Genomic DNA, 47307 nt, shown 5'->3' with positions numbered 1-47307 from the left:
GCCCGCGTCGGCCGCCGCTGTGCCCGCCCCGGCCGCCGTGCCCGCCCCGGCCGCCGCCGGGCCCGCATCCGCCGGCCGGCCCGCGCTGCAGCTCACCGGCCTCAGCAAGCGCTTCGGCGACAAGCTCGCCGTCGACGACCTGAGCCTCAGTGTGCCGGTGGGGTCGTTCTACGGCCTGGTCGGCCCGAACGGCGCCGGCAAGACCACGACGCTCTCGATGGCCACGGGGCTGCTGCGTCCGGATGCGGGGCAGTCGCTGATCGACGGCGTGGACATGTGGCAGGAGCCGGTGCGGGCGAAATCGCTCGTCGGCAACCTCTCCGACGGCGTGAAGCTCTTCGACCGGCTCACCGGCGAGCAGCTCGTCACCTATAACGGCCTGCTGTTCGGTCTCGATCGCGGGGAAGTTGCAGAACGTGTCGGCGACCTGCTGAAGCTGCTCGACCTGGAGGAGGCGGCGGGCACGCTCGTGGTCGACTACTCGGCCGGCATGACGAAGAAGATCGCCCTGGCCTGCGCTCTCGTGCACGCCCCGCGGTTGCTGGTGCTCGACGAGCCGTTCGAGTCGGTCGATCCGGTGTCGGCGGCGAACATCCGCGACATCCTCGCCGGCTATGTGCAGAACGGTGGAACCGTGATCGTGTCCAGCCACGTGATGGACCTGGTGCAACGGATGTGCGACCACGTCGCCGTCGTCGCCAACGGCCGCGTGCTGGTGGCCGGCACGGTCGACGAGGTGCGCGGCGAATCCACGCTCGAAGACCGCTTCGTCGACCTCGTCGGCGGCCGCACCCATGCAGAGGGGCCGGAATGGTTGCGACGCTCGTAAAGCTCCGGTTCCTGGTTCTCCGCAACTCGCTGAAGCGGAGCGTCTGGCAGCTGGTGGCCGTGATCATCGGGGCCCTCTACGGGCTCGGCGTCCTCGGGGTGGCCGTGGCCGGGTTGGTGGCACTCGGCTTCGCGCCGGTCGAGGTCGCGACCACGGTCGTCGTGCTCGCCGGGTCGGCGGTCATCCTCGGCTGGATCGTGGTGCCGCTCGTGGCCTTCGGCATCGAGCAGACCCTCGACCCGGCGCGGCTCATGGTGTTCCCGCTGCCGATGAGCAAGCTGCTCGTCGGCCTCACGGCGGCGGGCGTGCTCGGGGTGCCCGGCATCGTCACCTCGATCGCCGCTCTCGCCACGATCGCGACCTGGCTGCGGTCGCCCTTCGCGGCCGTCGCGGCGGCGGTCTGCGCTGTCGTCGCCGTGCTGATCTGTGTGGTCGGATCGCGCACCGTGGCGGCGCTGTCGACGAGCCTGCAGTCGCGGCGGCGGTTCCGCGAGCTCGCGGGCATCCTCATCTTCATTCCGATCATCCTGCTGGGCCCGCTGATCGTCGGCCTCTCGCGTGGAATAGCACTGTCGGTGGATGCGCTCCCCGGCATCGCGCGGGCGCTCAGCTGGTCGCCGCTCGGCGCGCCCTGGGCGGTGCCGGCCGACATCGCGATCGGCGACTTCGGGGCGGCGGGGCTGAAGTTCCTCATCGCCCTCGCGACGCTGGCGTTGCTCGTCGTGATCTGGCGGTGGAGCCTCGGGGTGGCGCTCGTCTCGCCGGCCACCTCAGGCAGCAAGCGGGTGGCGCGCGGCAAGACGGGGCTGTTCGGGGTGCTCCCGGCCACACCGGCGGGCGCGATCGCGGCGCGGGCATTGACCTACTGGCGGCGTGATCCGCGCTATGCTCGGCAGCTGATCGTGGTGCCGCTCATCCCCTTCCTGCTCTGGTTCTACTCCAACAACCTGGGGTCGTTCGCGCTGCTGAACGCCGCCGGACCGATCATCGCGTTCCTGCTCGCTCTCGGCATCTACACCGATATCTCCTACGACGGCACCGCGTTCGCCACGCACATCGCCGACGGTGTGCGCGGGCGCGACGACCGCATCGGGCGGGTCGCGGCGCTCGCCGTCATCTCGGTGCCGCTGGTGATCGCCATCACGCTGATCTCGGTGGCGGTGAGCAACTCGTGGGCGCAGCTGCCGATGCTCTTCGGGCTGTGTGCCGCGGCGCTGCTCGGCGGATTCGGGGTGGTGAGCGTGTCGTCGTCGCAGATCGTGGTGCCGGTTCCCGCGGCGGGCGACAACCCCTTCAAGTCGGCGCCCGGTGCCGGGTTCACCACGGCGCTCTCCGGGTTCGCCACCTGGGGTGTTTCGCTCTTGCTGATGATCCCCGCCTCCGTCGTGGCCGTGCTGAGCCTGGTCTTCGCCTCGGCCCTGCTGGGGTGGTTGACGTTGGTGGTGGGCGTGGTACTCGGTGCGGTGTTCTTCGTGATCGGCGTGCGGATCGGCGGCGCTCAGCTCGATCGGCGGGCGCCCGATCTGCTCGTCCGCCTGCGTGCGCAGCGTTCGGCGGCGTAACGGCGCTTCAGAGCTGGGAGATCCACTGGCGTAGTGCGGCACCGAAGCCTTCGGCTCGGGCGTCGAGCGCGCCCGTGTCGGCGAAGGCGACGATGGCGCGGTTGCGGCCGAGCCATTTCAGGAGTCCGTCCGGGTCGTCGATCACGAGCTCCGGATGCGCCGGGTCGGGTTTCGCGCCGGTGTGCAGCACCACGCGCACCGTGTTGCCGGGGCGCAGGTTCAGGGTGGCGAAGTCGATGGCGGTGCCGTCGGTCCGTGCGAGCGCGTAACTCGGGGAGTTCCACTTCACCGACTCGGTGATGCGCGCATCCGTCGCCCGGATGATGCTGCGGAGGCGCTGGATGTCGGCTTCGCGTGGGCTCACGAGCCCGGCGACGAGCGCGTCGACCCCGGGGTCGGCGGGCGCCGAGGTATCGCTCTGCTCAGTCAATCGCGTCGCTCCGTCATGTTTCGAGCCTAGAGCGCTGCTTTGCGTCTCGTCCTGCACAATCGCGAGGTTGCGCGATCCTCTCCCCAGATGTGGTCAGGATGACCACCCGATACTGCTGGCAGTATTGGCTGTACGGTATGAGCATGAAGACGACATTCGATATTCCCGAGCCCCTGGTGAAGGAGATCAAACGCATCGCCCGCGAACGCGGGGTCACGGCGCGAGCGGTCGTGCAACAGGCGCTCACGCGAGTGGTCGAGGAAGCGCGATCGGAGCAGCGCTTCCGGCTGCCTGACGCGAGTGTGGCCGGGTGGGACGCCATGGCGCCTGAGGCGAGGTCGCACGTCGACCAGAACGGCGGGCTTCACGCCCTCGTGCTGAAATCGTACGAGCGGTAGGCGCGTGCGCGCTGTCGACACGAACGTGCTCGTGCACGCGTTCCTCGTCGATTCCCCGTTGCACGAGAAGGCGGCGACCGCGGTTCGCGAGCTCGCCGAGAGCCCAGCTGCCTGGGCGATTCCTTGGCCCTGCATCCACGAGTTCTACGCGGTCGTGACGAATCCGAAGATTTTTCCCGGAGCTGCGCTCTCCCAAGCGGCACGGCGGCAGATCGACATCTGGCGGTCGTCTCCATCGCTCCAGCTGTTGGGGGAGACGAGTTCGCATTGGGCGACGCTCGAACGCCTCCTCGACGTCGCCGCGGTCGTCGGGCCGCGGGTTCACGACGCCCGGATCGCCGCGATCTGCGTCGATCACGGGGTGAGCGACATCCTCACCCAAGACCGCGACTTCGCCCGCTTCGAGGGCGTGGCGGTGGTCAACCTGGAGTAGCGGGCGGCGGCCAAGACGGAGCCCGAAGCGGTCAGAGACGCGCCAGACGGGCTCGGGCGCCGAGGAACACACCGTAGAAGATGAGACCGACTCCGACCGCTACGAGCACCACGATGCCGAAGGGGAGGTCGGTGAGCGACTTCAGGGCGCCGTCGAGACCGGCGGCCTTCTCGGCGTCGTAGGTCACCGCCGCCACCACGAAAAGCACGCCGACGACAGCGAGTGCCACCCCCTGAGCGATGTAACCGACGACTCCGAGCACGGTGACCGCCCGCCCGGCGGCACCGGCGGGGGTTGTGATGAGTTTGCGGAAGGTGCGGCGGATTCCGATCGAGATGAACCCGATGCCGAACCCCACCACGGCGAGCCCGACCGCCACCAGCAGGAACACCCCGCCGGGGGTCGCGAGTGCCGTGGCGCTCGCCGACTTGCTGTTCTCGGACGAGTCGCTCGAACCGCCCAGCGCGAACACCAGCGCCGTGCTTCCGAGCACGAGGTACACCACGGCCTTGCCGGCCTCCTTGGCGCGTTTGCCCCACTTCTTCTTCGCATCCGGGTCGGTGGCGAGAATGACCTGCGCCACCTCCCACAGTCCGAGTGCGAACAGTCCGACCACCGAGATCCACAGCACCACCAGGCCGCCCGGAGTGTCGGAGAGCCCCTGCAGCGCACCACTCTGATCGGCCTCCCCGCCCTGCCCGCCGCGCAGGGCGATGCCGATGGCGATGCCGCCGATCAACACGTGGAGCAGGCCGTTCACGGCATAGCCCGAGCGGGCGAGCATCTGGAAGACACGGCTCTGGCTGACGTCACGCACGGCGCGTTTGGGGGTCGTGGTCATCTCTCCAGCGTGGCACCCCTGTGCACAAATCGGATCCATCCACAGGATGCCCGTTCAGGCGCCTCGGGCGAGCCCTGCCCCGTAGAATCGACGGGTCATGAGCGCAACTTCCCCGCATCCGTTCTCCACCGCCACCGGAGCCGACGTCCGCGTCCGGTTCTGCCCGAGCCCCACCGGCACGCCGCACGTCGGTCTCGTGCGCACCGCCCTGTTCAACTGGGCCTACGCCCGGCACACCGGGGGCAAACTGATCTTCCGCATCGAAGACACGGATGCGAGTCGCGACTCCGAAGAGAGCTACGAGCAGATCATCGACGCACTCACCTGGCTCGGCCTGAATTGGGACGAGGGGGTGAACGTCGGCGGCCCGCATGCGCCCTACCGGCAGTCGGAGCGTTACGACATCTATCGCGCCGTGATCGCGCAGTTACTGGAGTCGGGGCACGTCTACGAGAGCTTCTCGAACGCCGAGGAGATCGACGCCCGCAACGAAGCGGCGGGCCGCGCGAAGCAGCTCGGTTATGACAACTTCGACCGCGATCTCACCGACGAGCAGAAGGCGGCGTTCCGCGCCGAGGGCCGCGAACCTGCCCTGCGGCTTCGCGTGCCCGACGCCGATCTGTCGTTCGACGACCTGGTGCGGGGCGACATCACCTTCCCGGCCGGTTCGTTCACCGACTTCGTGATCGTGCGCCCGAACGGGCATCCGCTCTACACCCTCGTCAACCCGCTCGACGACGCGCTGATGGGCGTCACCCACGTGCTGCGCGGCGAAGACCTGCTCTCGTCGACCCCGCGGCAGATCGCGCTCTACCACGCGCTCATCGAGATCGGCATCACCACCTTCGTGCCGCGCTTCGGCCACCTGCCCTACGTGATGGGCGACGGCAACAAGAAGCTCTCGAAGCGCGACCCCGAGTCGAACCTGTTCCACCACCGCGACCGCGGCTTCATTCCCGAGGGCCTCGTGAACTACCTGGCGCTGCTCGGCTGGTCGCTCGCGCCCGACCGCGACGTGTTCTCGCTCGACGAGATGGTGGCCGCCTTCGATGTGGTCGACGTGCTGCCCAACCCGGCCCGCTTCGACCTGAAGAAGGCCGAATCGATCGACGGCGACCACATCCGTCTGCTCGCGGCCGACGACTTCGCGGGCCGGCTGGTGCCCTACCTCGAGGCCGCCGGCGTCGTGACGGCGCCGCTCACCGAGCTGCAGCGCGGCATCCTGGCGCAGGCCGCCCCGCTGGTGCAGACCCGAATGGCGCTGCTCGGCGAGGCGCCCGAGCTGCTCGGCTCCTTCTTCGTGACCGCGGCCGCTCTCGACTACGCTCCGGATGCGCTCGCGAGCCTTCCTGAGAACGCGGGCGTCGTGCTCGCGGCCGCGATCGGCGCCCTCGAGGAGGTGCCACTCTCGGAGTGGAACCACGACGCGATCCAGTCCGCACTGGCCGACGCCCTCATCGAGGGTCTGGGGCTGAAGCCGCGGGTGGCTTACGGACCCTTGCGGGTCGCCGTCTCGGGGCGGCGCATCTCGCCGCCGCTGTTCGAATCGATGGAGATCCTCGGCAAAGAGGAGACCGTCGCGCGCCTCGACAAGTTGGTCAACGCGCTCTGAACATATGGCCCGCCGTTCCGGTGGCGCGGAATTTATGGCCCGTTGGTTCAGCGGCGCGGAACATATGGGCCGCTGATCCGGCGGCGGGTCGTCAGCCGGCCGAACTGTCGGTGAGGGGCGGCGGGCAGGTGCCGGAGGCGTCGGCTCCGAGCTCAAAGTGCCAGGCCTCGTTCGCGTAGATCTGGCACAGGCCGAACTCCCCGCCGAAGCGGTTGAGCCAGTCCATGGCGTCGGCGGTGGCGATGTCGACCGCTTCGCCGAGCACATGCTTTGACTGGTCGGGCTCTTTGACCCAGCGGGACGCCTCTTCGGCGCTGCCGTACTCGGTGACGGCCTGGTCGAAGAGGTACTGCTGGTAGCGGGCACTCCGCCAGCCGTCGACCAGGGTGAACTCCACGTCGTCAGCGGCGGCGGCCTGGGCGGCGTTCGCGAGCGCGTCGCGGAGGTCCGGGTCGAGGTTCGTGACCGCCGGCACATCGTCGGTCAAGGCCACCCGGTCTCCGACCGGGATATACCCGTCGGCCTGCCCGAGGTCGGTGGAGGTGCTGATCGGAGCACTGTCGGTCCGGCTGTCGGGGCGCCCGGCGCCATGAGCGGCGGCGACACCTCCGATGACGGCGCAGCCGGAGAGCGCGAGGAGAACGGATGCCGCGGCGAGGGCGGTGAGGAGGGGGCGGAGGTGCACGATGGATCCTTTCTGAACACGATCCAGCCTCGCGTTCCTCGCACGACGGCGAATCGGCATCCGGTTCCGACCGTCTCGTCCGCAGGTGCCTGGATTCCCGTACCCGCGGGCGGCGGAATGTCCGGAGGTGCCGCCCCCACTCCCTCGCGAGTCGCCACAATCCGCCCCGAATGGGCTTCGGCAGGGCGGATTATGGCGAGTCGTGAAGAGGAGGGGGTCGCCGGTCAGACCAAGTCGTACTCGTAGGCGAACACGACGATCTGCACCCGGTCGCGCAGCGAGAGCTTGCGGAGAATCGACCCGACGTGCGTCTTCACGGTCGATTCGCTCGTGAACAGCGACTTGGCGACCTCGGCGTTCGAGGCGCCCCGTGCCACGGCATCGAAGACGTCGCGCTCCTTCTCGGTCAGCGTTCCGAACGCTTGCGGGGCCGGGGCGCGCTCCGGGAACCGCCCGCTCAGCAGGGCTGCGAGGTTCTGCGGGGCGAGCACGGCGTTGCCGGCGTGCACCGTGCGGATCGCGTCGATCAGCATCGCCGGAGTCGTGTCCTTCAGGATGAAGCCGCTCGCGCCATGCCGGATGGCGGTGGCCGCCCGGTCGTCGAGGTCGAACGTCGTCAGCACCAGCACGCGAACCGGATGGGGCCGCCGCTGCACGCGGTCGGGGAGGAAGATCTGGCGGGTCGCTTCGACGCCGTCGAGTTCCGGCATCCGGATGTCCATCAGCACGACATCGGGGGCGAGCGCGTCGACCAGCTCGACCGCTTCGGCGCCGTCGCTGGCCGTGCCCACGACCTCGAGCCCGGCCTGGGCGTCGATGATCACGCGCATGCCCTCGCGGAAGAGATCCTGGTCGTCGACGAGCAGCACGCGGATGGGCGTCGAATCGGGCGAGGCGCTCACGGGAGCGCCACCTCGAGCGGCCGGCCGGCGCGCACGGGCAACGAGGCGGTGACGCTGAAGACGGGGGAGCTTTCGAGGGAGTCATGCACCTCGAGGGAGCCGCCCACCGATTCGAGTCGCCGCGCCATCCCGGCGATACCGCTGCCGCTCGCGTTCGCCGCATCGCCGTCGGACTCGTCGTCGTGGGGCGAGGCGGGCTCGGCGTGGTTCGTGACGGTGAGCTGTAACCGGTCGTTCCACTGGCGGGTGACCGCGATCGCGCCGTCGCGCCGGCCGTGCTTCAAAGCGTTGGTGAGCATCTCCTGCAGCACCCGGAACGCGACGGTCGCGAGCTCCGGTGGCAGGGGCTGCGGTGAGCCGAGATCGGTGACGATGATCTCGTTGCCGCTCGCGCGCGTCGTATCGATCAGTGTGTCGAGGTCGGTGCGGTGCTCCGGATCGCCGTCGGGTGACGCGAGCACCGCTCGCACCTCCTGCAGCGAGGCCCGGGCGGTGGCGGCGATGTTCGCCATGGTGTGTTTGAGCGCCGCCGGCTCCGCGCTGTCGAGGAACTGGGCCGATTCTGCCTGAGCCAGGATGACCGTCAGCGAGTGCCCGACCACGTCGTGCACGTCGCGCGCGAGCCGGGCCTGACCCTCGCGGAGCGTCGCGATCTCGGTCATCCGCGCCCGCTCGAGTTGAGCGCTCAGCGCCTCCGCCTCCGCCTCCGACTGCGAGCGCTGCGACGCCCGGGCCGCTCCCCAGTTGCGCGCGGCGAGCCCGGCGAACCACGGCAGCGCGAGCACACCGGCGATCATCGGCAAGACAACCAGCGGCCAGGAGATACCGCTGTCGACGAGCGGAACGATGAGGTTGCGCACGACGCGAGTGCCCCAGAGCCCGTTCGCGAGAATGCCGACGTAACCGAGGGCGAAGAACGTGGCGACCGGGATGGAGAGCCCGCTGGCCCAGAGCAACGGCCGCGTGCCCCAGCGCGCGAGCCCGAAGGCCACGCCCACCACGGCGAGCTCGACCAGCATGAGGTCGGTCATGGTCGCCGCCTGCACGACGAGGAGGGCCCAGAGGATGCCGAACGACCACCATCCGGCATGGCGCACCAGCGCCACGGCCAGGGCGGTGCCGACCGCGACGAGCAGGGTCACCGACCCGCCGCCGTACCCCGAGTAGGCGTTGGCGTAGGCCTCCCAGAAGCCCAGCAGGAGGATGACGAACCCGATGGCGACATCAGGCGCCCAGGCGCGGATGATCGGCGAGTGCATCATGACATTATCCTTTGGTCGTCTGAGTATTCTTCGACCGTCGGGGCCAGCGGTCGGCGCGTGCCGAGAGCGCCCTCGATGAGGAGTTCGAGCAGCTCGGAGTAGGAGATGCCGGCCGCCTGGAACATCCGCGGCACCTGCGACTGCGCCGTGAATCCGGGTGTGGTGTTGACCTCGTTGAGCACCGGCCCGTCGGCGGTGAGAAAGAAGTCGATCCGCGCGACGCCGGAGCAGTCGAGGGCGTCGTACATCCGCTCCGCAGCCCGCTCGAGCTCCCACCGCTCCTCGTGGCTGAGCTCGGCCGGAACCCGGAACACCGCTCGCCCGCCGTACTTGGTTCCGTGGTCGAACACACCCTCGGCCTCGATCTCCAGTGGCGGCGCCACCACGATCGAGCCGTCGGCCCGGCGCAGCACGGCGACATCGATCTCGCGGCCGACGAGTCGCTCCTCGATGAGGAGGCGGTCGTCCACAGCGAGAGCGGCCTCGATCGCGGCGGGCAACTCGGCTGCCGAGGAGACGAGTGACACCCCGACGCTCGACCCCGCCGACACGGGCTTCACCACGACGGCCTCCCGGAAACGGTAGGCATGTGCGGTGGCGCGGTCGAGCAGCACGGCTGATGCGGTCGGGATGCCGACGTCGTTCGCGAGCAGTTTCGTGACCCGCTTGTCCATGCCGATCGCGCCCGCCCCGATGCCCGAACCGACATAGGGCACGCCGATCAGATCGCAGAGGGCGGCGAGGGCGCCGTCTTCTCCCAGTCGCCCGTGCACCATCGGAATAGCGACGTCGCAGCCGCGCAACACCTCGATCGCCTGCGGCAGGCCGATCTCAGCACCGGTGGCATCCTCCCATCGACCAGAACGGTCGATGGTGAGCGGCACGACGTCATGACGCGAGCGATCGAGCCCGGCGACGACCGCCGCGGCCGAGACCAACGAGACCTCGTGCTCGGAATTGCGCCCGCCACCGATCACGACGACCTGCAGCCGGCTCATGCGACCGACTCCCGGGCCGAACGGCTCGCGGGTGACGTCGGCAGCCTCGACGACGGCCGCGCCTCCATCGCGTCCGTCGCCCCCGTCGCCTCTGCCAGCTCGCCACCCGTGCCTCGGCGCGATCCGCCGACCGTGCGCCGCCGCACCCGATCGCCGACGCCCGTCACGATCTCGTGTTCGATCGTGCCGGCCCAGTCCGCCCAGTCGGCGACGGTCGGTTCGCCCGCGCCGCCGGGGCCGAAGACGGTGACCGATTCGCCGACGTCGGCACCCGAATCGCCGAGGTCGATGACGGCCTGGTCCATCGACATCCGGCCGACCACCGGATGCCGGCGACCGCGCACCTGAACCTCCGCGCGCCCGGTGGCGCTGCGCGGCAGACCGTCGGCATAACCGAGACCGATGAGCCCGAGGCGGGTGGAGCGTGGCGCCACCCAGTCGTGTCCGTAGCCGACCGGCGTGCCGACGGAGACCTTGCGCACGAGCAGGAGCGGTGCCGTGAGGGTCATCGCCGGCTCGAGCCGTGCGGTGCGGGAGAGGTCGATGCCCACGAGCCCGGCTCCCACGCGGCAGGCCGTGAAGTGGCCGCTCGGCTGCGTGAGCGTGGCCGAGGTCGCGGTGAGGTGCAGGATGTGCGGGTCGAGGCCCGAGAGACGGGCGACATCGAGGCCCCACTCGAAGAGGGCACGGCCCAGCCGGTTGGTCGGGGCGCCAGGGTCGTCGCCGTCGGCGAGATGACCCATCAGACCGACGACCCGGATGCGCCCGGCGAGCTCGGCTTCCTTCGCTTCGCGGCAGAGTTCGATCCAGCGGGTGGGTTCGGCGCCGTCACGGGCCATGCCGGTGTCGAGGTGCAGGTGCACGCGGGCGACGCCCGTCGTGGCGACGATCGAGCGCAGGTGCTCGACACTCGGTACCGCGAGGTCGACACCGGAGTCGACGGCGCTTCGGTAGTCGTCGCCCGGATGGGTGAGCCAGCAGGTGATCGGGGTGGCGATGCCCGCGCGTCGCAACGCGAGCGCCTCGTCGATCGACGCGACCCCGAGCCGGGTGGCCCCGTTCGCCAGGGCCGTGCGGGCGACCGGGACCGCACCGTGGCCGTAGCCGTCGGCTTTGACCACGGCCATGAGTTCGCCCGCCGAGCGCGCAGCGAAGAACCGGGTATTTGCGGCGACCGCATCGAGGTCGATGGTGAGCAGCGGCCCGGATGCAGCGGTCGCCGACGAGGGAAGTGACATCATTCCCCGCACGCTACGGATGCCGATGGTGCCGGCGCATCCGCCGGAGGTACAGGCAGGCGAGCCGCTGGTACCGTTCTACCGTCAGGCATGGGGCTCGGGGAGAAGAGTCGAAACGTCCAGGCGCTGGGTTCTAAAGGCCATAGCTCGGAGAGCCGCGTGCGCAATAGCCTCGACATCGGGCGTGGCACCCGTTCCCGATCGACCCGAACCCAGGAGACAGAGTGGTCACCGACATCCTTCCCGCTTTCGCCGCGGTTCGCGGAGACGTTCGGGCCGTGATCGAAATCGACGCGGAGGGCCCGCAACTCGCGGTCGACCGAAGCGCGGTCGACGGGGGCGCTGTCGCGGACCCGCTCGTCGTGCGACTCGGCATCACCGTGGGGGGAGTCGACTTGGCGGCCTCCAGCACACTGCTCCGGTCGGTCACGCAGACCGTCTCCGACAGCCTCACCGCGGTCTCGGGCAAGGCAACTGGGCCCTGGGCGTTCGAGCACGAGGAGCTGACGGCCACGTTCCGCCACGAGACGGGACTCGAGTGGCGAATCGTCGTGCGCGTCGGCGACGACGGCTTCGCCCTGCGGTACGAGGTGCCCGACCTGCAAGGCGTCTCCACGCTCGACACGGAGGCGACGTCGATCGATCTCGCCCTGTTCGACCGCGCCTGGGTGCTCGACTACCAGACCTGGTATGAGACCCCGCGCTCGGGTGTCGACGTGGCCGAGCTCGCGTCCGGCGACTACGGCTTCCCCTTCCTTCTCCGACACTCCAACGGGCAGTACCTGCTGATCACGGAGTCCGGCATCGACGGGCGCTTCAGTGGAGCGCACGCTTCCGTCGCACCGGATGCCGCCTCTCTCCGATTTCGGCAGGCCGACCCGGGCAGCGGGATCGCGCGCGGCTGGTCGACCCCCTGGCGGGTGTTCGTGGCGGGCGATCTGGCGACCGTGGTCGAGACCCGACTGGTCGACGAATTGGCGCCGCCGCAGCATCCACTCGTCGGCGATCCGTCCTGGGTGCGCCCTGGCCGGGCAGCCTGGTCGTGGTGGTCGGACTTTTATTCGAGCGCCCAGCTCGACGCGCAGAAGCACTTCGTCGACGTGTCCGCCGAGTTCGGCTGGGAGCACCTGCTGATCGACTGCGGCTGGGAGGAGACCTGGGTTCCGGAGATCGTGGCGTATGCCTCCGCGCGCGGCATCCAGGTGCATCTCTGGACGATCTGGCACGACATCGACGGCCCGGAGAAGCTGCAAAGGCTCGCGCTCTGGCGCTCGTGGGGCGTCGCTGGAATCAAGGTCGACTTCATGGAGTCGGAGTCGAAAGACCGCTATCGCTGGTATGACTCGGTGCTCGCGGAGACCGCGCGACTCGGGCTGATGGTGAACTTCCACGGCTCGGTCATCCCGCGCGGTTGGGCGCGCACTTGGCCGCAGGTGATCGGTTACGAAGCCATCCGCGGCGCCGAGTACTACGTGTTCTACAACGATCTCCCGCTGACCGCCAGGCACAACGTGATCCAGCCATTCACCCGCAATGTGGTCGGCGCCATGGACTACACGCCGGTGGCGTTCAGCGCACCGGGACGCACCACCAGCGACGGGCACGAACTGGGCATGAGCGTGGCCTTCGAATGCGGCATCACCAACTTCGCCGACGGCGTGGATGCCTACCGCGACCGACCGCTCGCCGCCCGGCTGCTCTCGGAACTGCCCCCGGTCTGGGACGAGACCCGGCTGCTCGCCGGAACCCCCGACACCGAAGCGGTGATCGCCCGCCGATCGGGTGATCGGTGGTTCCTCGGCGGCATCGCAACCGGGGAGGCCAGAACGCTCGTGATCCCGCTCGCGCGGCTGGGCGGCTCGCGCCTTCGCGCCTGGGTGGTGACCGACCTGCCCGGTGGCGAGGGTCGCGGCCTCGCGGAGACAGACGGTCTGGTCGAGAAGACCCTCGTGGTCGACGTCGCCGCGGGCGGCGGATTCGCCGCCGTGCTCGCGCCGGTCGGTGCACCGCTGTTTCGTTCGGCGCCCGCCGAGCGTGAGACGCCGCCGCGGGTCGAGCCGCGACTGGGCGTATTGGATGCCGGGAATCGCGCCGTTCTGAGCGTCGACGCCGGGGCATCCGTTCGGGTGCCTCCCGCCTGGCGGGCCGACCGCGTCGACGAGACGAGCTGGATCGTCACGGCCCCCGACTCCCTCGGGGCCGGCGCGCTCGGCGTGGTCACCGTCGAGACGCCGGGTCGCCGTGGCGCACCGGTGGTCACCCACGCCCGCCTGGTCAAGCCGCTCGGCTCGGGCCCCATCCGTCTCTCCACCCTGCCGATGCTCTCGTTCCAGAACGAGAGCGGCCCGGTCGAGCGTGACCAGAGCAACGGCGGCGGCAATCCGCGAGACGGCAACCGGATGCGCGTGGCCGGCGCGTCGTTCGACCACGGTTTCGGGGTGTCGACGCCCTCGGCCTTCCGCCTCTTCCTTGGCTCCCGCGGCGACCGCCTGACCGGTGTCCTCGGCATCGACGACGAGACGCCGGATACCGCCGCGGTGGCGATCGTGGAGGCCGACGAACGCGAGCTGCTGCGGGTGACGCTGCGCGCCGGCGCCGAAACGGTGCCCTTCGACCTCGACGTGCGAGGCACCGGCATCCTGACGCTTCGAACCGAGCGCCGGCCCGGCGACGTTCCCGTCGCCTACGAGCGGGCCGCCCTCTCCTTCGAGTCGGGTGCACCCGACGCCGCCCATGTCGACTGGGCGTCCCTCATCCTCACCACCCACCAGTCCGACGCAATCACATCACGCGACGATCACTGACGATCGCGCTCAGAAAGGGAATCCCATGCACAAGAAATGGCTCATCGCCCCGGCCCTCGTCGCCGTGGGCGCTCTGCTCGCGGCGTGCTCCAGCGGCTCGTCGGCCGACGGCGGCGGCGACGAGAAAGTCACCATCACCTACGGCGTCTGGGCCGGCACCCAGACCCCGGCGATGAAGGAGATCGCGGCGGCGTTCACCGAAGAGAACCCGAACATCACGGTGAAGGTGGAAGAGCGGCCCTGGCCGGAATACTGGTCGACCCTGCAGACGGGCGCGGCCGGCGGCACAGCTCCAGATGCGTTCTGGATGCTCGCGCAGCAGATCCAGCCCTACGCCGAGGGCAACCAGCTGCTCGACATCAGCGACGAGATCGACAAAGAAGGCGTCGACCTTGCCAAGTACCCGAAGGCAGTGCTCGACCTCTACGACCAGGGCGACGGCAAGATCTACGGCCTTCCGAAAGACGTCGACACCAACGCCGTCTGGTTCAACAAGGCCATCTTCGACAAGGCCGGTGTCGCCTACCCGAGCGCCGACTGGACCTGGGACGACTACCGCGAGACCGCGAAGAAGCTCACCGACCCTGCTGCCGGCGTCTGGGGCACGGCGGCGCCCATCGACTACCAGAGCGGCTACTACAACACCATCTTCCAGGCGGGCGGCCAGGTGATCGCCGACGACGGCAAGACCTCGCTGATCGATACCCCGGAGGCCCAAGCCGGCATCAAGTTCTGGACCGATCTGCAAGCCGACGGCTCTTCGCCGACCCTGCAGCAGCTCTCCGACACCGAGGCGGAGACCATGTTCGAACAGGGCAAGATCGGCATGTTCATGTCGGCCGCGTTCTGGGCGCCGCAGCTCTACGCCAACGAGGAGATCAAGCCGAACATCGACATCGCGCCCCTTCCCATCGGCAAGGAGCGGGCGACCGTCACGAGCGGAATCGAGAACGTCGGCTACGCCGGCACCAAGCACCCGGATGCCGTGAAGAAGTTCCTGATCTTCGCCAGCGGTGAGACGGCAGCCAACATCCAGGCCAAGGCCGGGGCGGTGCTGCCCGCCTACGAGGGCACCGAGCAGACCTGGCTCGACGCCATGCCCGACTTCCCGAACCTGAAGATCTTCGTGGAGGCCAAGGAGTACTCGGTGCCCCTCCCCGTGCAGGGCAACGCTGCGGAATGGCAGGGCATGCAGACCAAATACCTCACGGATGCCTGGAACGGCACCGCGACGGTCGAAGACGCCACGAAGCAATACGCCGACGCGATCGACAAGGTCCTGGCCGAGTAGCCGATGACCTCGACCCTCACCCGGCCAGGGCGGCAGCAAGCCCGCCGCCCTGGCCCGGCTCCTTCGCCTCCCCGCCGCCGGAAGCGGCAGCGGATCGATTGGTGGGCGATCGCCATGATCGCCCCCGCCCTCATCGGTCTCGGCGCGCTCTACCTGTGGCCCTTCATCTCGACTTTCGTCAAGAGCTTCATGGACGTTCCGGTGTTCGGTGCGGGCGAGTTCACCGGCGTCGACAACTACACGAAGCTCCTCGGCGACGAGGACTTCTGGCGGGCGCTCGGCAACTCGGCTCTCTACACCGGCCTGGTGCTGCTCGGGGTGCCGATCGCCATCGTGCTCGCCGCTCTGATCGAGCAGGCCGCCAAGGGCCGCACGATCTACCGCGTGCTCTTCTTCCTGCCGGTGGTCACCCTGCCGGTGGCCGTCGGCATGGTGTGGCGCTTCATCCTGAACGGCGACTTCGGCGTGCTGAACTACCTGCTCTCGCTGGTCGGTCTGCCTGGGGAGTACTGGGTGGCCGACGACCGCTTCACGATCTACGCCTTCGCCGTCGTGGGAATCTGGATGGGCCTCGGCATCAACCTCATCATTCTCGGCGCCGGGCTGCAGAGCATCCCGGTCGAGCTGTACGAGGCATCCGCGCTCGACGGCGCCAGTCGCGTGCGTCAGTTCTTCTCGGTCACGCTGCCGCTGCTCAGCCCCAGTGTCTTCTTCGTCACCGTGCTCACCACCATCTCGGCGCTGCAGATGTTCGACCTCGTGTTCGTGATGCTCGGCAGCATCAACAACACGGCGCTCGACGGGTCGAAGACGATCGTGTACCTCTTCTACGAGGCGGCGTTCGTGCAGTTCAAACAGGGCTACGGGGCGGCCATCGCCATCGTGCTGCTCGCCATCATCATGATCGCCACCGCGATCCAGTTCCGCCTGCAGAGGAGATGGGTGAACTATGACTAAGCGCGGGCAGTGGCGCATCCACACCCTCCTCATCATCGCGGCTGCCTTCATGGTGGTGCCGTTCGTCTGGCAGATCCTGAGCTCGTTCAAGACCTCGAACGAGGTCTCCTCGCTTCCGCCGACGCTGTTCCCGGCCACCCCGACGATCGAGGGTTTCGAGACCTTCTTCGGGTCGGTGCCGTTCTGGGCGCAGTTCGCGGTGTCGGCGGTATCGCTCATCCTGCGGGTCGTCGGTCAGGTGCTCGTGGCGTCACTCGCCGGCTACGCCTTCGCGCGGCTGCGGTTTCCGGGGCGGAACATCGTGTTCGCCCTGTTCCTCGTGATGCTCATGGTGCCGAGCCAGCTCTTCCTTCTGGGGCAGTTCGACCTGATGAAGGGGCTCGGGCTGCTGAACACTCTGCCGGCCCTGGCCATCCCGGGCATGTTCAGCGCCTTCGGCACTTTTCTCATGCGCCAGGCATTCATCACCATGCCGAAGGAGTACGAGGAGGCGGCGCGGCTCGACGGGGCGGGCACGCTGCGGGTGTTCTGGAGCGTGATGCTGCCGATGGCCAGGCCCACGGTCGCGGCTCTCGCGGTGCTCACCTCGCTCTACTCCTGGAACGATCTGCTCTGGCCCCTCATCGTGACTCCGGCTGGCGACTTCCGTCCGCTTCCCGTGGGGCTGGCCAGCATGCAGGGGCAGTTCGGCACCGACTACCCGGCATTGATGGCGGGAGCGCTCGTCTGCACGCTTCCGCTCGTGATCGTGTTCCTCGTTCTGCAGAGGCAATTCTTCGCCGGCATCGCCAGCAGCGGACTGAAAGGCTAGAAATGGGCATCGAGTCCGAAGAGAACACCATTCCCGACAACGTCGGTGTCGAGCACCTCCGCGGCGGCGGCACGAGCGTGGTCGTCGACCTCGGCGACGGGCGACTGCCCCGCATCCTGCACTGGGGGCGCGACCTGGGAGAGCTCGGTGCTGCCGAGCTCGAGCAACTGCGAACCATCACCCGCCCGACGGTGGGCGACAGCGCGGTGACCTACCCGCAACCGGTGCCGGTGCTGCCACAGCTGGCCGAAGGCTGGCTCGGCCGGCCGGGCATCACCGGCAACCGAGGTGGGCGGGCCTTCGCGCCGCTGTTCCGGGATGCGGTGCACACGGTGACGGCCGGATCGGTGCGCACCGTCGCAGCCGACCCCGAATCGCAGCTCACCCTCACGGTGCTGCTCGAGCTCGGCCCGCACGGGGTGCTCACCCTGCAGGCCGAGCTGCAGAACGACGGAGCCTCGTCGTATGCCCTCGACGGAGTCGAACTGGCGCTGCCCGTTCCGGACAAGGCCGACGAGATCCTCGATCTCACGGGGCGATGGGCGCTCGAGCGGGTTCCGCAGCGGCATCCCTTCCCGATCGGCAGCTGGGTGCGCGAGAGCCGCGGGGGCAAGCCGGGGCTCGATCACTCGACGGTGTTCGCCGCGGGGGAGACCGGATTCGGCTTCGAACGAGGCCAGGTGTGGGCCGTGCACCTCGGCTGGAGCGGCAACCAGGTGCTGGCCGCCGAGCGGATGCCGGCCGGCAGCCGCCACCTGCGGGCCGGGGAGCTCCTGCTCTCGGGTGAGTTCTCCCTCGAGGCCGGTGAGAGCTACCGGAGCCCCGTGCTCTACGGCTCGTGGGGCGAGGGCCTCAACGACCTCTCCGATCGTTTCCACCGGATGATCCGGGCTCGTCCCGACCATCCGGCCGGCCCACGCCCGGTGCTCTCCAACACCTGGGAGGCCGTGTACTTCGACCACGACCTCGACACGCTGAAGGCCTTCGCCGACCGCAGCGCAGAACTCGGGATCGAACGGTTCGTGCTCGACGACGGCTGGTTCCTGGGCCGGCGCGACGACACCACCTCACTCGGCGACTGGGAGGTCGACCCCGAGGTCTGGCCCCAGGGTCTCGACCCTCTCGCGGAGCACGTGCACGGTCTGGGCCTGCAGTTCGGGCTGTGGTTCGAACCCGAGATGGTGAACCTCGACTCCGAGCTCGCTCGCGCGCATCCGGAATGGATCTTCGACGGCGGGCACGGTGCGGGTCTGCCGTCGCGGTATCAGCACGTGCTCGACCTGTCGCATCCGGATGCCTTCGCGCAGGTGCTCGAACAGGTCTCCACCCTGGTCGATCGCCTCGGCATCGACTTCATCAAGTGGGACCACAACCGCTACCTCACCGACGCCGGCCACAGCGACTCCGGCCGAGCCGGCGTGCACGATCAGGTTCTCGCGGCGTACGCCATGATGGACGAGCTGCGGCGCCGGCATCCGGCTCTCGAGATCGAGTCGTGCGCGTCGGGCGGCGGGCGCATCGACCTCGGGGTGCTGGCGCGCACCGACCGGGTCTGGCCGTCGGACTGCAACGACCCGCACGACCGGATCGACATCCAGCGCTGGACCTCGCTCCTGCTGCCGCCGGAGTTGCAGGGTACGCACATCGGCGCGGAGGAGTCGCACACCACGCATCGGGTCGCGACCCTCGACTTCCGGGCGTCGACGGCCTTCTGGGGCAACCTCGGTGTCGAACTCGACCTCGCGGCGATCGATCCGGAGACCTTCGCCCGTGTATCGGAGTGGGTGGATGCTCACAAACGCTTCCGTCCGCTGCTGCACTCCGGGCGGGTGGTGCGCGCCGACACGGTGCCCGAGATCCGGGTCGACGGGGTGGTGGCACACGATCTTCGCGAGGCCGTGTTCTCGTTCACGATGCTCGGTCGTCCGGCAGCCTGGCCGCCGCCCCGTCTGCGGTTGCCCGGACTCGATCCGAACCGGCGCTACACCGTGCGGCAGTTGGCACCCGGCCGAGACGTTCCGGCCGGCCAGCAACCGCCGTGGCTGGCCGTCGGGGTCACCGTGTCCGGTTCGGTGCTCGACGAGCTCGGCCTGGAGGCGCCGTCGCTCGACCCCGACCGCACGGTGCTCTTCCACCTCGTCGAGGCATGATCGCCGATGCTGTCCTGGCGGGCCTCCCGCTGGTGCGGCTCACCGACGGAACAGGGCGGGTGCTCGCGGCGGTCTCGCCCCGGGCCGCCTCGCTCCGGTCGCTGACCGTTCGCGGTCTCGACATCGTGGAGCCCTTCGTCACCGAGCCCGACGCGCCCGGAATGGCGGGCGCCACCCTGGTGCCGTGGCCGAACCGGGTCGAAGACGCGATCTGGTGGCACAACGGCCACCGGCACGAGCTCGCCATGACCGAACCCGAACTCGGTCACGCCAACCACGGGTTACTGGCGGGCGACGACTTCGCGGTGCTCTCACGAGACGAGACATCGGCCACGCTGGGCGCCGAGATCCGGCAGCCCCAGGGCTACCCCTTCGACCTCGATGTCGCCGTGGGCTACGTCGTGACGGACTCAGGCATCACGGTCACGACCTCGGTCGAGAACCGCGGCACCGAGCCAGCCCCGGTGGCGCTGGGCGCGCATCCGTATCTCCGCATCGGTTCGGCGTCGATCGACGAGCTGGTGGTGAGCGTGCAGGCGACCCACGCGTATCGCTTGGACGACCGGCACATCCCGCGCGAGCGGTTCGCGGTGGCCGGAACGCCCTGGGACCTGACGGTGCCGCGTCGCATCGCCGACAGCCCGGCCCACGCCACCTTCGAGCAGGAGTCGGCCGCGGGCGTGCTCGTGCACTCGCTGCACGAGCCGAACGGAGACCGGGTGGAGCTCTGGGCCGACGACGACTACCGCTTCACCCAGCTCTACATCGCGCGCGAGCTGCCCTCCGACACCGGACCGCGACTCGCCGTGGCCATCGAGCCGATGACCGCGCCGCCGAACGCCCTGCGCACGGGTGAGGGTCTGCGCTGGCTGGCCCCCGACGAGCGCTGGTGCACGAGCTGGGGCGTGCGCCTGGCCACCTGACGCCTAGCAGTACCCTAGCTGTCGCGGCTGCGGAAACCGGACGGGCTCATGCGATGGTGTCGACGGAAGGCCCGCGAGAAGTAGAACGCGTCGTCGTACCCCACCTCCGACGCCACGTCGGCGATGGTCGCGTCGGTCGTGTCGAGCAGCTGACGGGCCCGCGCCATCCGGAGCGCCGTGTGATGCGCGTGCACCCCGCCGCCGGTCGCCCGATGGAAGAGCGCGGAGAGGTGCGACGGCGACACGCCGACCAGGCGCGCCAGGTCGGGTACCCGCACCGATCCGTCGAGCCGGTCGCTGAGGTAATTCATGGCGCGCTGCAGCGGGTCGTCGGGCTTCGGCAACAGGCGGTCGACGCTGATGTGGGCGAGCAGTTTCCAGGCCGCACCGGATGCCGACACCAACCGCGGTGGGGATTGGTCGCGCTCGAGGTTGGAGACGATCTCGTCGAGCAGCGCGACCGCTCGATCGAGGCCCCGGATCGGCACGAGGGGCCGGCCGGCCGTCACGTCCATACTCTCGACCAGCTCGGCGGCGTCGGTTCCGGCCACGTGCGCCCACCAGATCGTCCAGGGTCGCTGCTCGTCGGCGCCGTAGGAGTGCGGCACTCCGCTCGGGATGACGAGCGCTTGCTGCGCGCCGATGCGGTGCACCACGTCGCCGACCCGCGCCCAGCCGGTTCCCGACGCGCACACCACCACGATCGTGGCCTCGGCCCCCCGCGGCCGGTTCATCTGGTGCCCGATCGCGTTCGGGTAGTAGCCAACGTCGGTGACGAGCAACCGCCGGGTGACCGGGCGGGAGAGTGCCTCCGCGACGACCGGGCGGGAGACGACCACGAGTCGCTGGCCCTGGAATCCTTCTTGGATCGGCATGGCTACATTGTGGTGCCCGATCGGCGATTGATCCAGGAGGCGGGCGCAAGCCGAGCGACAAGTGCCCGGGATGTCGTCGATTCGTCCAGGCGGCGCGCCTGAACGCGCATTGCCCCCAGGCGACGTCAGGCGATGCGGATGAGCTTCTTGTTCACGAACTCCTCCAGCGCGAAGCGGCCCATCTCGCGGCCCGAGCCGGAGCGCTTGACGCCGCCGAAGGGCAGTTCGGCGGCGTCGCCGAGCACGAGGTTGATCCAGACCATACCGGCGTCGATCGCGTCGGCCACCCGGAGCGCCTGCTCCTCGTCGGTGGTGTAGACGTAGGAGCCGAGCCCGAACGGGGTGTCGTTGGCGAGGCGCACCGCCTCATCTTCGGAGGGCACCCGGTAGAGCGCGGCGACCGGCCCGAAGAACTCCTCGCGATAGGCGTCCATCGACGGCGTGACGTCGGCGAGCACGGTGGGCCCGAAGAAGTTCCCCGAGCGAGAACCTTCGGCGAGCACGGTCGCGCCCTGCGCCTTGGCCCGGTCGACCTGCTCGCCGAGACGCGCGGCCGCCGCCTGCGACGAGAGCGGACCGAGCAGGGTTCCCTCGGCGAACGGATCGGCCGGCTGCACCGCTGTGAACGCCTCGGTGAACTTCGCCGCGAAGTCGTCGTAGAGTCCGTCGAGCACGATGAAGCGCTTGGCTGCGTTGCAGGACTGGCCGTTGTTGTCGAGCCGCGCGTTCACCGCATCCTGCACCGCCGCATCCACGTCGGCGGTGGAGAGCAGGATGAAGGGGTCTGATCCGCCCATCTCCAGCACGACCTTCTTGAGGTGCTTGCCCGCGAGCTCGGCCACCGCGGCGCCGGCGCGCTCCGACCCGGTGACGGAGACACCTTGCACGCGCGGGTCGGCGATCACGGTGGCGACCTGATCGTTGCTGGCGTAGATGTTCACGTACGCGCCTGCGGGCGCGTCGACGGATGCGGCTGCCTCGGTGAAGATGTCGGCGATCGCGGCCGCGGATTCCGGGCACTGCGGAGCGTGCTTCAGCAGGATGGTGTTGCCCGCGACGATGTTGGGGCCGGCGAACCGGGCCACCTGGTAGTAGGGGAAGTTCCACGGCATGATGCCGAGCAGAACGCCGAGACCCGACCGGCGGATGAACGCCGATCCCGAGCCCTCGGCCAACTCGATCGGCTCGTCGGCGAGGTATTCGGCCCCGTGATCGACGTAGTACTGGTAGATCGCGGCCGCGAAGTCGACCTCGCCGAGGGCCTGCTCGAGCGGTTTGCCCATCTCCCGCACCACGATCTCGGCCAGCTGCTCGCGGCGCTCGGTGTGCAGCTCGGCCACCCGGGCGATCAAGGCGGCCCGCTCGGCCACCGGCACGCGCCGCGACCAGCCTTCGAACGCGTCAGAGGCGGCGCCGATCGCACCATCCAGTTCGGCGTCGGTGATCGTGGGGTATTCACGCAGAGTCTCGCCGGTGGCGGGGTTGATGACCGCGTAGTCGCTCATGTCGTGCTCCTTCGATGGTGCGGGGTTGTCGTGATGGTATCGCTCAGTGGACGATCGCGGCACAGCTCATGCCTCGCCGCGCATCCGTCGCAGCCAGAGCCGGCGGCCGTCGATGTAGGGCTCGATGTCGGTCACTCGCAGCAGAGCGACGTCTTCGAACGGAACGTCGCGCGCCACCACCGCGAGGGTGCGGCCGCCGAGCATCGTCGCCGCCCACCAGACCGGGCCGCGCACCCACACCTCGAACGGTTCGCGGCGACCGTCGACCTTGAGGTCGACGATGCGGTCGGGCAGGTGCTCGGTGGCGGACACGGGGCGATACCAGGAGGTGGTGCGCGCTCGCAGCATGCTGTCGCGATGGCGCAGCCGGTCGACGACCGCGCGGCTGTCACCGGAGCGCCAGTGCACGTGCACGTCGAAGGGGTCGGAGAAGGCGGCGGCGGCACCGGCGACGGTGGCTGCGCCCTCGAAGGCGGCCGTGCTCCCGCCTTCGGCCAGCCGTGCTTCGAGCGACGCCAACGTCGCGTCGTCGTCGGTGGCGCGGCGGCGGGCCTCGCCCTCGGGTGTGAAACCGCCCGTCGCGGCGGTGTCCTCGTCGGCGCGCGGGCTCGGTGGGATGACCGCGGGCATGGCGCGGGCGTAGGAGAGAACGCGAGTCTGACCGCCGAAGTCCCACTCGGTCACCATCGAGAATCCGGGCCAGCGAACCAGGCCGTAGGCGAAGTCGGGAGCGAAGGTGGAGCGGAGCTGCGCATCCGTTTCGTCGACATGCGTCCAGAACTCGTCGGGTGTCAGCTGGCGACCGAACTGCATGCCTCCAGCCTGCCACTCGGGAGGGCACTCTGTCGCCCACGATGCGGCCCGGAATTCCTTCATCGACCGCGCAGGGCGAGGCGCTAGGGTCGACGCATGGCGCCCTCCGACCTCTTCAACGTGCAGGGAGCCATCGAGGGTGCAGGGGCCTGGGGCCTCCTCATCGTGTGCTTGATCGTGTTCGCCGAGACGGGGTTGCTGATCGGCTTCTTCCTGCCGGGCGACACCCTGCTCTTCTTCACGGGCCTGCTCACCTTCACCGGCGCCATCCCGCTCCCGCTCCCCGTGGTCATCCTCTGCATCTTCGTGGCCGCGTTCCTCGGCGATCAACTCGGGTATCTGATCGGCCGGCGGGCCGGACCGGCGATCTTCGAACGCCGCGACTCCGGGGTATTCAGTCGCAAGAATGTCGAACGCACCCAGACGTTCTTCGACCGCTTCGGCGGGTGGGCGGTGACCATCGCCCGTTTCGTGGGGGTGGTGCGCACCTTCGCGCCCGTCGCAGCCGGGGTCGGCAAGATGAAGTACACGCACTTCGCCGGGTTCAACGCGCTCGGCGCTGCGCTCTGGACGATCGCGATCGTGGGGCTGGGGTACGCGCTCGGGTCGATCCCGTCGGTGGCATCGGTCGTCGAGCGCTACATGGAGTGGGTGCTGATCGGCATCGTCGTGCTGACCGTCGGATCGGCCCTGATCGCCTACCTGCGCCAGCGGGCCGCCGCTCGCAAACGAGGGGTGCACAAGGCCCCCGACCCGGAGTAGATTTCCTCGCACAGGATGCACCCGATCGGCCGGGGGTGATGCCATGGTGACCGTGACGCGCTCGCTCGCCTGGGTGCCCGCATCCGGAACCGGGCTCGAGGAGACCACCGTCACCATCGACGCGAGCGGATGCGTGGCCGTGGGCCACGTCACGGCCACCGACCCGCACGCCTTCGACGTCTACTACCGGGTCGAGATCGACGAACTGTGGCGCACCCGCTACGTCTGCGTCTCGGAGACGGTGACGAGCCGGTGCATCGAGATGCGCTCGGCCGGCGAGGGTCGCTGGACGAGCGACGACGGGCGTCTGCTGCGACAGCTGGATGCCGCGATCGACGTCGACATCAGTGCAACTCCGTTCAGTAACACCCTGCCCGTGCGCCGGCTCGGCATCGGCGTGGGGGAGAGCGCCGACATCGTGACGGCGTACGTCGACGTGCCCGCCATGACCGTCACCGCCGATCCGCAGCGTTACACGCGGCTGCTGTCTGATGTCTATCGCTACCAGTCGCTCGACAGCGACTTCCGGCGTGACATCGTGGTCGACGAGCAGGGCTTCGTGCTCGAGTACCCCGGCCTGTTCTCCCGCGTGCCCGCCTGACGGCGGGCCCAACCCACCCCGCACCGTCACCTGCTCCGTCGCGAGGGCTGCGGACGGGGTCAGAGCAAGCGGAGCTTCTTCACGAGGGCGTCGACGGTGGCGCGCGGGCCCACGATGCTCAGGGCGCACACCTCGAGGTCGGCGGGGGCGGTCGACGCGAGGGTCGAGAGGTACTCGTCGTAGACGCGGGTGGTCTGCGCGCTGAGTGGCATGTCGGCCAGCCAGACGTCTTCTGCCGAGATTGCCTTCGCGCGCACGTTCGCGAGGCGCTCGGCCGTGGTGCCGAGCACCGTGCATCCGGCCCAGGGGAGCCCCGGATGCGTCACCCCGCTCGCGTCGACACCATCCGGACCCGGCAATCCGCCGATCGCCACCCCCGTCGCCGAGGCGACGCAGGCCACCGCGTTCACCATGCGGCCGGGCGGCAACGCCGTGTCGACCACGATCGCCCATTTCAGTCGAGCCGATCGGGTCGATTCGCCGGTGACGATCTCCTCCGCGGCAAAGGCGGGTGGCGTCGGATGCTCGATGGTCACTCAGGCTCCTTAGTTCGAGTGCAGGAGGAAAGAATATGCACACATCCGATTCGCTTACAATTCTTCCGTACTTAATACGAATCGAGAGGGAATCCCGCGATGCTCGACGAACTAGATACGGCCATCCTGCGCGCACTGCAGACGGATGCACGGCGCACGAATCGCGACGTCGCGGCGGCTGTCGGCGTCTCGCCCACCACCGCGCTCGACCGCACCCGCAGTCTGCGGGAGCGCGGGGTGATTCGTGGGGCCACGCTCGACGTCGACCTTCCGGCGATCGGCCGGCCCGTGCAAGCGCTGATCGCGGTGCGCATCCGACCCCCGTCGCGGCGCAACATCGAGGCCTTTCGCAACTGGGTGAGCGCGTTGCCCGACACGCTGGGGGTGTTCGTGACCTCGGGGGCGGAGGATTTCCTCATCCACGTCGCCGTTCCCGACAACGACAGCCTCTACGCCTTCGTCATCGACCGCCTCACCGAGCGCGCCGAGGTGGCCGACGTGCGCACGTCGGTGGTCTACGAGCACCTGCGCAACGATCGCCTCGGCCCCGTGCCCGCTCCGCCCGAGCCGGGCCGCCGCGCCCGCTGAGCGATTCGAGGCGAGCGCTCGGGCGCTTTTGGAGTGACGGCGCGGATAGGCTAAAGTAAACCGTCGGCCCGAGCTTCGGTGCGGCCGGTGGGGTATGGTGTAATTGGCAACACGGCTGATTCTGGTTCAGTTGTTCTTGGTTCGAGTCCAGGTACCCCAGCAAGAAAAGGTCCGGTTTCCCGGGCCTTTTTTCTTTTCCCATCCGGCTCCGTAGCGGGAGGCGGAGACGCGTGAGGTGGGGCAAAATGTTCGCTTTTGTTACGTTTATGTGAACTAACTACCAATTGGCTGTGTGCGGCTGTTCCTGCCCTGTTAGGCATGCCTCATGGGGATTTTTTCAACAGTTGTCTATTCCAAAACGACCACCACTCGCCGACGAAGGCGGCCGGGCATCTGGATGGCGGGCGTTGCTCTTGCGGCCGCGGTCGTCGTTCCGGCACTCTCCCCGGCAGCGGCCTCCGCCGCGACACCGGGCGTCGACGCGATCAGCATCGTCGACGGTGAGACCGCTCCGGTGTTCGATTACGCCGACGCCATCCGCGAACGCGTATTCATCCCGGTGGCCGGTGTCGACCAGGATCTCGACGGCGTCGACGACGTGACGGCCATCGAGATCATCCGCCCGAAGGAGTCCGACAGCGGACTCAAGGTTCCGTCGATCATCGACGCGAGTCCGTATTACAGCACTGTCGGCCGCGGCAATGAGTCCGAACTGATCGCCGACACGGATGGCGACGGCATCAACGACGAGTGGCCGCTGTTCTATGACAACTACTTCGTGGAGCGCGGGTACGCCGTCATCCTGGCTGAAATGGACGGCACCGCGAACTCCACCGGCTGCCCCCTGCAGGGTGGCGCCGGTGACATCGCCAGCATGAAGGTGGTGATCGACTGGCTGCAGGGCCGCGCTGCCGGTCACGACGCTGCGGGCGATCCTGTCACGGCCGCCTGGCACAACGGCAAGGCCGGCATGATCGGCAAGTCCTACGACGGAACGCTCGCCAACGGCGTGGCGGCGACGGGTGTCGAGGGCCTCACCACGATCGTTCCGATCTCGGCCATCTCGAACTGGTACGGCTATTCCCGCACGGGCGGCATCCGCCACAACACCGACTACCCCTCGGGTCTCTCGAACTCGATCACCAACCCCGACCGACGGGATCTCTGCGCCCCCACCCGCGACGAGATGAGCCTGGTCGACGGCGACGAGACGGGTGACATCAACGCGTTCTGGGCCGAACGCGACTACCGCACCACCACCGACAAGATCACCGCATCCGTCTTCGCGGTTCACGGACTGAACGACGACAACGTGCGGATGAGTCAGCTCGGCGCCTACTGGACCGCATTGGGCGAGAACGACGTGCCGCGCAAGATCTGGCTCTCGCGCCTCGGCCACGTCGACCCGTTCGACTACGACCGCGCCGAGTGGGTCAGCACGCTGCACCACTGGTTCGACTACTGGTTGCAGGGCATCGACAACGGCATCATGACGGAGCCGATGGCCACCGTGGAATCCATGCAGCCGGGTGTGATGGAGGACTATGCGACCTGGCCGGTACCGGGATCGGAAGACGTGGGCATCCATCTCGCGGCCACCCCGGCCGGTGCTGCCGGAACCCTGCAGCTCGCCACGCCCACCGGACCGGATGAGCTCACGTTCACCGGCCCGGCGAACGCTCCGCGCGAGAACGATCTGATCGCCGAGCCGGAGGGCTCTCAGGATGCCCGGCTGACGTTCCTCTCGCAGCCTCTCACCAGCGAGCTCCGCATCTCGGGCACGGCGTCTGTCGAGCTGACCGCTGCGCTCAGCACCGATCAGTCGAACCTCGCGACCATGCTGGTGGACTACGGGACGGCGACCGTGATTCCCCGCAGCCCTGGAGACGGTGTGGCCGATCTGGACACCAGCTCCTGCTGGGGCGGTGAGAGCGCGAGCGACGACGCCTGTTACGGCGAGGTCGAGCGGCGCTCGGCGGATGTCGAGCAGTTCCGGGTGACCCGAGGCGTTCTCGACTCCTCCAACCGTGAATCGCTCATCGACGGCCAGGCCACTCCTGTGGTTCCCGGCCAGGACTACGCGTTCAGCTGGCCGCTCGAGCCTTACGACCACGTGTTCCCGGTCGGCCACCGCATCGGTGTCGTCGTGACGACGAACCTGTCGGGCTTCGTCGCCGGCACTCCGAACGCCACGGTGAACCTCGACACGGCGGTCAGCACGATCGTGCTGCCGATCGTCGGAGGCGCGCAGGCAGCGGTCGCATCAGGGGCACTCGGTGTTCCGGATGCGTCGACCGTGAGCTTCGATCTCGGTGGCCACGGCGGCGCGATCGAGCCCCAGACGATTCCCTACGGACAGACGGCGACCGCCCCGGTCGACCCCACGGCTGAGGGTTACGTCTTCCAGGGCTGGTTCGCCGACGCCGAGCACGCCGTGCCGTTCGACTTCGCCGCTCCGGTGATGTCGGACACCGCGGTCTACGCCTCGTGGATGACGGTCGCCGACGCGATTCGCAGCCTGGAACTCGAGGTCAGCACCACGAGCGTCCAGCAGGGCGGCTCGGTCGTCGTCACCGCGACCGGATTCGACGCCGACGGCGGAGCACTCGGTGACGTGACCGAGGCGGTCACGTTCACGAGCTCGGTTGCCACCGATGTGATCGACGGCAACACGATCACCTTCCCGCACGCAAGCCCGCACGTCATCACGGCCACGGTGCGTGATGTCACGGCGAGTGTCACCGTGGAAGTCATCCCGGCGCCCGTCGCGCCGCCGACCACCGATCCGGGGCCGGGAAGCGGCAGCGGCAGCGGAAACGGAACCGGCACGGGGAGTGGCGCGGCCACCTCGAACACCGGCGGTCTGGCGGCGACCGGCGCTCAGCTGATCATTCCGCTCAGCGTGGTGCTCGCTCTGCTCGTCGTCGGCGCCGGCGCGCTCCTCGCCGCCCGCCGTCGCCGTCGGTCGACCACGGCGGACGATTCGGGAGACAGCGCCCTCTAGAAGAAGGTTCGGCCCGGTGGCCGGATGACTGCGTCGACCTGGCGCAGGCATCCGGCCATCACACTGCTCACGCCGCGCGCGCCGCCTCATCCTCGAGCAGGCGCGGGCGGGACGCCAGGATGCCGGCAACCAGGAGGATCGCGAGGCTCACGAAGAGGAACACGAACGAGCCGCTCCAGCCGGACTGCGCATCGTGCAACAGGCCGATGAGCAGGGGGCCGACGCAGGCGATGGCGTAACCGATGCCCTGCATGCGACCGGAGAGTAACGACGAACCGGCCGTGCTACGTGTGCGGGCGTTCACGAGAGTGAGACACATCGGGAAGGTGCTGACGCCGAGTCCGAGCGCGGCCACCCAGAACACGGCACCCTCGAGCGGCGCGACCAGCAAGCCCGTGTAGCCCACGGCGAGAAGCGTCACGCACACCACGACGATCGCCGCCGGATTGCGCAGGTGCAGCGTCAAGGGCGGCACGAGGAATGCCGCGCCCAGGCCGAACACCGAGAAGAAGGCGAGGAGGGTGCCGCCGAGCGCGGGCTCCGCACCGGCCTCGACGAGGATGGTCGGCAGCCACGTGATGATGACGTAGGTGTTGAGCGCGGTCATCGCGAACAGCAGCACCATCGACCACAACAGAGTGGTGCGCCACGCGCCCGGCACGCCGCCGAGCGGTGCCGGGGGAGTGGATGCGGGTGCGGTGCCGACGGTTCCCGTGCCCGAGTTGGACTCCGATCCGGCGCCGCGCGCCTGTGCCCGCGACCGCCCCGACGTGGCGACTCCGATCCACAGCACCGCCGCCGCCGCCGTCAGGATCGCCCACATCCCGATCGCGAACCGCCATCCGGCCGAGAGCGCGATCGGCACCGCGATCAGCGGAGCGACGAACTGCCCGAACTGCAGCAGCGCGAGGTAGAGCGAGCTCACGGTCTTCAGCCGCGAGGCGAAGTAGCGCTTCACGATCGGCACGATGAGCACGTTCGACGCGCCCACCCCGGCGAACGCCACGATCGTCGACGCGACCAACACGACCGGATCAGGGCTGAGCGCGCGCAGCCCGATGCCGAGCGTGGTCACGACGGTCGCGGCCGCCAGCGTCGTCTCGAGGCCGAACCGGCGCGAGGCGGCCGAAGCCACGAAACCGAAGATCGCGAACGAGGCCGTGACGATGGTGCCGAACGCGCCGTAGAGTGCCGTTCCGAATCCCAGATCACCGCCGATCTGCTCGAGTAACGGACTGAAGCCCGTCACGGCCGTGCGCAGGTTGACGGCGGTGAGGATGAGCGCCGTCAGCACCAACAGTGTCGTGCGTCGTGGGGTGAACACCGAGGCAGAAGCCGGCGCCGGAGCGGGGGTCGAGGTCATGGCGATCCAAAAGGTAGGATGATGGGATGAATCCCGAGGTTAGCGTCTCGCCGCCCGCTGCGCCATTCATCCGCCCGGGTGTGACGGACTACCTCACCGAGCTGTTCCACGAGGAGATCCGCTCCGGGCGCTGGGCCGTGGGCTCGAAGATCCCGGTCGAGAACGAACTCGTGAGCTGGACGGGTGCGGGTCGCAACTCCGTGCGCGAAGCCGTGCAGTCGCTCGTGCAGGCCGGCCTCGTGCGCCGCGAGCAGGGTCGAGGCACCTTCGTCATCGCGCGCTCCCAGCTCACGCAGACCCTGCAGCGCCGGCTGTCGGCATCCGGTCGTCGCGACGGCCTCGAACTGCGCTTCGCGATCGACGGCGCCACGGCCGAACTGGCCGCCGAACGTCGCACCGACGGAGACGTGCGAGAACTCCGCGAGCTGCTCGACGCGCGCGCCCGATCGTGGCAGCAACCCGACATCGATCAGCGGATGGCCGCCGACACCGCCCTGCACCGCGCGGTCGCCGCCGCCACTCACAACGACCTGTTCGTCGAACTCTACGACGGGCTGCTCGAGCTCTTCCGTTCCGTGCTCCGTGCCGATGTCGAAGGCGAGGTCGATCATCACGCCGGCCAGCACGAACGTCTGGTGCAGGCGATCGCCGATCAGGATGCGCGGGCGGCCCGCGCCGAGATCGGCGACTTGCTCACACCACTCATCGAAGACGGAACCCGCACCGACTCCGCATGACCGCGGTTGCCTTCGCGGGGGCCGGTGCGATAGACCCGAAGCGACGCTCTGCGACGAGGAGGCCGCCCCCATGGTCGTGAGGGGATACCGCAAGACCGACCGCGGGTTCTTCGAGCGCGATGTGCTCGAGGTGGCACCCGACCTCCTGGGGTGCGTGCTGAAGAAGAGCGACGACGACGGCGCGGTGGCCATTCGCATCACCGAGGTCGAGGCGTACGCCGGCGAACGAGACCCGGGAGCCCACTCCTTCCGGGGTCGGACCGCCCGCAACGCCACGATGTTCGGGCCGGCGGGCCACATCTACTGTTATTTCACCTACGGCCTGCACCATGCGATCAACCTGGTCACGACCGGAGCCGACCGGCCGTACGGATGCCTCGTTCGAGCGGGTCTCGTGATCGAAGGGCAGCACCTCGCCCGCGCCAGACGAGCGGCGCGCCGACGGTCTCCGGTCAGCGACCGCGAGCTCGCCCGGGGGCCGGGGAACGTCGCGCAGGTGTTCGACGTGACCCTCGCCGACAACGGCGATGACCTGTTCGGCGGCGCATGGGAGTTCCTCGTCGCCGATGCGCCGCGGGACTTCCAGCCGGCCGTCGGCCCACGGGTCGGGGTGAGCGGGCGCGGGGGAGATGCGGGGGAGTTCCCGTGGCGGTTCTGGATACCCGGCGATCCGACGGTCAGCGCGTACCGTCCTGGTAAACCGGTGTGAGTGTGCTCGCCCGGGCGTGAACCGGACGACGGTCGTCCGGATGATGCTATCGTCTGTATCCGGACGAAGTACGTCCGTTTTCCGGACCGCGAGTCCGGCGGAGAGGACCACCCCCGATGACTGATTCCAACGACATTCTGCGCCGTTTGGATGCCCTGGAAGCAACCGAAGACATCAAGAAGCTGAAGGCCCGTTACTTCCGTTTCGTCGACGAGAAGAAGCACGACGAGCTGGGCGGGCTCTTCACGCCCGATGCCCGCATCGTGACCGATGGCGTCGCCTGGCCGTCGCGGGAGGCGTTTGTGGAGGTCATCCGCGACCTCATCGGCGCCGCCCCGACCGTGCATCACGGTCACATGCCGGAGATCGACATCCTCGGCGCCGACACGGCGTCCGGCATCTGGGCCATGGAGGATCTGCTCACCTTCCCCGACGCTCCGGATGCGCCGGAGGGACACCGCGGTTACGGCCAGTACCGCGAGACATACCGCAAGGTCGACGGGCACTGGCTCATCGACTCCCTCGAACTGACCCGGTTCCGCATGGATCCGCTGCCGAACTGGAGCCCCGATGCCTGAGCCCGACCTCGAAACCGAACCCGTCGGGCGTGTCGACGCCCAGCGCAACCGGCAGCGGCTGTTCCACGCGGCGAGGGACGCCATCGCCATCAACGGCCTCGATGTGTCCTCGCTCGACATCGCCACAGCGGCGGGTGTGGGCGTCGGAACGCTCTACCGGCGATTCGGCACGAAGGAGGCGCTGCTCGACGCCGTGGTGCTCGGTCTCTACGACGACCTGTGCGAGAAGGCGGAGGATTTTCTCGAGAGCGACGATCCCTGGGAGGGGCTTTCGGAGTTCATGATGGAGCTGGCCGGCGCGCATCGCGACAGCCGGGGTCTCGCCCAGGTGACCGCCGCGTGCGACAGCAACAGTCCTCCGTCGCCGGAGGTCACCCAGCGCACGATGGCCCTGCAGAACGCCGTCACCCGATTGACGGAACGCGCCCACGCGGCGGGAGCGCTTCGCTCCGACGTCACGTGGCAGGACATCATCATCTCCTCGCGCGCCTCCCTCGACATCGAGCACTGTCTCGGCGTCGATGCCGGGCCCGACGGATGGCGCCGCGTGATCACGATCCTGCTCGACGGGATGCGCGCGCCCGGAACATCACAGCTCCACGGCCCGGGGCCGCAGTCCCGCGCCGCATACGAAACCATCAGTGAGGAAGCACCATGAAAGCCGTCGGCTTGACCGAATTCGGAGCGCCCGATGTGCTCCGCATCGTAGAACTGCCCGAACCCCACGCGGGCGCCGGAGAGATCCGCATCCGCGTGAGAGCAGCCGGAGTGAATCCCGCCGATCTGCTCCTGCGATCCGGGCCCCAGGCGGCCATGCTCAGCGGGCAACCGAAACCATACGTGCCAGGGCAGGATGTAGCGGGCACGGTCGATGAGATCGGACCCGGCACCCGCACCAGCCTGGCGATCGGCGACGACGTGATGTCGATGCTCATCCCGATCGGCCCAGGTATGACCGGTGGATACGCCGAATACGTCGTCGTTCCCGCATCGTGGGCCGTCACGTCACCGCGCGGGATGAGCTCGGTCGAAGCGGCGACCATTCCGATGAACGGGCTCACCGCGTTGCTCGCGCTCGACACGCTCGATCTGCCGCGTGGGTCGACCCTGGCCGTCGTCGGCGCCGCGGGCGGCCTCGGCGGCTACATCACCGGCCTGGCTGCCGCCAAGGGGCTGTCGGTGGTGGCGGATGCGGCACCGGCCGACGCCGACCTCGTTCGCCGTCTCGGTGCCTCCGAGGTGGTGGAACGGGGCCCTGGCATCGCCGCTCGCATCCGGCAGATCCACCCGCTCGGTGTGGACGCCGCCGCGGACACCGCGATGTACGGCCCCTCCCTCTTCGACGCGGTTCGCGACGGGGGACAGTTCGCCCGATTCCGGTCGACTGATGAGCCCGGCAGTTACGCGACTATCCCGGGTCGCGGCATCCGGCTGCAGACGCCCTTCGTTCCCGACTACGCCGGCCGAATGGACAAGCTCGACGAAGTGCGGGTGCTCGCCGAGGCAGGCGCACTCGTGCCGCGCGTCGCCGAGACCTACCCGGCCGAAGACGCGGCGCGTGCGCACGAACGACTCGAGCGCGGCGGCGTGCGAGGGCGGCTGGTGCTCACGTTCTCCTAAGGTGGAGCACGCCGGCGTCGGTTCTGGCTTCGGATGAACGTCAAATGACTCATTCGAGGCCTCGGTCAAGCGGACAGAGTGGGCTCACCACGACCGCTACCGACAAAGGAACGACAATGCCTTACTTCACGACTTCGGATGGAACAGAGCTCTACTACTCCGATCAGGGGGCCGGGCAACCGGTGCTCTTCTCGCACGGGTGGCCGCTGAGTTCCGACGCCTGGCAGGTGGAGCTCAAGCTCTTCGCCGACGCCGGCTACCGCACCATCGCGCATGACCGGCGCGGTCACGGGCGCTCTTCGCGCACCTACACCGGAAACGACATGAGCACCTATGCCAGCGATCTGGCGGAGCTCGTCGACCACCTCGACCTCACCGACCTCGTCGTCGTCGGTCACTCGACCGGCGGCGGCGAAGTGGTGCGCTACGCGGCCCAGCACGGGCAGGGGCGCGTGGTCAAGGTCGCCACCGCAGGCGCGGTGCCACCCATCATGCTGAAGTCCGGTTCAAACCCGGAGGGCACGCCGATCGAGGCGCTCGACGCCATCCGGGCCGGTGTGCTGAAAGACGCCTCGCAGTTCTGGAAAGACCTCGCCGAGCCGTTCTACGGCGCGAACCGCGCAGGTTCGGCCGTCTCTCAGGGCGCGAAGGACGACTTCTGGCGGCAGGGCATGCTCGTCGGTCTGGCCGCGGCCTACGACTGCGTGAAGGCGTTCTCCGAAACCGACCAGACCGACGACCTGATGGCGATCGACGTGCCGATCTTCATCGCCCAGGGCGGCGACGATCAGATCGTTCCGATCGCTGCGGCCGCCGAGAAGAGCATCAAGCTGGTCAAGGACGGCACGCTCAAGGTCTATCCGGGCGCGCCGCACGGCATCTACGGTGCCTACCAGAACGAGCTCGACCAGGACATCCTCGCCTTCATCAAGGGCTGACCGGCTCGCCGACGGGTCATCGCGATGACTGACACGCACACGACGCCGGGTGTGGGAACGAGTGTCTCGCCATCGCGGTGGCTCGCCATCGGAGCGGTGGTGCTCTCCTTTGCTGCCGGCGCCACCGACGCCTTTGCGTTCCTCCTGCTCGGTGGCGTCTTCACGGCGAACATGACCGGCAACCTGGTGCTCGCCGGGCTCACCGAGCGGGCGAACTATTCGGCCATGGTCGTGGGCGTCGCCGTCGCGATCGCCGCCTTCGTCGTGGGCCTCTTCGTATCGTTCGGCATAGCACGGGCGGGCGCGCGCATCCGTCGCCTCATCATCGTGCTGGCCTCGGGGACCGTGGCCCAGGCCGCGGTGCTGGCCGGCTGGCTCCTCGTTCCGGCACCCGGCCAGATGAGCTCGCAATGGCCCCTCATCGCCCTGTCGGCGTTCGCCATGGCCGCGCAGACCGCGGTCTCGCGCCGTGCTGAGGCACGCTCGGGGGTCAGCACCACCTACGTCACCGGAACACTCACGAGCCTCGTCGCCGATTTCAGCGATCACAGAGCTCAGGCCTGGGTCACTCGGGTGACCGTGATCCTCGCGCTGGTTCTGGGGGCACTGTGCGGCTCGTTAGCCATCGGCGTCTCGCCCACCCTGGGCGCCGCGCTCCCGATCATCCCCGCGCTGGTCGGGATGATCGCGCTGGGGATCGGCGCGAGGGCCACGACCTCGCCACGATGACGATCCCCAGCCCGCAGGCGGCGATGATGACCCAGACGATCCAGGCACGGGCGTCGAAGGCCGCGACCATCGAGTCGCCCGGGCTGGCCGCGATGATGGTGCCGGTGATCGCGACCCCGAGTGCCGAGCCGACCTGCTTGGAGGTCGAGATCAAACTGGCAGCCACCCCGGCTTGATCGTCGGGGAGTTCGGAGACGGCGGTGTCGTTGACCGGTGCATTGAGCATTCCGTATCCGACTCCGAAGATCGCGTAGGGGAGTGTCAACCAGAGCACCGGTTCGGTCGGCGTGACCGCGATCAGGATCAGTGACGCCGACGCCATGCAGGCGCCGGCGATGAGGAAGGGGCGACGCGCTCCGACCGCAGACAGGAGCCGTCCCGACAAGGGCGCCGCAATCACGGTCGCCGCAGCCAAGGGAAGCGTCAGCACCCCGGCGAGAGACGCTGAAAGGTCGCGCACGCTCTGGAGGTAGAGCGTGTTCACGAAGAGGAGGCCGTTGAACGCGAGAAAGCCGAGGATGGCGATGACGAAGGCTCCGGCGAACGATCGCTGCGTGAAGAGCGAAAGTGGAACGAGTGGCTCGGGATGACGGCTCTCGTAGCGGAGAAGCGCGGTGAACGAGACCGCGGCAACGAGGCCGCCGCCGATGATCCATGGCGACAGTACGGCGAAGCGTGGTGCTTCGATGATGGCGAAGATCAGCGAGATGAGGAACACGACGACGAGGAGTTGACCGATCGGATCGAGGGCGCGCGGATGCGAGGCCCTCGATTCCCGGATGACGAGCAGGGTCAGCACGATGGCCGCCGCGCCGGTGGGGACGTTGATCCAGAAGATCGACCGCCACCCCACCGAGTCGATCAGCACACCGCCGATCAGCGGTCCCGCTGCGATTCCGACGCCGCTCACGGCGGCCCAGATGCCGATGGCCCTGGCGCGCTCGCGTGGCAGCACGAAGATGTTCGTGACGATGGCGAGGGCCACGGGAGTCATGGCCGATCCGCCCACGGCCTGGAACATGCGGAAGACGATGAGCCAGGTGTCGGTCGGGGCCAGGCTGCAGAGGAGGGATCCCGTGGTGAAGATCGTGAGTCCCACGGCGAACACCCGTTTGCGGCCGAAGCGGTCGGCGAGGGATCCCGACAACAGGAGCAGGGCGGCGAGCACCAGCAGGTAGGCGTCAACGGTCCACTGCAGGGTCGAGACGGTCGAGTTCAATTCGCGTGCGATCGACGGCAGCGCGACGTTGACGATGGTGCCGTCGAGCGAGACCAGGAACAAGCTGCTGCAGCAGATCGCGAGCACCGCGTACTTTCGGCGGATCGACGACATGGGTCACCTCTCCTGCAGAGGCTCGTCGGTGCGAGCGGCTTCTGGGCGGCGGGTGAGGAATGCGCCGACCGCGACCGCGAGAGCACAGGCGAACGCTCCAACCACCAGGGCAAGACGCGGGTCGATGCCGCCGACCCAGCCGATGACCGTGGCTCCGATCGGAGTCGTTCCGAGGAACGCCGTCGACCACAGCGCCGTGACGCGACCACGGTAGGACGGTGACGAGGCGAGCTGGATCGTGCTGTTCCCGGTGGTGAGGAACGTGATGCTCGCCATCCCGACGACCACCAGCAGGGCGATCGCGATCCACAACGTCGAGGCGAACGCGGTGGCCAGGAGCGAGACCGCGTAGAGGGAGGCTGAGCTCAGTATCCGACGTCGACCGGTGCGGGGCCGGAGGGCGCAATACAGGCCCCCGATGACGGAGCCCGAGCCGAAGGCGACGATCAGCCAGGGAGCAGTGAACCCCGGCCCGAAATCAGCTCGAGCGAAGAGGGGGAGACTGACTTCGAATTCATAGGTGAAGGTGCCGATGAGCGCCATCATCGCCAGAGGCGCCAACACCAAGGGAAGCCCTCGCGCATACCGGAATCCGGCGATGAGCTGCCCCTTCTCCGGGGCGACGCGGTGCGAGGGCTGCAGGTCGCGAGTGCGCAGACTGAGCAGTGCCGCCAGCACGAAGGCGAAGCTGACCGCGTTCACGAAGAAGCACGACGCGATTCCGATGCTCGACACGAGCGCGGCGGCCACGATGGGGCCTACCGCCCGGCCGACGTTGACGAAGGTGGAGTTCAGCGTCACCGCATCGTGGATGAGGTCCTGACCGACCATCTCCGGGATGAACGCCTGCCGGGCCGGATTGTCGAGGGCGGTGAAGCATCCGAAACTGAACGCGATCACGAAGAGCATCCAGATCTCGATCAGATCGGTCGCGACCAGCGTTCCTGTGACGAGCGACAGACCGGCCAGTGACGACGCGGTCACGATGAGCAGTCGTCGTTTGTCCGATCGGTCGACGATAAGGCCGGCATAAGGGCTGAACAGCAGCACGGGAAGGTAGCGCGCAGCAGTGACGAGGCCGAGCGCAAGGCCCGATCCGGTGAGCTGCAGCACGAGAAGGGCCTGCGCCACGGTCTCGGTCCAGGAACCGATGAGGCTGAGCGATTGACCGGCGACGAAGCGCCGGAAGTTGACCACGGCGAACGCCGCGAAGGGGCTCGGGCGTTGCTCCTTCATCCCGCCTCCGTTCTGCACGTTCATCCTCGTCGGGCGCTGCCGACCCCGGCTTCGGTCGGATGACTCAAAATGAGAAACCCGATGGCACAAGGGGCGACGCGGGAACTAGCCTGAGGAGGTGCTTGATCGGCAGTTCGAGCGGACCCGGCTCGACGACCTCCTTCACCGCGTGCGCGAGGGTCAGAGTTCGACACTGCTCCTCGCCGGTGGACCCGGTGTCGGCAAGACCGAGTTGCTCCGGTATCTCACCGCGCAGGCCGGTGCTCTGCAGATCCTTCAGGTCACCGGCATCCAGTCTGAGGTGGAACTCGCCTACTCGGCCCTGCATCAGCTCTGCCGACCCCTCATGAGATCGATGCCGGCGTTGCCCGACCCGCAACGCGAGGCCCTCGAGACGACCTTCGGCATCCGTGCAGGCGCGACTCCGGACAGGCTCCTGGTCGGACTCGCCACCCTGAGTCTGCTGGCCGAGGCAGCGGCATCCGGACCACTCGTCTGCGTGATCGACGACGCACAGTGGTTGGACGCGAACTCGGCCCAGGTGCTCGGCTTCGTGGCCAGGCGGCTGGAGGCGGAGGGCGTGGGCATGGTCTTCGCGGTCCGCACCGACAGCGAGCTCCGCGGGTTCGACGGCGTACCACGGATCGACGTCGGAGGTCTGCCGATGACGGAGGCCCGCCGGCTTCTCTCGTCGCTGGCCATGGTTCCGATCGATCCCCGCGCGCTGGAGCGGATCCTCGACGAGGCCGAGGGCAATCCACTCGTTCTCATCGAGACGGCTCGCGCCTTCAGCCCCGCCGAGATCGCGACGGGAATCATCCTCTCCTCCAGGCCCGCGCGTCCCAGCGAGCTCGAAGCGCATTTTTCGCGACGCTTGCACGCCCTCCCGAGCGACACGCAACAGTTCCTTCTTCTCTCCGCCGCCGAGCCTTTCGCCGACGCCCAGACGATCACGGCCGCGGCATCCGGCCTCGGGCTGTCGCCGGCCGTCATCGCCCCGGCTGTCGCGGCGGAGTTGTGCGAGGTGGGCAGCACGGTGCGCTTCCGACACCCGCTCATCCGTTCGGCGGTCTATCGGAATGCCTCAGAGGATGCGCTGAGGACGGCTCACGCCGCACTCGCCGCCGTCGATGCGGGGGGCGCGGACACCGTGTCGAGCGCGTGGCACCGGGCGCTCTCGGTCGACGGTCCCGACGAGGACGCCGCCCGCGGCCTCGCAGCGGCCGCCGATCGGCTGCTGCTGCGCGGCGGACCCGGGGCTTCCGCCGAGCTGCTGCGGCAAGCCCTGAAGATCACCGCCGACGAGGAGTGCACTCAGGAATGGCTTGTGCGCATCGTTCAGCGAGAGATGCTGGCCGGACACTTCGACAACGCTTCGCGCGACGCCACCGCGCTGGGACTTCGCGAGTTGAGCCCGCGCGTGCGCGCGGAGGCGAAACTCGCCGAAGCGAGGATCGAGTTCGCGCGCTCCCGTGGCGGGATCGCCGTTCCACTGCTGCTCGATGCGGCAGCACAATTGGCCGATACCGAGCCGCAGGCTGCGCAGGAGGCCTTTCTCGAGGCCATGTCCGGTGCGCTCTTCGGCGGCAGGCTCGCGCGCGTCGGCACCCTCGGACAGGTCGCTGCACAGTGGCGAGCAGCAGGGCTCCCGAAGGGGGCGCGGCCCGCTGACGAGCTTCTCGGCGCCCTGTCGTCCGTCGTCATCGACGGCGGATCGCCCGCGTGGGAGTCGCTCCATGCTGCACTGAGCACGTTCCGCAGTGCCGCCGAGCACAGCGCCAAGCCCGTTCCGTGGCTCTGGCTGGCCTGCGTCGCTGCCGCAGCGGCCTGGGACCTCGAGTCATGGGATGCGTTGTCGCTGCGTCATGTCGAGATCAGTCGCCACGCCGGTGACTACAGCGAGTTGCCGATCGCGCTCAGCTCGCGGGCGCTCGTGCACCTCTTCGCCGGCGACCTGGATGCGGCCGCCGACACGGTGCGGGAGATGGCGACCATCACCTCGGCGACCGGTGGCGACGTCAGCCCCTACGGCGCCATCGGCCTCGCTGCGATGAAGGGCGACGACGCGACGTTGCACCAGTTGATCGAAGGCACGATCCCGACCGCGGAACAGCGGGCAGAAGCCACCGGCGTGGCCATCGCCTGCTGGGGCGCCGCGCTCCTCGACAACAGCAGGGGGCGCTACGACTCCGCGGCCGACTGGGCGAGACGCGCGGTGGCGCTGCACCACTCGCTGCACTCGACGACAGCATGGGCGCTGGTGGAGTGGGTCGAAGCTGCCGCTCGCTCGAAACGACAGCCGGAGGCGGAGGCCGCGCTCGCCGAGTTGGAAGCCGTCGCCGGTTCCAGCGGCACCGAATGGGTCAAGGGTGTGCTCGCCCGGTCGCGAGCGCTGGTCGCCGACCCGTCCGACGCCGAGCGCCACCACCTCGAGGCGATCCGGCGATTGCAGCAGAGTCCCTCCCGCTTCGATCACGCGCGGTCGTGTCTGCTTTACGGGGAGTGGCTCCGGCGGCAGAAGCGGCTCCCCGAGTCGCGCGCCCAACTCACCAAGGCACTGGAGATCTTCGACTCGATGGGGGCGGCCGCTTTCTCGGCTCGCGCATCCGGAGAGCTGAGTGCGGCGGGCGCCCTCAGCCGACGTTCGACGACGAGCGCCCCCTCGGTTCTGACGACTCAGGAGATGCAGATCGCGCGACTTGCGAGTCAGGGGTACACGAACGCCGAGATGGCTTCTCGGATGTTCTTGAGCTCGCGCACGGTCGAGCACCACCTGGCCAAGATCTTCGCCAAACTACAGATCAGCTCGCGACACGCGATCGAGGCGGCACTAGGAGGCCTCGTGGCGTGACCAGTACCGATACGGATAGCGAGACGGATTCGCCGGCCGGTGAACGAGCACATCCTGGGATCACCCTGACCCTCACGAAAGAAACGCTGATGGTGACGATTCCCGATTCCACGCTCGACCTCGTACCCGAACACCCCGCCGGTCGATCCGCCGGCCGCGAAGTACTCATCGGCCGCACCCGTGAACTGGCCGAAATGGCCCAGTTCTTCGGTGTCGCGGTTCAGAACGGCGGAGGTTTGCTTCTGAGCGGGGAGCGGGGCGTCGGAAAATCGACTCTCGTCGATGAGGCATCACGCCGGGCTGAAGAGACGTGGAGTGCGCAGGTCGTGCGCACCCGCGGCTTCGAGGCCGAAGCGGGTGTGAAGTTCGCGGCTTTGCATCAGCTGATGCTGCCGTTCGTCCACACCCTCGCGCAGGTGCCGGAGCCGTATCGGTCGATACTGGCCTCCACTCTCGGACTGGACGCCGGATGCACGCCCGGTCGCATCCGGCTCGCGACCGCATTGCTCGCCTGGTTCCGTCAACTGGCCGAGGTCGCACCCCTGATCGTCGTGGTCGACGACTGGCCGGGGGTCGATCGGGCGAGCCGGCGCATCCTGGGCATGGTCGCACGACGTCTCGACGCAACCCGCACGGCCATGGTGATCACCCGTCGCGCCGGCTCGACCACACCGTTGGACACCAGCCGGATGCGAGTGCTCGAGCTGTCGCCCCTGTCCGAGCAGGATTCCTTGAGCGTGCTCCAGCCCCTGCAGCTCGACTCGGCCGTTCGGCAGCGCATCGCGACGGTCGCCGCCGGCAATCCCCTCGCCTTGGCAGAGCTTCCCCGTGCCCTCAGCTCCGCCCAGAGAGCGGGGGTGCAACTCATTCCGGCGGCGATGCCGCTGACCGACCGCCTGCGGGACGTTTTCGCCGACCGTCTCGACAATCTCCCGGAATCGACTCGAGAGCTTCTTGTGCTGGCCGCTTTGAACGGCGTCGCGGACGTGCCGCTCGAGGTGCTGGTTCGCGATCGTGCTGACGATGTGAGGAGAGCCGAGGAGTCGGGTGCGGTGTGGGTGGATGTGAGAGAGCATTCGTTGCGATTCCGCCACCTCCTCACCCGGTGGGCGGTCATCGAACTCGCCTCGGCACCCCAGCGACGAGCCGCGCACGCGGTGCTCGCCGCTCTGTCGACCGGAGCCCATCAACGAATACTGCACCGGGCCGACGCTGCGCTCGACGTCGACGTCAGTACGGCCGATGCCCTCGTGGCAGTTGCTGGTGCGAGCCTGGATGGCGGCCACGTGGAGCGTGCGATCGCGGTTCTCAGCCGCGCTGCCGAACTGACCTCCGACCCGGACTTCGCGAGCCGGCGACTTTCGGAAGCGGCCTACCTCGCCGCACAGCTGTCGGGAGCCCCGGCCCGCGCCGAGTGGATTCTGGGGCGGGCCGAAGGGTTCGACCACAGCACCGTGGGAAGTCTCGAGGCGGTGACGGCGAGGGCATCCATCCTGGCGGCACGGGGAGTGGACATCGACGCCGCAGCAGATGTGCTCGTCAAGGCATTGGAGGTCTGTGCCGATGAATCCGATCCGCGCGCGGTCGAAGCCGCGGTGACGACGTTGTCGTTCATAAGCTCCCTCGCCGACGAAGGTGCGCGATGGCGGGTGCTGCACGAGGTGGTCCTGAGGCACGCCGCACGCCTCCCGCGGGCCCTCGTGATCGGCGCCACCACCCTTGGTGACCCCGCCCGGGCCACTCCGGCTCAGTTGCGTGAAATCGATTCGATGATCGAGAGGGCTGACTCCCGCGCAGACGTCGATCCCGTCCGGGCGATGCAGATCGTCGATGCGGCAGTTCGTGTCGACCGGCTTCCCCGCGACCTGGCGGAGCGCGTCGTGAAGCGTTCTCGGTCTGGAGGGGCCGCCGCCCTGGAAGCGGCCTGTCTCCTGCGTCTGGCTTCTGATGCCTTTCTCGACGGCAGATGGCAGGACTCGGAACGGCTCACGCAGGAAGGCCTCGACTTGTGCGACGACCGAGGGCTGGCGCTCCGCGACGCTGTTCGGAATCAGCAGCTGCTGCTTCGGGCTGTTCGTGGCGACCGTGCCGTGCTTGATCAGACGCGTTCGCTCCCGCGATCTCACGCCGCCGTCGTCGACGCGTTGCTCGCGATGGCCGAAGGGCGCCACCACGATGCCCTCGATGCGTTCGGAGTCGTCGGCGTGCCGGGCGAGTTCCCGCCCTTCGAGCCGGCCGCGGTCTGGACGGTGTTCGACGTGGTCGAAGCCTGTGCGCGATCCGGCCGGATGGCCGACGGGCGCCGGCACCTCGACGCTGCCCGCGACCTCGGGCTCCCCGCGATGTCGGCGCGGATGCGGTTCCTCTGCGATGCCGCGGGTGCCCTTCTCGAGTCCGACGATCGTTACATCCAGTCGTTCGAGCGGCTCCTGGAGACCAACCCGTCGCGGCGATGGCCTTTCCACCTGGCCAGAGTCGAGCTCGCCTACGGCGAACGCCTTCGGCACGACCGTGAGATCAGGCGCGCGCGCGAGCATCTGAACGACGCCAGGGAGCTTTTCTCCGCCCTCGACGCCCGCACCTGGGAGAATCGTGCGGCGGCCGAACTCCGCGCGACGGGTCAACGGCGAAACGTCGAGCCACACCTGCGGGTCGTGCTGACGCCGCAAGAAGAGGAAGTGGCCCTTCTGGCCGCATCCGGACTGACCAACAAGCAGATCGGCGAACGCCTCTTCCTCTCGGCTCGCACGGTGAGCGGTCATCTCTACCGCATCTTCCCCAAACTCGGCATCGCCACTCGTGCGGCACTCCGAGATGCCTTGAGCGAGCGTGAGCAGGAGCTGAGCTGAGCTGATGACGACACCGCAACCTGTGCCCGCGCCCACTCTCGGCAAGAAGCTCGTCGCCGAAGCCACCGGAACCTTCATCCTCGTCTTCGGCGTGGTCGGCACGGCGCTCCTCGCCGCCTCGTTCCACTCGGGAGACGGCGGCCTGAACGTCGGCTTTCTCGGCGTGGCCCTTGCCCTCGGACTCAGCGTGGTGGTGGCGGCCTTCGCCTTCGCTGCAACCTCCGGCGCACACTTCAATCCGGCTGTGACCCTCGGTCTGGCCATTGCCGGGCGATTCCACTGGAGGCACGCACCCGCCTACATGCTCGCCCAGGTCGTCGGTGGCATCGCCGCATCCTCGGTGCTCGCCGCGATCGCCGCCGGTGGTCCCGACGGATTCCTCGGGACCGCACGCAAGAGCGGATTCGCCTCGACCGGGTGGGGGGCGCTTTCGCCGGGCGGTTTCGATCTCGTCTCAGCGCTGCTGATCGAGATCGTCGCAACCGGCGTCTTCGTGGGGGTGATTCTCCGGGTCACCGCGGCCGACGGGGCCGGCGCGTTCGCACCGTTGGCGATCGGCTTGACCCTCACCCTCATCGCCCTCGTGGCCATTCCGGTGTCCAACGGTTCCTTCAACCCCGCCCGGTCCATCGCAACGGCCATCTGGGGCGGCGAGACCGCCCTGGCGCAGCTGTGGCTGTCCATCGTGGCACCGCTGGCGGGAGCGGCGCTCGCCGGCGCCCTGTTCCGCATCTTCTCTCCTGTCCTCACCCCGCAGCACTCGAACCACTGATGAAAGAAGGCCGAAGATGGATGCACACGATTCCACCGATTCACCCGCGGTGCCCACTCCGAACGGGGCGGTGCGCGTTCGTCGCATCTATGACGCGCCGTCGGACAGCGACGGCACTCGCGTGCTCGTCGATCGACTGTGGCCACGAGGGGTGAGCAAGGAGCGGGCAGCTCTGGCCGAATGGGCCAAAGATCTCTCGCCGTCGACCGAACTGCGGGAGTGGTACCAGCACATCCCGGAGCGGTTCGACGAATTCCGCTCGCGTTATCTCGCTGAACTCCGCCAGCCCCAGCAGGCTGCGGAACTGATGCATCTGCGCGAGCTCGCTGCCCAGGGAACGGTGACACTGCTCACGGCCACCAAGGAGCCTGAGATCAGCGAGGCCGCGGTCATCGCGGCTCTGCTCCGGGAACCCGAGCGCGGCTGACCCACCTCTGCTCGATGCGGCCGAAGCGCCACACCGATGCGGCCACCACCCAGGTCACGAGGAAGAGCCCGACAAGGATGAGGCCGACGGCGCTCAGGTCGATCGAACCGAGCCACGCCCAGACCCCGTCGTGCAGGCCGAGCTTCTCCGCGAGCAGGGAGGCGACCTGCACGGTGCCGATGACGACGGCGACGAGCACCGAGAGTGCAGTGATCGTCAGGTTGTAGTAGATCTTGCGCACCGGTCGCGAGAAGGCCCAACCGTATGCGAAGTTCATGAAGGAGCCGTCGAGGGTGTCGAGGAGTGTCATCCCGGCCGCGAACAGCACGGGGAGGCACAGAATCGCATACCAGGGGAGTCCGGATGCCGCCCCCGCGCCCGCGATCACCAGGAGAGCGATCTCGGTTGCCGTGTCGAATCCCAAGCCGAAGAGGAGCCCGACGGGGTACATGTGCCACGGTTTGCTCACGGGCCGCATGACTTTGCCGATGAACCGGTTCAGCACCCCTCGCTTGGCCAGTTGCAGCTCGAGCTCCTGCTCGTCGTACTGGCCCGAGCGCATCCGTCGGAAGATCTTGGCGATCGCGATGAAGGCGGCGATGTTGACGAACGCGATGATGTAGAGGAATGCTCCCGAAACCGAGCTGCCGATGAGTCCCGTCACGTCATGCAGGGCGGAGCCCTCGTCGGTCACCGAGCCGGCGATGCCGCGGATGCCCAGCGCGAGAAGGAACGCGAGCCCGAACACGATGGTGGAGTGGCCGAGCGAGAACCAGAAGCCGACCGACAGCGGTCGCTGGCCGTGCGTCATGAGCTTGCGGGTGGTGTTGTCGATCGCGGCGATGTGGTCGGCGTCGAAGGCGTGACGCATGCCGAGCGTGTAGGCCGTGAGCCCGATGCCGATGCCGAACGCCTGGCTGCCGACGCTGAGCTGCTGAGGCACGACGATGAGGACGAGGGTGCCCCACCCCACGACGTGCAGAAGGGCGATGAAGCCGATGATTCCTCCGAGGCGGAGGCGTTCTCGCTGGTTCATGGGTCTGCGGGGAGTCAGACGGCAGGCACGTAGGGGAAGGTCGCGCGCGGTTTCCGGGTCACGGATTCCTTGCCGACTCCGGTGGTGACGGGATGATTGGTGGCGATCGAGAACATGACGTCGGCGGCGTTGTCGGTCATCGTGCGGCCGTTCCACTCCAGGAAGTCGAAGGCGGCCGGGGTGCCGACCCGGTAATGGAGGATGTTGGGGAAGAACCGGTGCGCGACCCGCTCAGCATAGGCACGGGGATCCTGAGCCGTGCCGTACGCCTCGACGATGGCGGCGATCCGCTCGATCACCGCGTCGCTGTAGATCGAGTAGTCCTCCGACGGGATGCCGGCATTGAGTCTGTCCCCGAGGTCGTCGTCGTATTGCGCGAACAGGGGGTGGATCATCGGGAGGCCGATCCGGTTGATGGAGCGCCAACCGCCGGAGTCGGTGGCCAGGGTCGCCACCGCCCATACTCCGATCGTTCCATCAGCACTGGTGGAGACGAGGTCGGTGTCGGGGAGCTCGAGCACGATGCTGTAGACGGTGTGGCCGGCGAAGACGTTCTCGGCCTTCGACTCGTCCCAGGCGGAGAGATCGATCTTCGTGCCGTCATGAACGGCGTGGCCGGCCTGGTGGAGCAGATCCGGATCGATCCAGAACGGGTCGCCGGCCTTTCCCGCCCAGATCCGGCGCCCGGATGCCTGGGCCTCGCGACCGGTGACGCCTTCGGCGATCACGGCGCCTGGGGCATTCGGATCGACCGCCTTCGCGCCCGCGACTCGGTGCAGCTGGTAGGCCTGAGCGCCCTCGGAGTCCCGCTCGTCGAAGACGAAGCGGTAGGTCACGTCTTCCACGTCGTCGCCGTCGAGGTCGATCTTGAATTCGTACATCCCCTCCGGATGGAAGCCCGGTGTGGGGATGTCGCCCGCGAGCGAATGGCACACGTTGACCGCGAAGACCGTGCCGGACTCTCCAGGGAACACGTACAGATCCGTGGTGTCGAGGCGCACGTCCTGGCGCGCGATGGGCGAATCGAGGTGGTGGGACATGGCTGCACTTCTTTCTGCATGGCGAGTGGGGATGTGTGATCGAGGTTCGCAGTTCGGTCGGCAGCCCTCTTGAGTCGATTGACTCGCGACCCGGCGGATTGGGGTCGAATGACTCAATGTCTTCGATGGCTTGCTCAGCAGACTGGAGGGGCCACCCATCCACGAGAAGGAGAGAGTAATGGTTGAGATGAATGATCCGAGGCCGCATCATGAGTTGCCGGTTTTCGGGGATCCGGATCTGCCGCAGGAGGGGGAGGTGAACACGGTGGATGATCCGGG

The 47307-nt window shown here is 68.5% G+C and carries 42 protein-coding genes and 1 tRNA gene; 27 read left to right on the top strand and 16 right to left on the bottom strand.

Annotated elements, in window-relative coordinates:
* Nucleotides 1-829, top strand: an 829-nt coding sequence (locus N1027_RS19755; RefSeq protein WP_372499795.1) for an ABC transporter ATP-binding protein, incomplete at its 5' end; no start/stop codon positions are given.
* On the top strand, nt 811-2391 hold the full coding sequence (locus N1027_RS19750; RefSeq protein ID WP_259510750.1) for a transporter: 1581 nt from the start codon (nt 811-813) through the stop codon (nt 2389-2391). The genes N1027_RS19755 and N1027_RS19750, both read left to right, overlap by 19 nt.
* A 7-nt stretch (nt 2392-2398) precedes the next feature.
* Here the strand turns inward: N1027_RS19750 and N1027_RS19745 are convergent, their stop codons facing one another.
* The gene (locus N1027_RS19745; RefSeq protein WP_259510747.1) at nt 2399-2821 is read right to left on the bottom strand and encodes a DUF1801 domain-containing protein; all 423 of its coding nucleotides are present in this window, start codon (nt 2819-2821) and stop codon (nt 2399-2401) included.
* A 143-nt stretch (nt 2822-2964) separates the two neighbouring features.
* Between N1027_RS19745 and N1027_RS19740 the strand changes: the two genes are divergently transcribed.
* On the top strand, nt 2965-3219 hold the full coding sequence (locus tag N1027_RS19740; RefSeq protein WP_259510745.1) for a hypothetical protein: 255 nt from the start codon (nt 2965-2967) through the stop codon (nt 3217-3219).
* Nucleotides 3220-3223: 4 nt separating this feature from the next.
* Nucleotides 3224-3652 carry a type II toxin-antitoxin system VapC family toxin gene (locus tag N1027_RS19735; protein WP_259510743.1) on the top strand — a complete coding sequence of 143 codons (429 nt, stop codon included), beginning with the start codon at nt 3224-3226 and terminating at the stop codon, nt 3650-3652.
* Between the two features lie 31 nt (nt 3653-3683).
* Here N1027_RS19735 and N1027_RS19730 read toward each other — a convergent pair whose 3' ends face one another.
* Nucleotides 3684-4493, bottom strand: coding sequence for a DUF1206 domain-containing protein (locus N1027_RS19730; protein ID WP_259510741.1), 810 nt, complete (start codon nt 4491-4493; stop codon nt 3684-3686).
* Between the two features lie 97 nt (nt 4494-4590).
* Here N1027_RS19730 and gltX point away from each other — a divergent pair, with 97 nt between their 5' ends.
* Nucleotides 4591-6105 (top strand): glutamate--tRNA ligase, encoded by a 1515-nt coding sequence (gene gltX, locus N1027_RS19725; RefSeq protein ID WP_259510739.1) that lies wholly within the window; start codon nt 4591-4593, stop codon nt 6103-6105.
* A gap of 91 nt (nt 6106-6196) precedes the next feature.
* Here gltX and N1027_RS19720 read toward each other — a convergent pair whose 3' ends face one another.
* The 5 genes from N1027_RS19720 to alr form a co-directional block, all read right to left on the bottom strand.
* Entirely contained in the window at nt 6197-6790 is a 594-nt protein-coding gene (locus N1027_RS19720; RefSeq protein ID WP_259510737.1) for a M15 family metallopeptidase, read from the bottom strand.
* A gap of 224 nt (nt 6791-7014) precedes the next feature.
* Nucleotides 7015-7692, bottom strand: a complete 678-nt coding sequence (locus N1027_RS19715; RefSeq protein WP_259510735.1) for a response regulator — start codon at nt 7690-7692, stop codon at nt 7015-7017.
* Entirely contained in the window at nt 7689-8954 is a 1266-nt protein-coding gene (locus N1027_RS19710) for a sensor histidine kinase (RefSeq protein ID WP_259510733.1), read from the bottom strand. The genes N1027_RS19715 and N1027_RS19710 overlap by 4 nt, the downstream gene beginning before the upstream one ends.
* Entirely contained in the window at nt 8951-9952 is a 1002-nt protein-coding gene (locus N1027_RS19705) for a D-alanine--D-alanine ligase (RefSeq protein WP_259510726.1), read from the bottom strand. The genes N1027_RS19710 and N1027_RS19705 overlap by 4 nt, the downstream gene beginning before the upstream one ends.
* The gene (alr, locus tag N1027_RS19700; protein ID WP_259510724.1) at nt 9949-11193 is read right to left on the bottom strand and encodes an alanine racemase; all 1245 of its coding nucleotides are present in this window, start codon (nt 11191-11193) and stop codon (nt 9949-9951) included. Before alr ends, N1027_RS19705 begins: the two co-directional genes overlap by 4 nt.
* Before the next feature lie 221 nt (nt 11194-11414).
* Here alr and N1027_RS19695 point away from each other — a divergent pair, with 221 nt between their 5' ends.
* From N1027_RS19695 to N1027_RS19670, 6 genes are all read left to right on the top strand, one after another.
* Nucleotides 11415-13994, top strand: coding sequence for a glycoside hydrolase family 97 catalytic domain-containing protein (locus tag N1027_RS19695; protein ID WP_259510722.1), 2580 nt, complete (start codon nt 11415-11417; stop codon nt 13992-13994).
* 25 nt (nt 13995-14019) lie between these two features.
* Nucleotides 14020-15285: an ABC transporter substrate-binding protein gene (locus N1027_RS19690; protein WP_259510720.1), complete on the top strand. Its 1266-nt coding sequence runs from the start codon at nt 14020-14022 to the stop codon at nt 15283-15285.
* Nucleotides 15286-15399: 114 nt separating this feature from the next.
* Complete coding sequence (locus tag N1027_RS19685; protein ID WP_259510718.1) at nt 15400-16242, top strand: carbohydrate ABC transporter permease; 843 nt, start codon at nt 15400-15402, stop codon at nt 16240-16242.
* Nucleotides 16235-17053, top strand: a complete 819-nt coding sequence (locus N1027_RS19680) for a carbohydrate ABC transporter permease (protein WP_259510717.1) — start codon at nt 16235-16237, stop codon at nt 17051-17053. The genes N1027_RS19685 and N1027_RS19680 overlap by 8 nt, the downstream gene beginning before the upstream one ends.
* Nucleotides 17054-17055: 2 nt before the next feature.
* Nucleotides 17056-19203: an alpha-galactosidase gene (locus tag N1027_RS19675; protein WP_259510715.1), complete on the top strand. Its 2148-nt coding sequence runs from the start codon at nt 17056-17058 to the stop codon at nt 19201-19203.
* Complete coding sequence (locus N1027_RS19670) at nt 19200-20126, top strand: aldose epimerase family protein (protein WP_259510713.1); 927 nt, start codon at nt 19200-19202, stop codon at nt 20124-20126. Before N1027_RS19675 ends, N1027_RS19670 begins: the two co-directional genes overlap by 4 nt.
* Before the next feature lie 14 nt (nt 20127-20140).
* Here the strand turns inward: N1027_RS19670 and N1027_RS19665 are convergent, their stop codons facing one another.
* The 3 genes from N1027_RS19665 to N1027_RS19655 all read right to left on the bottom strand — a co-directional run bounded on the left by N1027_RS19665 (nt 20141) and on the right by N1027_RS19655 (nt 23319).
* Nucleotides 20141-21001 (bottom strand): AraC family transcriptional regulator, encoded by an 861-nt coding sequence (locus N1027_RS19665; RefSeq protein ID WP_259510710.1) that lies wholly within the window; start codon nt 20999-21001, stop codon nt 20141-20143.
* Between the two features lie 125 nt (nt 21002-21126).
* Complete coding sequence (locus tag N1027_RS19660) at nt 21127-22506, bottom strand: NAD-dependent succinate-semialdehyde dehydrogenase (RefSeq protein WP_259510708.1); 1380 nt, start codon at nt 22504-22506, stop codon at nt 21127-21129.
* Nucleotides 22507-22572: 66 nt separating this feature from the next.
* On the bottom strand, nt 22573-23319 hold the full coding sequence (locus N1027_RS19655) for a hypothetical protein (RefSeq protein WP_259510706.1): 747 nt from the start codon (nt 23317-23319) through the stop codon (nt 22573-22575).
* Nucleotides 23320-23415: 96 nt separating this feature from the next.
* On the opposite strand from N1027_RS19655, the gene N1027_RS19650 reads away from it, so the two are divergent.
* Both N1027_RS19650 and N1027_RS19645 read left to right on the top strand, forming a co-directional pair.
* Nucleotides 23416-24081: a DedA family protein gene (locus N1027_RS19650; RefSeq protein WP_259510704.1), complete on the top strand. Its 666-nt coding sequence runs from the start codon at nt 23416-23418 to the stop codon at nt 24079-24081.
* A 43-nt stretch (nt 24082-24124) separates the two neighbouring features.
* Nucleotides 24125-24682, top strand: coding sequence for a putative glycolipid-binding domain-containing protein (locus tag N1027_RS19645; protein ID WP_259510702.1), 558 nt, complete (start codon nt 24125-24127; stop codon nt 24680-24682).
* Between the two features lie 59 nt (nt 24683-24741).
* Here N1027_RS19645 and N1027_RS19640 read toward each other — a convergent pair whose 3' ends face one another.
* The gene (locus tag N1027_RS19640; protein WP_259510700.1) at nt 24742-25218 is read right to left on the bottom strand and encodes a DUF2000 domain-containing protein; all 477 of its coding nucleotides are present in this window, start codon (nt 25216-25218) and stop codon (nt 24742-24744) included.
* A 99-nt stretch (nt 25219-25317) separates the two neighbouring features.
* Between N1027_RS19640 and N1027_RS19635 the strand changes: the two genes are divergently transcribed.
* The 3 genes from N1027_RS19635 to N1027_RS19625 all read left to right on the top strand — a co-directional run bounded on the left by N1027_RS19635 (nt 25318) and on the right by N1027_RS19625 (nt 28810).
* Nucleotides 25318-25806 carry an Lrp/AsnC family transcriptional regulator gene (locus N1027_RS19635; RefSeq protein WP_259510699.1) on the top strand — a complete coding sequence of 163 codons (489 nt, stop codon included), beginning with the start codon at nt 25318-25320 and terminating at the stop codon, nt 25804-25806.
* Nucleotides 25807-25894: 88 nt separating this feature from the next.
* Nucleotides 25895-25966, top strand: a tRNA-Gln gene (locus N1027_RS19630).
* Between the two features lie 237 nt (nt 25967-26203).
* Nucleotides 26204-28810 (top strand): CocE/NonD family hydrolase, encoded by a 2607-nt coding sequence (locus N1027_RS19625; RefSeq protein WP_259510696.1) that lies wholly within the window; start codon nt 26204-26206, stop codon nt 28808-28810.
* Between the two features lie 67 nt (nt 28811-28877).
* On the opposite strand, the gene N1027_RS19620 is transcribed toward N1027_RS19625, so the two are convergent.
* Complete coding sequence (locus N1027_RS19620; protein WP_259510694.1) at nt 28878-30173, bottom strand: MFS transporter; 1296 nt, start codon at nt 30171-30173, stop codon at nt 28878-28880.
* 26 nt (nt 30174-30199) lie between these two features.
* On the opposite strand from N1027_RS19620, the gene N1027_RS19615 reads away from it, so the two are divergent.
* The 7 genes from N1027_RS19615 (at nt 30200) to N1027_RS19585 (ending at nt 35484) form a co-directional block, all read left to right on the top strand.
* Nucleotides 30200-30910, top strand: coding sequence for a FadR/GntR family transcriptional regulator (locus N1027_RS19615; RefSeq protein WP_259510692.1), 711 nt, complete (start codon nt 30200-30202; stop codon nt 30908-30910).
* 70 nt (nt 30911-30980) lie between these two features.
* On the top strand, nt 30981-31619 hold the full coding sequence (locus N1027_RS19610; protein WP_259510690.1) for a DNA-3-methyladenine glycosylase: 639 nt from the start codon (nt 30981-30983) through the stop codon (nt 31617-31619).
* A gap of 116 nt (nt 31620-31735) precedes the next feature.
* Entirely contained in the window at nt 31736-32197 is a 462-nt protein-coding gene (locus N1027_RS19605) for a nuclear transport factor 2 family protein (protein ID WP_259510688.1), read from the top strand.
* Nucleotides 32190-32855 (top strand): TetR/AcrR family transcriptional regulator, encoded by a 666-nt coding sequence (locus N1027_RS19600; protein WP_259510685.1) that lies wholly within the window; start codon nt 32190-32192, stop codon nt 32853-32855. The genes N1027_RS19605 and N1027_RS19600 overlap by 8 nt, the downstream gene beginning before the upstream one ends.
* On the top strand, nt 32852-33817 hold the full coding sequence (locus N1027_RS19595; RefSeq protein ID WP_259510682.1) for an NADP-dependent oxidoreductase: 966 nt from the start codon (nt 32852-32854) through the stop codon (nt 33815-33817). The genes N1027_RS19600 and N1027_RS19595 overlap by 4 nt, the downstream gene beginning before the upstream one ends.
* Nucleotides 33818-33933: 116 nt before the next feature.
* A complete protein-coding gene (locus N1027_RS19590; RefSeq protein WP_259510680.1) occupies nt 33934-34755 on the top strand; it encodes an alpha/beta fold hydrolase in 822 nt (273 codons plus the stop codon).
* A gap of 24 nt (nt 34756-34779) precedes the next feature.
* A complete protein-coding gene (locus tag N1027_RS19585; protein WP_259510678.1) occupies nt 34780-35484 on the top strand; it encodes a YoaK family protein in 705 nt (234 codons plus the stop codon).
* On the opposite strand, the gene N1027_RS19580 is transcribed toward N1027_RS19585, so the two are convergent.
* Entirely contained in the window at nt 35417-36817 is a 1401-nt protein-coding gene (locus N1027_RS19580; protein WP_259510676.1) for a DHA2 family efflux MFS transporter permease subunit, read from the bottom strand. The genes N1027_RS19585 and N1027_RS19580 overlap by 68 nt on opposite strands.
* A 3-nt stretch (nt 36818-36820) precedes the next feature.
* Nucleotides 36821-38053 (bottom strand): MFS transporter, encoded by a 1233-nt coding sequence (locus N1027_RS19575; protein WP_259510674.1) that lies wholly within the window; start codon nt 38051-38053, stop codon nt 36821-36823.
* Nucleotides 38054-38171: 118 nt separating this feature from the next.
* Here N1027_RS19575 and N1027_RS20210 point away from each other — a divergent pair, with 118 nt between their 5' ends.
* The 4 genes from N1027_RS20210 to N1027_RS19555 all read left to right on the top strand — a co-directional run bounded on the left by N1027_RS20210 (nt 38172) and on the right by N1027_RS19555 (nt 44952).
* On the top strand, nt 38172-40904 hold the full coding sequence (locus N1027_RS20210; RefSeq protein ID WP_259510671.1) for an AAA family ATPase: 2733 nt from the start codon (nt 38172-38174) through the stop codon (nt 40902-40904).
* Between the two features lie 89 nt (nt 40905-40993).
* Entirely contained in the window at nt 40994-43753 is a 2760-nt protein-coding gene (locus tag N1027_RS19565) for an AAA family ATPase (protein ID WP_259510669.1), read from the top strand.
* A gap of 4 nt (nt 43754-43757) precedes the next feature.
* Nucleotides 43758-44525 carry an aquaporin gene (locus tag N1027_RS19560; protein ID WP_259510663.1) on the top strand — a complete coding sequence of 256 codons (768 nt, stop codon included), beginning with the start codon at nt 43758-43760 and terminating at the stop codon, nt 44523-44525.
* 16 nt (nt 44526-44541) lie between these two features.
* Nucleotides 44542-44952, top strand: a complete 411-nt coding sequence (locus N1027_RS19555; RefSeq protein ID WP_259510662.1) for a DUF488 domain-containing protein — start codon at nt 44542-44544, stop codon at nt 44950-44952.
* Here N1027_RS19555 and nicT read toward each other — a convergent pair.
* Together nicT and N1027_RS19545 are read right to left on the bottom strand one after the other, a co-directional pair.
* Nucleotides 44915-45988 carry a Nickel transporter NicT gene (nicT, locus tag N1027_RS19550; RefSeq protein WP_259510660.1) on the bottom strand — a complete coding sequence of 358 codons (1074 nt, stop codon included), beginning with the start codon at nt 45986-45988 and terminating at the stop codon, nt 44915-44917. The genes N1027_RS19555 and nicT overlap by 38 nt on opposite strands.
* Before the next feature lie 14 nt (nt 45989-46002).
* Complete coding sequence (locus N1027_RS19545; protein WP_259510658.1) at nt 46003-47028, bottom strand: DUF4331 family protein; 1026 nt, start codon at nt 47026-47028, stop codon at nt 46003-46005.
* Nucleotides 47029-47307: the final 279 nt, after the last annotated feature.

Origin of the sequence: Herbiconiux aconitum (assembly GCF_024979235.1) — a bacterium.
Taxonomy (GTDB): domain Bacteria; phylum Actinomycetota; class Actinomycetes; order Actinomycetales; family Microbacteriaceae; genus Herbiconiux; species Herbiconiux aconitum.
The sequence above is the reverse complement of the archived record's forward strand: the minus strand, read 5'-3'. Positions and strand labels throughout refer to the sequence as shown.

Bases quoted from the DNA above. Each gene is read 5' to 3' on its own strand.
- N1027_RS19605 (WP_259510688.1), top strand. From the start codon at position 31,736: ATGACTGATTCCAACGACATTCTGCGCCGTTTGGATGCCCTGGAAGCA.
- N1027_RS19650 (WP_259510704.1), top strand. From the start codon at position 23,416: ATGGCGCCCTCCGACCTCTTCAACGTGCAGGGAGCCATCGAGGGTGCA.
- N1027_RS19635 (WP_259510699.1), top strand. From the start codon at position 25,318: ATGCTCGACGAACTAGATACGGCCATCCTGCGCGCACTGCAGACGGAT.
- N1027_RS19690 (WP_259510720.1), top strand. From the start codon at position 14,020: ATGCACAAGAAATGGCTCATCGCCCCGGCCCTCGTCGCCGTGGGCGCT.
- N1027_RS19685 (WP_259510718.1), top strand. From the start codon at position 15,400: ATGATCGCCCCCGCCCTCATCGGTCTCGGCGCGCTCTACCTGTGGCCC.
- N1027_RS19585 (WP_259510678.1), top strand. From the start codon at position 34,780: ATGACTGACACGCACACGACGCCGGGTGTGGGAACGAGTGTCTCGCCA.
- N1027_RS19580 (WP_259510676.1), bottom strand. From the start codon at position 36,817: ATGTCGTCGATCCGCCGAAAGTACGCGGTGCTCGCGATCTGCTGCAGC.
- N1027_RS19575 (WP_259510674.1), bottom strand. From the start codon at position 38,053: ATGAAGGAGCAACGCCCGAGCCCCTTCGCGGCGTTCGCCGTGGTCAAC.
- alr (WP_259510724.1), bottom strand. From the start codon at position 11,193: ATGATGTCACTTCCCTCGTCGGCGACCGCTGCATCCGGGCCGCTGCTC.
- N1027_RS19565 (WP_259510669.1), top strand. From the start codon at position 40,994: ATGGTGACGATTCCCGATTCCACGCTCGACCTCGTACCCGAACACCCC.
- N1027_RS19655 (WP_259510706.1), bottom strand. From the start codon at position 23,319: ATGCAGTTCGGTCGCCAGCTGACACCCGACGAGTTCTGGACGCATGTC.
- N1027_RS19590 (WP_259510680.1), top strand. From the start codon at position 33,934: ATGCCTTACTTCACGACTTCGGATGGAACAGAGCTCTACTACTCCGAT.
- N1027_RS19675 (WP_259510715.1), top strand. From the start codon at position 17,056: ATGGGCATCGAGTCCGAAGAGAACACCATTCCCGACAACGTCGGTGTC.
- nicT (WP_259510660.1), bottom strand. From the start codon at position 45,988: ATGAACCAGCGAGAACGCCTCCGCCTCGGAGGAATCATCGGCTTCATC.
- N1027_RS19620 (WP_259510694.1), bottom strand. From the start codon at position 30,173: ATGACCTCGACCCCCGCTCCGGCGCCGGCTTCTGCCTCGGTGTTCACC.
- N1027_RS19670 (WP_259510713.1), top strand. From the start codon at position 19,200: ATGATCGCCGATGCTGTCCTGGCGGGCCTCCCGCTGGTGCGGCTCACC.
- N1027_RS19560 (WP_259510663.1), top strand. From the start codon at position 43,758: ATGACGACACCGCAACCTGTGCCCGCGCCCACTCTCGGCAAGAAGCTC.
- N1027_RS19645 (WP_259510702.1), top strand. From the start codon at position 24,125: ATGGTGACCGTGACGCGCTCGCTCGCCTGGGTGCCCGCATCCGGAACC.
- N1027_RS19660 (WP_259510708.1), bottom strand. From the start codon at position 22,506: ATGAGCGACTACGCGGTCATCAACCCCGCCACCGGCGAGACTCTGCGT.
- N1027_RS19730 (WP_259510741.1), bottom strand. From the start codon at position 4,493: ATGACCACGACCCCCAAACGCGCCGTGCGTGACGTCAGCCAGAGCCGT.
- N1027_RS19595 (WP_259510682.1), top strand. From the start codon at position 32,852: ATGAAAGCCGTCGGCTTGACCGAATTCGGAGCGCCCGATGTGCTCCGC.
- N1027_RS19710 (WP_259510733.1), bottom strand. From the start codon at position 8,954: ATGATGCACTCGCCGATCATCCGCGCCTGGGCGCCTGATGTCGCCATC.
- N1027_RS19615 (WP_259510692.1), top strand. From the start codon at position 30,200: ATGAATCCCGAGGTTAGCGTCTCGCCGCCCGCTGCGCCATTCATCCGC.
- N1027_RS19740 (WP_259510745.1), top strand. From the start codon at position 2,965: ATGAAGACGACATTCGATATTCCCGAGCCCCTGGTGAAGGAGATCAAA.
- N1027_RS19610 (WP_259510690.1), top strand. From the start codon at position 30,981: ATGGTCGTGAGGGGATACCGCAAGACCGACCGCGGGTTCTTCGAGCGC.
- N1027_RS19665 (WP_259510710.1), bottom strand. From the start codon at position 21,001: ATGCCGATCCAAGAAGGATTCCAGGGCCAGCGACTCGTGGTCGTCTCC.
- N1027_RS19555 (WP_259510662.1), top strand. From the start codon at position 44,542: ATGGATGCACACGATTCCACCGATTCACCCGCGGTGCCCACTCCGAAC.
- N1027_RS19625 (WP_259510696.1), top strand. From the start codon at position 26,204: ATGGCGGGCGTTGCTCTTGCGGCCGCGGTCGTCGTTCCGGCACTCTCC.
- N1027_RS19705 (WP_259510726.1), bottom strand. From the start codon at position 9,952: ATGAGCCGGCTGCAGGTCGTCGTGATCGGTGGCGGGCGCAATTCCGAG.
- N1027_RS19750 (WP_259510750.1), top strand. From the start codon at position 811: ATGGTTGCGACGCTCGTAAAGCTCCGGTTCCTGGTTCTCCGCAACTCG.
- N1027_RS19545 (WP_259510658.1), bottom strand. From the start codon at position 47,028: ATGTCCCACCACCTCGATTCGCCCATCGCGCGCCAGGACGTGCGCCTC.
- N1027_RS19600 (WP_259510685.1), top strand. From the start codon at position 32,190: ATGCCTGAGCCCGACCTCGAAACCGAACCCGTCGGGCGTGTCGACGCC.
- N1027_RS19680 (WP_259510717.1), top strand. From the start codon at position 16,235: ATGACTAAGCGCGGGCAGTGGCGCATCCACACCCTCCTCATCATCGCG.
- gltX (WP_259510739.1), top strand. From the start codon at position 4,591: ATGAGCGCAACTTCCCCGCATCCGTTCTCCACCGCCACCGGAGCCGAC.